The sequence below is a fragment of the Streptomyces sp. NPDC003697 genome, from assembly GCF_053587115.1.
Genome location: NZ_JBSFNN010000037.1, coordinates 1 through 57515, shown reverse-complemented (window position 1 = coordinate 57515; position 57515 = coordinate 1). Strand labels below are relative to the sequence as shown.

45 protein-coding genes and 4 pseudogenes (1 of these 49 running past the window's edge) are annotated in these 57515 nt (G+C 72.5%); 32 read left to right on the top strand and 17 right to left on the bottom strand.

Features of this window, described 5'->3' with window-relative positions:
* Positions 1-637 carry the 5' portion of a peptidoglycan recognition protein family protein gene (locus ACWDNY_RS17040; protein ID WP_451646543.1) on the bottom strand. The gene continues 170 nt to the left of window position 1, outside the view, so the window shows 637 of its 807 coding nt (coding positions 1-637); it begins with the start codon at positions 635-637; its stop codon lies off the left edge, out of view.
* Between the two features lie 246 nt (positions 638-883).
* Positions 884-1396, bottom strand: coding sequence for an N-acetyltransferase family protein (locus ACWDNY_RS17035; protein ID WP_451646542.1), 513 nt, complete (start codon positions 1394-1396; stop codon positions 884-886).
* Positions 1397-1459: 63 nt separating this feature from the next.
* Between ACWDNY_RS17035 and ACWDNY_RS17030 the strand changes: the two genes are divergently transcribed.
* Together ACWDNY_RS17030 and ACWDNY_RS17025 are read left to right on the top strand one after the other, a co-directional pair.
* The gene (locus ACWDNY_RS17030; RefSeq protein ID WP_451646541.1) at positions 1460-2356 is read left to right on the top strand and encodes a TIGR01777 family oxidoreductase; all 897 of its coding nucleotides are present in this window, start codon (positions 1460-1462) and stop codon (positions 2354-2356) included.
* A gap of 204 nt (positions 2357-2560) precedes the next feature.
* Positions 2561-4081: an FAD-dependent oxidoreductase gene (locus tag ACWDNY_RS17025; RefSeq protein WP_451646540.1), complete on the top strand. Its 1521-nt coding sequence runs from the start codon at positions 2561-2563 to the stop codon at positions 4079-4081.
* Positions 4082-4494: 413 nt separating this feature from the next.
* On the opposite strand, the gene ACWDNY_RS17020 is transcribed toward ACWDNY_RS17025, so the two are convergent.
* Positions 4495-5952: a regulator gene (locus tag ACWDNY_RS17020; RefSeq protein WP_451646539.1), complete on the bottom strand. Its 1458-nt coding sequence runs from the start codon at positions 5950-5952 to the stop codon at positions 4495-4497.
* 232 nt (positions 5953-6184) lie between these two features.
* Between ACWDNY_RS17020 and lipB the strand changes: the two genes are divergently transcribed.
* From lipB to ACWDNY_RS17000, 4 genes are all read left to right on the top strand, one after another.
* Positions 6185-6982, top strand: a complete 798-nt coding sequence (gene lipB, locus ACWDNY_RS17015) for a lipoyl(octanoyl) transferase LipB (protein WP_451646538.1) — start codon at positions 6185-6187, stop codon at positions 6980-6982.
* A 118-nt stretch (positions 6983-7100) separates the two neighbouring features.
* Positions 7101-8066 (top strand): lipoyl synthase, encoded by a 966-nt coding sequence (gene lipA, locus ACWDNY_RS17010; RefSeq protein WP_451646537.1) that lies wholly within the window; start codon positions 7101-7103, stop codon positions 8064-8066.
* A gap of 265 nt (positions 8067-8331) precedes the next feature.
* Positions 8332-8535: an SCO2195 family GlnR-regulated protein gene (locus tag ACWDNY_RS17005; protein WP_451646536.1), complete on the top strand. Its 204-nt coding sequence runs from the start codon at positions 8332-8334 to the stop codon at positions 8533-8535.
* A gap of 185 nt (positions 8536-8720) precedes the next feature.
* Positions 8721-9422: a DUF4191 domain-containing protein gene (locus ACWDNY_RS17000; protein ID WP_451646535.1), complete on the top strand. Its 702-nt coding sequence runs from the start codon at positions 8721-8723 to the stop codon at positions 9420-9422.
* A 107-nt stretch (positions 9423-9529) separates the two neighbouring features.
* Here ACWDNY_RS17000 and ACWDNY_RS16995 read toward each other — a convergent pair whose 3' ends face one another.
* Positions 9530-9997: an RDD family protein gene (locus ACWDNY_RS16995; RefSeq protein WP_451646534.1), complete on the bottom strand. Its 468-nt coding sequence runs from the start codon at positions 9995-9997 to the stop codon at positions 9530-9532.
* A gap of 206 nt (positions 9998-10203) precedes the next feature.
* Here ACWDNY_RS16995 and glnA (ACWDNY_RS16990) point away from each other — a divergent pair, with 206 nt between their 5' ends.
* The 6 genes from glnA (ACWDNY_RS16990) (at position 10204) to ACWDNY_RS16965 (ending at position 16579) form a co-directional block, all read left to right on the top strand.
* The gene (glnA, locus tag ACWDNY_RS16990) at positions 10204-11613 is read left to right on the top strand and encodes a type I glutamate--ammonia ligase (RefSeq protein ID WP_451646533.1); all 1410 of its coding nucleotides are present in this window, start codon (positions 10204-10206) and stop codon (positions 11611-11613) included.
* Between the two features lie 178 nt (positions 11614-11791).
* Positions 11792-12970 (top strand): PP2C family protein-serine/threonine phosphatase, encoded by a 1179-nt coding sequence (locus ACWDNY_RS16985; protein WP_451646532.1) that lies wholly within the window; start codon positions 11792-11794, stop codon positions 12968-12970.
* Between the two features lie 104 nt (positions 12971-13074).
* Complete coding sequence (locus ACWDNY_RS16980) at positions 13075-13332, top strand: SCO2583/SCO2584 N-terminal domain-containing protein (RefSeq protein ID WP_451646531.1); 258 nt, start codon at positions 13075-13077, stop codon at positions 13330-13332.
* A gap of 216 nt (positions 13333-13548) precedes the next feature.
* A complete protein-coding gene (htpX, locus tag ACWDNY_RS16975; RefSeq protein ID WP_451646530.1) occupies positions 13549-14472 on the top strand; it encodes a zinc metalloprotease HtpX in 924 nt (307 codons plus the stop codon).
* A 2-nt stretch (positions 14473-14474) separates the two neighbouring features.
* Positions 14475-15059 (top strand): PspA-associated protein PspAB, encoded by a 585-nt coding sequence (pspAB, locus tag ACWDNY_RS16970; RefSeq protein WP_451646529.1) that lies wholly within the window; start codon positions 14475-14477, stop codon positions 15057-15059.
* A 335-nt stretch (positions 15060-15394) separates the two neighbouring features.
* Positions 15395-16579, top strand: a complete 1185-nt coding sequence (locus tag ACWDNY_RS16965; protein WP_451646528.1) for a winged helix DNA-binding domain-containing protein — start codon at positions 15395-15397, stop codon at positions 16577-16579.
* Between the two features lie 161 nt (positions 16580-16740).
* Here the strand turns inward: ACWDNY_RS16965 and ACWDNY_RS16960 are convergent, their stop codons facing one another.
* A complete protein-coding gene (locus ACWDNY_RS16960; protein WP_451646527.1) occupies positions 16741-17055 on the bottom strand; it encodes a hypothetical protein in 315 nt (104 codons plus the stop codon).
* Between the two features lie 163 nt (positions 17056-17218).
* Between ACWDNY_RS16960 and ACWDNY_RS16955 the strand changes: the two genes are divergently transcribed.
* Positions 17219-17581 (top strand): ArsC/Spx/MgsR family protein, encoded by a 363-nt coding sequence (locus ACWDNY_RS16955; protein WP_451646526.1) that lies wholly within the window; start codon positions 17219-17221, stop codon positions 17579-17581.
* A gap of 149 nt (positions 17582-17730) precedes the next feature.
* Positions 17731-18459, top strand: coding sequence for a hypothetical protein (locus ACWDNY_RS16950; RefSeq protein WP_451646525.1), 729 nt, complete (start codon positions 17731-17733; stop codon positions 18457-18459).
* A 3-nt stretch (positions 18460-18462) separates the two neighbouring features.
* Here ACWDNY_RS16950 and ACWDNY_RS16945 read toward each other — a convergent pair whose 3' ends face one another.
* Positions 18463-19326 (bottom strand): alpha/beta fold hydrolase, encoded by an 864-nt coding sequence (locus ACWDNY_RS16945; RefSeq protein ID WP_451646548.1) that lies wholly within the window; start codon positions 19324-19326, stop codon positions 18463-18465.
* An 803-nt stretch (positions 19327-20129) separates the two neighbouring features.
* Between ACWDNY_RS16945 and ACWDNY_RS16940 the strand changes: the two genes are divergently transcribed.
* From ACWDNY_RS16940 to ACWDNY_RS16930, 3 genes and pseudogenes are all read left to right on the top strand, one after another.
* A complete protein-coding gene (locus tag ACWDNY_RS16940) occupies positions 20130-20810 on the top strand; it encodes a winged helix-turn-helix domain-containing protein (protein WP_451646524.1) in 681 nt (226 codons plus the stop codon).
* 111 nt (positions 20811-20921) lie between these two features.
* Positions 20922-21368 (top strand): annotated as a pseudogene (locus ACWDNY_RS16935) (reductase); the annotation flags it as partial.
* 174 nt (positions 21369-21542) lie between these two features.
* Positions 21543-23105, top strand: a complete 1563-nt coding sequence (locus ACWDNY_RS16930; RefSeq protein ID WP_451646523.1) for a DUF1996 domain-containing protein — start codon at positions 21543-21545, stop codon at positions 23103-23105.
* A gap of 76 nt (positions 23106-23181) precedes the next feature.
* On the opposite strand, the gene ACWDNY_RS16925 is transcribed toward ACWDNY_RS16930, so the two are convergent.
* Positions 23182-23595: a hypothetical protein gene (locus tag ACWDNY_RS16925; protein WP_451646522.1), complete on the bottom strand. Its 414-nt coding sequence runs from the start codon at positions 23593-23595 to the stop codon at positions 23182-23184.
* 145 nt (positions 23596-23740) lie between these two features.
* Between ACWDNY_RS16925 and ACWDNY_RS16920 the strand changes: the two are divergent.
* The 3 genes and pseudogenes from ACWDNY_RS16920 to ACWDNY_RS16910 all read left to right on the top strand — a co-directional run.
* A pseudogene (locus ACWDNY_RS16920) lies at positions 23741-23923 on the top strand (tetratricopeptide repeat protein); the annotation flags it as partial.
* Positions 23924-23953: 30 nt separating this feature from the next.
* Positions 23954-25873: a hypothetical protein gene (locus ACWDNY_RS16915; RefSeq protein ID WP_451646521.1), complete on the top strand. Its 1920-nt coding sequence runs from the start codon at positions 23954-23956 to the stop codon at positions 25871-25873.
* 101 nt (positions 25874-25974) lie between these two features.
* On the top strand, positions 25975-26664 hold the full coding sequence (locus tag ACWDNY_RS16910) for a TetR/AcrR family transcriptional regulator (protein WP_451646520.1): 690 nt from the start codon (positions 25975-25977) through the stop codon (positions 26662-26664).
* A 126-nt stretch (positions 26665-26790) separates the two neighbouring features.
* On the opposite strand, the gene ACWDNY_RS16905 is transcribed toward ACWDNY_RS16910, so the two are convergent.
* From ACWDNY_RS16905 to ACWDNY_RS16875, 7 genes are all read right to left on the bottom strand, one after another.
* The gene (locus tag ACWDNY_RS16905; RefSeq protein ID WP_451646519.1) at positions 26791-27147 is read right to left on the bottom strand and encodes a 5-carboxymethyl-2-hydroxymuconate Delta-isomerase; all 357 of its coding nucleotides are present in this window, start codon (positions 27145-27147) and stop codon (positions 26791-26793) included.
* A 188-nt stretch (positions 27148-27335) separates the two neighbouring features.
* The gene (pulA, locus tag ACWDNY_RS16900; protein WP_451646518.1) at positions 27336-32762 is read right to left on the bottom strand and encodes a pullulanase-type alpha-1,6-glucosidase; all 5427 of its coding nucleotides are present in this window, start codon (positions 32760-32762) and stop codon (positions 27336-27338) included.
* Positions 32763-32957: 195 nt separating this feature from the next.
* A complete protein-coding gene (locus ACWDNY_RS16895; RefSeq protein WP_451646517.1) occupies positions 32958-34337 on the bottom strand; it encodes an alpha-amylase in 1380 nt (459 codons plus the stop codon).
* A gap of 285 nt (positions 34338-34622) precedes the next feature.
* Positions 34623-36365: a glycoside hydrolase family 13 protein gene (locus tag ACWDNY_RS16890; protein WP_451646516.1), complete on the bottom strand. Its 1743-nt coding sequence runs from the start codon at positions 36363-36365 to the stop codon at positions 34623-34625.
* Between the two features lie 207 nt (positions 36366-36572).
* The gene (locus ACWDNY_RS16885) at positions 36573-37481 is read right to left on the bottom strand and encodes a sugar ABC transporter permease (protein WP_451646515.1); all 909 of its coding nucleotides are present in this window, start codon (positions 37479-37481) and stop codon (positions 36573-36575) included.
* A gap of 13 nt (positions 37482-37494) precedes the next feature.
* Entirely contained in the window at positions 37495-38499 is a 1005-nt protein-coding gene (locus ACWDNY_RS16880; RefSeq protein WP_451646514.1) for a carbohydrate ABC transporter permease, read from the bottom strand.
* Positions 38500-38613: 114 nt separating this feature from the next.
* Entirely contained in the window at positions 38614-39885 is a 1272-nt protein-coding gene (locus ACWDNY_RS16875) for an extracellular solute-binding protein (RefSeq protein WP_451646513.1), read from the bottom strand.
* A 356-nt stretch (positions 39886-40241) separates the two neighbouring features.
* Between ACWDNY_RS16875 and ACWDNY_RS16870 the strand changes: the two genes are divergently transcribed.
* Positions 40242-41372 (top strand): LacI family DNA-binding transcriptional regulator, encoded by a 1131-nt coding sequence (locus tag ACWDNY_RS16870; RefSeq protein WP_451646512.1) that lies wholly within the window; start codon positions 40242-40244, stop codon positions 41370-41372.
* A gap of 107 nt (positions 41373-41479) precedes the next feature.
* Positions 41480-42331 carry a phosphatase PAP2 family protein gene (locus tag ACWDNY_RS16865; protein WP_451646511.1) on the top strand — a complete coding sequence of 284 codons (852 nt, stop codon included), beginning with the start codon at positions 41480-41482 and terminating at the stop codon, positions 42329-42331.
* Between the two features lie 29 nt (positions 42332-42360).
* Here ACWDNY_RS16865 and ACWDNY_RS16860 read toward each other — a convergent pair whose 3' ends face one another.
* The gene (locus tag ACWDNY_RS16860; RefSeq protein WP_451646510.1) at positions 42361-45366 is read right to left on the bottom strand and encodes a bifunctional [glutamine synthetase] adenylyltransferase/[glutamine synthetase]-adenylyl-L-tyrosine phosphorylase; all 3006 of its coding nucleotides are present in this window, start codon (positions 45364-45366) and stop codon (positions 42361-42363) included.
* 695 nt (positions 45367-46061) lie between these two features.
* Here ACWDNY_RS16860 and ACWDNY_RS16855 point away from each other — a divergent pair.
* From ACWDNY_RS16855 to ACWDNY_RS16825, 7 genes and pseudogenes are all read left to right on the top strand, one after another.
* On the top strand, positions 46062-46499 hold the full coding sequence (locus ACWDNY_RS16855; RefSeq protein WP_451646509.1) for a VOC family protein: 438 nt from the start codon (positions 46062-46064) through the stop codon (positions 46497-46499).
* Positions 46500-46691: 192 nt separating this feature from the next.
* A complete protein-coding gene (locus ACWDNY_RS16850) occupies positions 46692-47582 on the top strand; it encodes an alkaline phosphatase family protein (RefSeq protein ID WP_451646508.1) in 891 nt (296 codons plus the stop codon).
* A gap of 1 nt (position 47583) precedes the next feature.
* The gene (locus tag ACWDNY_RS16845; protein WP_451646507.1) at positions 47584-49077 is read left to right on the top strand and encodes an MFS transporter; all 1494 of its coding nucleotides are present in this window, start codon (positions 47584-47586) and stop codon (positions 49075-49077) included.
* The gene (locus ACWDNY_RS16840) at positions 49074-50093 is read left to right on the top strand and encodes a TolB family protein (RefSeq protein WP_451646506.1); all 1020 of its coding nucleotides are present in this window, start codon (positions 49074-49076) and stop codon (positions 50091-50093) included. Before ACWDNY_RS16845 ends, ACWDNY_RS16840 begins: the two co-directional genes overlap by 4 nt.
* Before the next feature lie 42 nt (positions 50094-50135).
* Positions 50136-50252 (top strand): annotated as a pseudogene (locus tag ACWDNY_RS16835) (transcriptional regulator); the annotation flags it as partial.
* 384 nt (positions 50253-50636) lie between these two features.
* Positions 50637-50846, top strand: a complete 210-nt coding sequence (locus tag ACWDNY_RS16830; protein ID WP_451646505.1) for a hypothetical protein — start codon at positions 50637-50639, stop codon at positions 50844-50846.
* Positions 50836-51501 (top strand): hypothetical protein, encoded by a 666-nt coding sequence (locus ACWDNY_RS16825; RefSeq protein ID WP_451646504.1) that lies wholly within the window; start codon positions 50836-50838, stop codon positions 51499-51501. The genes ACWDNY_RS16830 and ACWDNY_RS16825 overlap by 11 nt, the downstream gene beginning before the upstream one ends.
* Positions 51502-51783: 282 nt before the next feature.
* Here the strand turns inward: ACWDNY_RS16825 and glnA (ACWDNY_RS16820) are convergent, their stop codons facing one another.
* Positions 51784-53145 carry a type I glutamate--ammonia ligase gene (glnA, locus tag ACWDNY_RS16820; protein ID WP_451646503.1) on the bottom strand — a complete coding sequence of 454 codons (1362 nt, stop codon included), beginning with the start codon at positions 53143-53145 and terminating at the stop codon, positions 51784-51786.
* 400 nt (positions 53146-53545) lie between these two features.
* Positions 53546-53836, bottom strand: a pseudogene (locus ACWDNY_RS16815) (Rrf2 family transcriptional regulator); the annotation flags it as partial.
* Positions 53837-53933: 97 nt separating this feature from the next.
* Here ACWDNY_RS16815 and ACWDNY_RS16810 point away from each other — a divergent pair.
* From ACWDNY_RS16810 to ACWDNY_RS16800, 3 genes are all read left to right on the top strand, one after another.
* Positions 53934-54608 (top strand): DUF3105 domain-containing protein, encoded by a 675-nt coding sequence (locus ACWDNY_RS16810; RefSeq protein WP_451646502.1) that lies wholly within the window; start codon positions 53934-53936, stop codon positions 54606-54608.
* On the top strand, positions 54605-55231 hold the full coding sequence (locus ACWDNY_RS16805) for a DUF305 domain-containing protein (protein ID WP_451646501.1): 627 nt from the start codon (positions 54605-54607) through the stop codon (positions 55229-55231). Before ACWDNY_RS16810 ends, ACWDNY_RS16805 begins: the two co-directional genes overlap by 4 nt.
* Before the next feature lie 201 nt (positions 55232-55432).
* Positions 55433-57376, top strand: a complete 1944-nt coding sequence (locus ACWDNY_RS16800) for a S53 family peptidase (protein WP_451646500.1) — start codon at positions 55433-55435, stop codon at positions 57374-57376.
* The last annotated feature ends 139 nt before the right edge of the window (positions 57377-57515 follow it).

The following is a 57515-nucleotide window of genomic DNA, read 5'->3' as shown; positions in this document are numbered from 1 at the left end:
GGGCGCGGGAGCGCGGGTCCACGTCGGCCAGGCCGAGCTTCCAGGCGGCCAGCGCGGCGATCGCGTCGGTCATGGCCCGTGGCACCTCGGCCCCGGCCGTGAAGGTGCCGATGGCCGCGATGCCCGCGGTGCGGTGGTTGAAGCCTTGGGCGTGGGCGCCGGTGACGGCGCGGTCGGCGCCGCCCGCCCGGCCCTCGTAGATGGTGCCGCAGCGATCGACCAGGAAGTTGTAGCCGATGTCGTCCCACCGGCGGGCCCCCGTCTGACCCTCGTACAGATGACGGATGATCTGCGGGGTCTCGGCGCACTCGTAGCCGTTGGGCGAGTCGGTGTGGTGGACGAAGACCGCGACGACCTTGTCGTCGTAGCGCGGGGGCGGCTGCGGGCTCGGGGTGGCCGTGGCCGCCCAGACCGACCGCGGCACGATCCCGGGTCTGGGCGCGCGGTGCGCGGGGGCCCTGCCCGCGCTGGGGCGGGCCACCGGGCGCGCCGGCGGGCTGGCCGTCCCGTCGGCGGCCTGGGCGCACAGCACGAGGGCGCCGAAGGCGGCGGTGCCGGGCAGGCAGCCGAGCAGCACCATCGCGGTCCGCCGCAGCCGTCCCGGCCTCCGTCTCCAGTGGAGCCGAGTTCCTGTCATGATCCGCATGAGCTCACTGTCGGGCCGATCCGCTCCGCGCGCGACGTGTGCTGTGCCAGCCGGTGGAACCGCCACCGGTGCACGCGTCCGCGCGGGTGCCGCGCGGCTGAGCCGTCGCGGTCCCGCGAGCGCGTGGCGGATCGCCGGACGCGTGCTCGGCGATCCGGGTGGAGGCGACGTGAGCGCGGCCGGCGGCACCGCCCCGATCGCGAGCCGGGTGCGGCGTGAGCGTGGGGCGAGGGGCCGTCAGACCCCGTCGCCGCCGAGGAACCGGCCCATGAACACGTCGTCGACGTAGGCGCCGTTCAGGTGGAACTCCTCCGGCAGCACGCCCTCGACGGCGAAGCCCTCGGACTCGTAGAGCGTGCGGGCCGGCGTGTTGTGGCCCAGCACCCGCAGCGTGAGCCGGCGGGCGCCCCGGCGGCGGGACTCCTCGACGGCCGCGCGCAGCAGGGCGCGAGCGACCCCCTGGCCGCGGGCCTTCTCGGCCACCGCCAGTCCGCGGATCTGCCGGACATGGGCGTTCGACTCCAGCGGCGAGGCGAGGCCTAGACGGAGGTAGCCGACGAGCTCGCCGTCGAGTTCGGCGACCAGGTGGTCCCGGGGCTCCAGGCGGTCCGTGAAGAAGCGTTCGTCCGGGTACTGCACGGGCGGCCTCACCGCGTGCAGCGTGGACCAGGTGTCCCGGTCGAGCCGGGCGAGGGCGTCCTCGTCGCCGAGGGTGGCGTGGCGTATGCGCGGTACCGGCATGGGGGTCACTGTACGGCGCACCTGTCAGCTGTCGTCCAGCGGTTTGCGGGCGGTACGGGGCAGGATGACCGCATGGAACGGACCCGAATCGCGGTGGCCGGCGCGTCCGGTCTCATCGGCAGCGCCCTGGTGCGGTCTCTGGCCTCGGACGGGCACGAGGTGGTGCGTCTGGTGCGCCGTGCGCCCCGGGGTGCGGACGAGGTCCGGTGGGACCCGGAGGGGCAGTACGTGGACACGTCCGGGCTCGCCGGGTGCGACGCCGTGGTGAACCTGGCGGGTGCCGGGATCGGCGACCACCGCTGGACGGACGAGTACAAGCGGACGATCCGCGACAGCCGGGTGCTGGGCACGGCGGCGCTCGCCGAGGCCCTGGCCTCGCTCGACCGGCGGCCGCGGGTCTTCGTCAGCGGCAGCGCGATCGGCATCTACGGCGACACCGGTGACCGCGCGGTCGACGAGAGCGCGCCGCCCGGGGACGGCTTCCTGCCGTCGCTGTGCGTGGAGTGGGAGGAGGCGGCGGCCGCCGCCCAGGAAGCGGGCATCCGCACGGTGTTCGCGCGCACCGGGCTGGTGGTGGCGCGCGGGCGCGGGGCCTGGGGGCGGCTGTTCCCGCTGTTCCAGGCCGGGCTCGGAGGGCGGCTGGGCGACGGGCGGCAGTACTGGTCGTTCATCGCGTTGCACGACGAGGTCGCCGCGCTGCGGCACCTGATCGACCGCGAGGACCTGGCGGGACCGTTCAATCTGACCGCGCCGAACCCGCTGACGAACCGTGAGATCACCGCGGCGATGGGGCGGGTGCTGCACCGGCCGACGCTCTTCAGCGTGCCGGCGCCGGCGCTGCGGCTGGCGCTCGGGGAGCTGGCCGCGGACGTGCTGGGCAGCCAGCGGGTGGTGCCCGAGCGGCTGCTGGAGTCGCGGTTCTCCTTCGCGTTCCCGGACATCGAGGGGGCCGTCCGCGCGGCGCTGTGAGGCCCGCGTCCCCGTCGCACAGCACCCCGGCATATGGCCCTGGCGGAACCCGCGACCGTATGCGACCGCCGTGCGACCGTGCCCTGCCGATGCGCGACTGCCCACGACCGTTCGCGGACCTAACCTCGTGCCGAACTCGGGCATTCCTGGAGCCGGTTGGGGGCATCACTGCTCCACCGGCCGCGCAACCTCGAGGAGGGGCACGTGCTTGAGCCCGCATACCAGGCGGACGTCGTCGTCGTGGGAGCCGGGGTCGCCGGACTCTCGGCGGCGCATCGGCTGACCAGCGCAGGAGTGAGGACCGCAGTCCTGGAAGCCGCCCCGTACGTGGGCGGCCGCATGTCGACGGAGAAGGTCGACGGGTTCCGGCTCGACCGGATAGGGCAGTTGCTGTCCACGGCGTATCCCGAACTGCTGCTGACCCCGGGGCTCGACGCGCTCGTACTGCGTCCCTTCGCGCCGGGGGTCCTGCTGCACCGTGCCGGACGGCACCACCGGGCGGGCACCCCGGTGGGCGCACGGAGCGCAAGGAGCGCGAGGAGCGCACTCCATGCCGTGCGCGCCCTGGCGAGCGCCCCCCGACCGCCGGTCCCGCCGAAGGTGCGCGCGGGCGCGCTGCGTCCGGCCCCGCCGTCCCGGCCCGGGACGGGCGCACCGCTGGACGCCGCCCGCCCGGACCCGCTCGGGGCGTCTCTCACGGACCCCGGGGTCGCGGGGCGCCCGAGCCGGTCCCGGGGGAGCGACCGCGCTCAGCCCTTCGGGCCCTCCCGTGCCCACTCGCTGGGCATCGGCGCGCCGCTCCGGCTCCGCGCCGAGCTGGCCCGGATCGCGGGGACACCCGTGGAACGTCTGCTGTCGCGCCCCGAACTGCCCGCCGGCCTGGCCCTGGAGGCACGCGGCCTGCCCGCCCGCACCGTCGACGGCTTCCTGCGTCCGCTGCTGGCCGCCCTGTTGTGCGACCCCGACCTCGCCAGCTCCAGCAGGGTCGCGGACCTCGCGCTGCGCGCCTTCGCCGGCGGCCGGCTGTGTCTGCCCGAGGGCGGCGCCGAGGTGCTCCCGGAGCTGCTCGCCGGCACGCTGCCGCCCGGCACCGTGCACACCGGCGTCCGCGTCACCTCCGTCTCCACGACGGCGGTGACCACGGCGGAACACGGCGTGATCCGCTGCCGGGCCGTCCTGCTGGCGACCGACGCGCGCGCCGCCGCCGCGCTGCTGCCCGGCCTGCGCGTGCCGGACTTCCGGCCGGTGACGGTGGTGCACCACACGATGGACGAGCCGCCCGCGACGGGCGGGTCCCTGCTGCTCGACGCGGACCGGGGCGGGCCCGTCGCGCACACCGCCGTGATCAGCAGGGTCGACCCGGCCCGCGCGCCGGCGGGCCGCGCGCTGGTGTCGTCGACGGTCCTCGGCGCTCCCCCGGCCGAGGTCGACCGGGCCGTCCGCCTCCACCTGTCCCGGCTGTACGGCACCTCCACCGCGCGGTGGGAGACGCTCGCGGTGCACCACACCGCCGAGGCGGTGCCGTTGATGCGCCCGCCGTACGACGTGCGGCGGGCGGTGCGGCTGCTGGCGGGTCTGTACGTGTGCGGCGACCACCGGGACACGGGCACGGTCCAGGGCGCGCTGCACTCGGCCCACCGGGCGGCGGACGCGATCCTGGCCGACCTGGGCGCCGGACGCCCGATGCACACGGCCGAGCCCGTACCGACGGCGCGAGCGGCCTGAGCGACCACGCGGCCCCCGCCGGACGCCGCCCCGCCGGACGCCGAGCAGGGACCGCGCCGGCGGGGGCACCGCACTGTCCGGAGGGCCGCCTCCCAGCCGCCGGGGCGGTAGGCGTCGCGTCCCCGGCGGCCCCTGCAGCCCTCCGGCGGATCACGCCGGCGACCCGGGGTACGGCACGTCCGTCCGGGCCGCGAGGTGCCCCCGGCCCCCACCGGCCTGTTCCGCCCCGCAGCCTGTAGCTGTGCTGTCCCGACAGGTTGGTGACGCGGCAGGCAGCGTTTGCCCGTCAGAGAGCGGCGTCCGGTGCGTGTTCTCGGCGTGCCGGCCGGACGCCCTCGTACGGGACGTACTCGGGCTTCCGGCCGGTGCGGCGAGAGGGCGTCGCGACGGAGCGCACGTCGCCCGTCGCGGCACTAGCTGAGGGCCGCGATCCTGTCGCGGTACGTCCGGACCGGCGCCGCGTCCTTGTACGGCTCCAGGCGGCGCTCGAAGTCGCGGACGTACTCGGTCGCCCGGACCGAGCGCATCTCGGCGGCCTGCCCCGCCGCCTCGGCGCCCAGCCGGCACGCCTGGTCCAGGTCGCCGAGGCCGAGGCGGGCGGTGGCGAGGACGACCCGGCAGAACAGGCGGCTGCGGGCGAACGCCGGGGCCCGCAACTGGAGCGAGCGCTCGGCGTGCTGGGCGGCGGCGCGGTACTGCTGGAGGTCGCGGTGGCAGTGCCCGAGCTCGTCGGCGAGCTGGGCCTCGTCGAAGAAGCGCGCCCAGTGCGGCACCTCCTCGCCGGGCCGGGCGGTCTCCAGGGCGCGCTCGGCGCGGACCAGGGAGGCGGTGCAGGCGCGCACCTCGCCCAGGACGGCGTGCCCGCGGGCCTCGGCCGCGTGCACCAGCGCCTGCACGACCGGCACGACGGAGGTTCCGAGCCCCTGCTGCGCCACCCGCGCGAGCTGGACGGCCTCCCGCCCGTGGCCGAGGTACACGGCCTGGCGGCTCATGGTGACCAGGACGTAGCCCCCGTAGGCCCGGTCGCCGGCCGCCTGCGCCAGCCGCAGCGCCTGCACGAAGTAGCGCTGGGCGAGGCCGTGCGCCGCGATGTCGTACGACGTCCAGCCCGCGAGCCGGGTCAGGTCGGCGGCCGCCGCGAACAGGCGGCGGCCCGTCTGCTCGCCGTAGGTGCCGCGCAGCATCGGCTCGCACTCGTGCTCCAGGTAGCGCACGAGGGCCTGCCGGGCGTGACCGCCGCCGTACATGTCGTCGAGGGTGCGGAACAGCTCCCCGACGGAGCGCAGCGCGGCGATATCCCCCGCGGTGACCCGCTGGCCGGGGTCGCGCTCGGCCGCCTGGCCGCGCTGGCGGGGCACGGAGGGCGCCGGCTGCCCGGCCGCGGGCGGGGCGGGGACGCGGGGCGCGGACGTCTCCTGGCGGGCGACCCGCTCGTCGGGCCGTCCGATCAGCCAGTCGCGGCTGGGCACCACCAGGCCCGCCGGGGTGAAGGCGATCTTCCGCAGTTCCGCGTGGCTCCCGGAGTCCTTGCGCCACAGCCCGCTGACGATGTCCACGGCCTCCTCGGGCGTGGCGGCGAACTCCAGTCCCGCGTACACCGGGGCGCACGCGTCCAGGCCGAGGTCCTGTGCGGTCAGGCGCCGCCCCAGGCGGCGGGTGAAGACCTCCGCGATGAGCGCGGGCGTGGTGCCCCGGGGCTGCTGGCCGCGCAGCCAGCGGGTGACGGAGGTCTTGTCGTATCTGAGGTCCAGCCCGTGTTCGAGGCCGAGCTGGTCGACGCGACGGGCCAGACCTGCGTTGGAGAACCCCGCTTCTGCGATGAGCGCGGCGAGCTGACGGTTGGGGGTGCGCTGCGCGGGTCGTTCCGTCATCTGCGGTGCGGTCTCCTGCCTTCCAGGCCTTAGAGGTGTCCGGATTGCCTGTGAGCAGCCCTTATGGCCTCGTGACGGCGCGAATGTAGCGGAGAGTGAGCAGAGGGTCGCACATATCGATGAGCATTCATCCGATCGTGTGAGTATTGCCCGCCGGGCTGACGCGCCACGGCCGGACGTACAGTGGCGTGGGCGCGTCGTGCGCCTTACGACCTTCAGGGAGGCGCTTGCCGTGAGTGAGTTGCGGTTCGTCCGGATGGGATTCGGTGCCGGGGCCGTGGAGTACCAGGTGGCGTGGGACGAGCAGCGCCGCGTGCACGCCGCCCGGTTCGCGGACGAGATCCCCGACACCGTGCTGCTCCTCGAGCATCCCCCGGTCTACACGGCGGGCCGGCGCACCGAGGCGAGCGAGCGGCCGCTCGACGGCACACCCGTCATCGACGTGGACCGCGGCGGCAAGATCACCTGGCACGGTCCGGGCCAGCTGGTCGGCTACCCCATCCAGAAGCTGCCGCGCCCGGTGGACGTGGTGGCCCACGTGCGGCGCCTGGAGGAGGCCCTGATCCGCACCTGCGCGGAGTTCGGCCTCACCACCACCCGCGTCGAGGGCCGCAGCGGCGTCTGGGTGCTCGGCGACCCGGTCGAACAGCGCCGGTCGCCCGGCGGGCTGTCCCTGGACTTCGACCCCCGGCTCAACGACGAGGAGTTCGACCCGCGCCTCAACGGCCCGGAGTACGCCCCGTCCAACGCCGGCCAGCGCCGCGAGGACCGGAAGATCGCCGCCATCGGCATCCGTGTGGCCAAGGGCGTCACGATGCACGGCTTCGCGCTGAACGTGAACCCGGACAACGCCTGGTTCGACCGCATCATCCCCTGCGGGATCCGGGACGCGGGCGTCACCTCCCTGGCCGCCGAGCTGGGGCGGGAGGTGACCATCGAGGACGTGCTGCCGGTCGCCGAACGGCACCTGCGGGACGTGCTGGAGAACGCGGAGCCGAAGCCGCGGGTGACCGAGAAGGCGACCGCCTGACCGGGAGGGGACCGGGACCGGTTCCCGGCCCCGCAGGCGGGTCCGCCTCACCGGCCGGACCCGCCGAAGACGGGCGTACCCTGGTGTGCGCCGAAGAATCGAAGCTACAGGAGCCGATGTGTCCGCAGTCGCACCCGACGGACGCAAGATGCTGCGCCTGGAGGTCCGCAACAGCCAGACCCCCATCGAGCGCAAGCCCGAGTGGATCAAGACCCGGGCGAAAATGGGTCCCGAGTACACCAAGATGCAGAACCTCGTGAAGAGCGAGGGGCTGCACACGGTGTGCCAGGAAGCCGGCTGCCCCAACATCTACGAGTGCTGGGAGGACCGCGAGGCCACCTTCCTCATCGGTGGCGACCAGTGCACCCGGCGCTGCGACTTCTGCCAGATCGACACGGGCAGGCCCGAGGCCCTCGACCGCGACGAGCCGCGCCGCGTGGGCGAGTCCGTGGTGACCATGGACCTCAACTACGCCACGATCACCGGTGTCGCCCGCGACGACCTGGAGGACGGCGGCGCCTGGCTCTACGCCGAGACCGTGCGCCAGATCCACCGGCAGACGGCGGACCGCGAGGGCGGCCACACCAAGGTCGAGCTGCTGGCTCCCGACTTCAACGCGATCCCGGAGCAGTTGGAGGAGGTCTTCTCCGCCCGCCCCGAGGTCTTCGCGCACAACGTCGAGACCGTCCCGCGGATCTTCAAGCGGATCCGCCCCGGCTTCCGCTACGAGCGCTCGCTGAAGGTCATCACCGCCGCGCGCGACTACGGCCTGGTCACCAAGTCCAACCTCATCCTCGGCATGGGCGAGACCCGCGAGGAGGTCGGCGAGGCGCTCCGGCAGCTGCACGACGCCGGCTGCGAACTGGTCACCATCACGCAGTACCTGCGTCCCTCCGTGCGCCACCACCCCGTGGAGCGGTGGGTGAAGCCGCACGAGTTCGTGGAGCTGAAGGAGGAGGCCGAGCAGATCGGCTTCTCCGGCGTGATGTCCGGCCCGCTGGTGCGGTCCTCGTACCGCGCGGGACGGCTGTACCGGATGGCCGTGGAGAAGCGCGGCACGTTCGCCGCCTCCCAGGCCGTCTGACACGCTGTCACACCGCCGTGCCCCGTATGGCGGACGCCAACGTGTGAAATCGCGCACAAGAACCTACCATCGAGTAGTGGCCGATTCGACGCGGTCCCGACCGTCGCCGCAGATGAGGGCGTCCGGCGGGGTCGCGTCGGTCGCGCGACCTGCGTCGACGCGGCTTCACGGGCGTTTGACCGGTCGGTCACGCACTGGTAACACCAATCAGTGACCCTGGCTTTACACCCCGTACAGCCGAGCCGTCCCGAGGGGGCCACCCACCATGCAGGCCGCGCCCGTTCGCGCCACCGCGATCCCGTCCGTCACCGACGCGCTCCGTGCCGTCGAGTCCCTGCTGATGAGCGGCGGGCAGCGCACCGCCCGCCGCAACGCCTGGACCTCCGTCCTGGAGGACCGCCGCCGTGCCCGGGCCCGAGTCGAGGCCCAGCAGGTCATCGAGCGGACCTACACCACCACCGGCTCCTGACCGGCCCGCCCGGCCGGCTCCCCACCGACCCGCCCGCGCGCCGGAGCACTCCCGCGGCCGCGGCGCCACCGGCCGCTCCGCCCGCGCCGCGCCGGAGGCCCGGCCGCCGCCCCGGGTACCGCCCCCGGGTACCACCCCGGGCACTGCCGTCCCGGCCGCTCGCCGGGCCACGTAGACTTCGTGGCATGGCGAGGAAGGAAAGCGCAGCGGAAGCTGCCAACCCCGGGCGACTGAAGCAGATCGCTCTGACCTACAAGATGACCAGTAGGGCCGATCCGAAGATCGGTCTGGTGCTCGCGGCTGTCGGGATCGTCACCTTCGGTGTCCTCCTCGCGATCGGCTTCTTGATCGGTCACCCCATCTACTTGGGCGTCCTCGGCGTCCTGCTCGCCTTCCTCGCGATGGCGATCGTCTTCGGACGCCGGGCCGAGCGCGCCGCCTTTGGGCAGATGGAGGGCCAGCCGGGCGCCGCGGCGGCGGTCCTGGACAACATCGGCCGCGGCTGGACGACCACGCCCGCGGTGGCCATGAACCGCAACCAGGACGTCGTGCACCGCGCGGTCGGCAAGGCGGGCGTCGTGCTGGTCGCCGAGGGCAACCCGAACCGGGTGAAGTCCCTGCTCGCCGCCGAGAAGAAGAAGATGAACCGCATCGTCGCGGACGTCCCGGTGCACGACGTGATCGTCGGCGACGGCGAGGGCATGGTGGAGCTGAAGAAGCTCCGGACGACCCTGCTGAAGTTCCCCAGGGTGCTGACCGGCCCCCAGGTCACCGCCACCAACGACCGGCTCCGCGCGCTGGGCGACCTGATGAGCAACATGCCGCTGCCGAAGGGTCCGATGCCCAAGGGCATGCGGATGCCGCGAGGTGGCCCGAGGGGCCGCTGACACCCCACCCGCACACGGCGAAGGGGGCGCCCGGAGTGATCCGGGCGCCCCCTTCGCCGTACGGGCGGGTCCGAGCGCGGCCCACGGGGCCCGCGGCCGCCCGGACGTCAGATGCGGACCTCGACCGTGCCGGCCAGCCGGTCGTGCAGTCCCCGTCCGTCCCGGTCCCAGACCAGGGCGGGGACGGCCAGGCACAACAGCACGGTGCGCAGCAGGCCGCGCCCGGGGCTCACCCGGCCGGTGCCCAGCGCGATGACGCGCAGGCCGAACAAGCGTTTGCCGGGTGTGAAGCCGATGGTGCCGACGGTGAGGACACCGAGAACGAGGAAGAGGAGCAGTGCCCAGTTGCTCGTCGCCTGTCCGTACCCGTGTGTGATCATGCTGGAGGCGATCAGCAGACACAGGACCCAGTCGACGGCGAGGGCGCCCAGCCGCCGACCCGGACGGGCGATCGAGCCGGGTCCGTGCTCCGGCAGCCCGAGGTGTTCGCCCCGGTAACCGAAGTCGGCGCCGGCCTCCTCCGCGGCCGCGCGCGGCCCGGACAGCCACGATCCCACTGCTTGCCTGTTGTCCACCCGACCACCGTACTGCGACCCTGGAGACAGGGGAGACGGCGGGGTGTCACAGCCGTGACCGCATCCCGGCCGGTTAACTTCTGCGAAACAAATGGGTCACGCCCGAGAAATCACCCGTCCTTAGGGTCATTGCAGCGCGTGCCACCGCACTGGCCGCACGAACGATCTACCACCCCGGCGGGACGGTCGGGAGTAGGAGGAGCTGGATGTTCCAGAACGCCGACGAGGCCAAGAAGTTCATCGCGGACGAGGACGTCAAGTTCGTCGACGTCCGCTTCTGCGACCTGCCGGGCGTCATGCAGCACTTCACGGTGCCCGTTGAGGCGTTCGACCCGGACGAGGAGCTCGCCTTCGACGGGTCCTCGATCCGCGGTTTCCAGGCGATCCACGAGTCCGACATGGCCCTGCGCGCCGACCTGTCGACCGCGCGGGTGGACCCGTTCCGCCGGGACAAGACCCTCAACATCAACTTCTTCATCCACGACCCGATCACGGGCGAGCAGTACTCCCGTGACCCGCGCAACGTGGCGAGGAAGGCCGAGGCGTACCTGGCCTCCACCGGGATCGCCGACACCGCGTACTTCGGTCCCGAGGCCGAGTTCTACGTCTTCGACTCCGTCCGCTTCGCCACCAGCGCGAACGAGTCCTTCTACCACATCGACTCCGAGGCCGGCGCCTGGAACACCGGTGCCGTGGAGAACAACCGCGGCTACAAGGTCCGCTACAAGGGCGGCTACTTCCCGGTCGCGCCGGTCGACCACTTCGCCGACCTGCGTGCCGAGATGTCCCTCGAGCTGGACAGGGCCGGCCTGAAGGTCGAGCGCCAGCACCACGAGGTCGGCACCGCCGGCCAGGCCGAGATCAACTACAAGTTCAACACGCTGCTCGCGGCCGCGGACGACCTGCAGCTGTTCAAGTACATCGTGAAGAACGTCGCCTGGCGCAACGGCAAGACGGCGACCTTCATGCCGAAGCCGATCTTCGGCGACAACGGCTCGGGCATGCACGTCCACCAGTCGCTGTGGACGAACGGCGACCCGCTGTTCTACGACGAGGCCGGCTACGCGGGCCTGTCCGACACCGCCCGCTACTACATCGGCGGCATCCTCCGGCACGCCCCGTCGCTGCTCGCCTTCACCAACCCGACGGTGAACTCCTACCACCGCCTGGTGCCGGGCTTCGAGGCACCGATCAACCTGGTGTACTCGCAGCGCAACCGCTCCGCCGCGATGCGCATCCCGATCACCGGCTCGAACCCGAAGGCCAAGCGCGTCGAGTTCCGCGCCCCCGACTCCTCCGGCAACCCGTACCTGGCCTTCTCCGCCCTGCTGCTGGCGGGTCTGGACGGCATCAAGAACAAGATCGAGCCGGCCGAGCCGATCGACAAGGACCTGTACGAGCTGGCTCCCGAGGAGCACGCGAACGTCGCGCAGGTCCCGACCTCCCTCGGTGCCGTGCTCGACTCGCTCGAGGCCGACCACGAGTTCCTCCTCCAGGGCGACGTGTTCACGCCCGACCTGATCGAGACCTGGATCGACCTCAAGCGCACGAACGAGATCGCCCCGCTGGCACTGCGTCCGCACCCGCACGAGTTCGAGCTGTACTTCGACGTGTGATATCGCCCCAGGTCAGAGCGGGTAACCGCTCCCCTGGGCCGCCTGTGGGCCGCCGGCCGGCTCTCCCCGCACGGGAGAGCCGGCCGGCGGCTTTTCGGCGTGTCCCGAGCGTCGGGCAGTGAGGCTGTCGCGGGAGCGGCGAGTGGAGACGCGAGCTTCGGCAAGGCAGGCTGAATGCATGCAGGCGCTGCTGCGCTCGTTCCTCCGGGTGGGAGCAGGCGGCCATGGCCGACTCCTCCTCGCCCTGATGCAGTGTGTGCCCTTCCTGATCGGGCTGGCCGTGCTGGTCATCGAGTTCACGCCCGCCCACTTCATCTACACCGGCCCCTTCCTCACCGCGATCCCGGCGTTGGCGGCGGTGACGCTGGGGCCCAGGGGGACCGCGGCGGCGGCTGCCTTCGCGCTCCTCATCAGCGTGACCACGGCCACCTTCAACCAGGCGTGGGGCACCCTGCAGGTCTACACCAATCTTCTGGCGCTGGCCCTGGTGTCCGTGGCCGGCTTCATCACGAGCAGCGCCATGCAGACACGCCGTCAGAGAGAACTCGACCGCATCCGCCAGATCGCCGTGGCGGCACAGGAGGTCGTGCTACGGCCCGTACCCGCGCGGCTGGGCCCCCTGCGGGCGGCCAGCATGTGCCTCGCCGCCGGGACGGGCGCGCAGGTGGGCGGTGATCTGTACGAGGCCGTGCAGACCCGGTACGGCGTCCGGATGATCGTGGGGGACGTCCGGGGCAAGGGGCTTGCCGCGGTGCGAGCCGTCGCGGTGGCGGCGGGTGCGTTTCGGGAGGCCGTGCACTACGAGGACGACTTGGTGGAGGTGATGAACCACTGTGCGGCCGCGTTGCGACGGGAAGTCGCCGTGCCGGGCGAGTACGAGGAGGACGTCGTGCTGGAGGGGTTCACCACGGTGCTCATCGCCCAGGTACCGCAGGAACCCGTGGTGCAACTGGTCAACCGTGGGCACCCGCCGCCGCTGCTGTTGCACCGGGGCTCGGCCAGGACGCTGATGCCGGCCTCGCCGTCGCCGCCCGTCGGCATGGAGGACCTCGTCCCCGGCCCACCTCCCGAGGCCGAGAGCCATGCGTTCCTCCCCGGTGACCGCCTGCTGCTGTACACCGACGGCGTGACGGAGGCCCGCAACCACGACAGCGAGTTCTTCGCCCTGCCGGAGGCCGCGGAGCGGATATCCCCCGGCACCACCCCGCCGGAGTTCCTGGAACACCTGCACCAGGCACTGGTCCGCCACACCGAGGGCGACTTGGCGGACGACGTGGCGATGCTCCTCGTCGACCGGCTCGACGGCGGACCGGAGCCCCCTCCCGGCGGGGCGGACGCGGGACGGCGGTGGCTGTGAGTGCCGCGAAGCCGCGGCGCCCCTACCCCACGGGGGCGGCGGCGCCGTCGTATGGGTAACCTTCCGTCCCGGCATTCTGCAGGCCGTTAAGAAAGTGAACGGGGATGACTGAACACGACGATCTTCCGCGGGAGTTCGACCGCAGATGGGCGAACGCGGCGGAGCACAAGGAGCCCTCGGCGCGTGCCCGGATGCTGGCCGCGCGCTGGAAGGACAACCCGCCCGGCCCGGTCCCGTTCCGGGCCGGCCCGGACCCGGTCGCCCCGCGCCGCTCGTCCTGGGTGTCCACGGTCGTGGTGCTGGGCTGCGTGGCCGCGGTGATAGTCCTGCTGGGCTGGGCCCGGATGCGCGCCTACTACTGACGGCCGGACGCCCGGCCCGCTCCCCCGGCGGTCGGCCGACGGTCCGCTCGGGGACGGCGGGCGGTCCGGGGGCCGGGCGGACGCCGCTCGGGAACGGCCCCGGGCACTCCCGAGCGGGGCCGCCGCCCGTTCCCGGGCCGAACGGCCCCCTCGGCCCGAGCCGGCGCAGGTGCACACTGGACAGCGGGACGAGTGCCTGACTGCGGGGTGATGCAGATGCAGAGCCGCTTCCGGAGTGACCGGCGACTGACCGTGCGCATGGGGATCACACTCTTCCTGCTGGGGCTGCTGTACGTGGCCTTCGTCGCCGCGCTGATCGTGCTGCTGAAGTCGTGGGTGCTGGTCGTGGTGATGGCGGCGGGCCTGCTCGCGGCCCAGTACTGGTTCTCCGACCGGATCGCGCTGTTCGCGATGCACGGCAGGGTGGTGGAACGGCAGGAGTACCCCGAGCTGCACGCCGTGGTGGACCGGGTGTGCGCCCTCGCCGACATGCCCAAGCCGGTCGTCGCCGTCTCCGCCATGGAGATGCCGAACGCGTTCGCCACCGGCCGCAATCCCGACAAGGCCGTGGTGTGCGTGACCACCGGGCTGCTGCGGCGTCTGGACCGGCCGGAGCTGGAGGGCGTGCTCGCGCACGAGCTGTCGCACGTGGCGCACAAGGACGTCGCGGTGATGACCGTGGCCTCCTTCCTGGGCGTGGTCGCGGGCCTGATGGTGCGCTTCGCCTTCTACTCGGAGCTGTTCGGCGGCCGGGCGCGCAGGGACCAGAACACCGTCGCCGTCTTCGCCGCCGTGATGGGGGTGTCGGCGGCCGTGTACGCCCTGAGCTTCCTGCTGATCCGGGCACTGTCCCGGTACCGGGAGCTGGCCGCCGACCGGGCGGCGGCGCTGCTCACCGGGCGGCCGTCGGCGCTCGCCTCCGCGCTGACGAAGGTCACGGGCGACATCGCCCGCATCCCGACGCGTGACCTGAGGACCGCGCAGGCCTTCAACGCCTTCTACTTCACCCCCGCGCTGGGCTCCGGCCCCTCCCTCTCACGGCTGTTCTCGACCCACCCGGCCCTGGAGCAGCGGCTCGAACAACTGGGACGGATCTCCGCCGAGTTGGGTGAGGCCGCGACGCCCGGGAAGGCGGGCTGAGGATGGGCCTGCTGGACGTCCTGCTCGGCCGGACCAGGCCGGCCGCGCCCGACCTCGACCAGCTGTTCGCGCTGCCGTCGGCGGCGCTCACGCTGGAGGCGGCGTCGGGGTTCACACCGACCGGGCACGGCGCGGTGTGCTTCGCCACGGTCGAGGGCGGGGCGTTCGAGCAGACGCACCGGGAGGTGCAGGCGCTGCTGGACGCCGACACCGGACGCGCGGGCCGGCCCGTGGAACCGGTCCGGGACGACTACGGCTACTCCTGGCTGGTCTCGCGCCGTCCGCCGGACCAGCTGGTGGAGCTGGTCAACGACCTGCACGCGGTCAACAGCGCGCTGGAGGCCAACGGCTTTGGCCCCCAGCTGTTGTGCTCCCTGGCGGGCTTCCGGGACGGCACGGGTCGCCGGCTGGCCCTGGTCTACCTGTACAAGCGCGGCGCGTTCTATCCGTTCGCGCCACTGCCGGACGGGCACCAGCGTCGCGACAACTCGCTCGAACTCCAGGTGAGGGCCACGCTGGCGAACGATCTGCGGATCGAGCAGGACATCGGCCGCTGGTTCCCGGTGTGGGGCGCTCCCGGTCTGTGACCCGGGCCCGGCGGGGCCCGCGCCGCCGGGTGGTTCCACGGCCACGCCGACGGCCGGCCAAACCCCGGACGCGGTGCCCCGGCCCGGACGGCCGGGACCGCCCGCCCGTCCGGCGTCCCGGACCGCCGGGCCCTGCCCGGCCACGACGGCGGCACCGGGTGCGGGTGCGGTGCCGGAACGGCCCCCGGCCGCGATCGCCGGCGGTGGTGCGGACCGCGCCGGACGCGGCGTGCCGGGGCGGTGGAACGGGTGACGGGCCGGTTGTCGGTGGCGTCGGCGAGGATGCCCCTGCACGTGGTGACGACAGCGGACGACGCGGACGGGTGGAGGTCGGCATGAGTGCAGCACCCCGGCACATCGGTGTGACGGAACGACGGGCCAGGCTGGCGGAACGGCACCGCCTGCTCCCCGCGGCGCGCGCGGCGGCGCCCGAGGAGGTGGCCGACTCCCTGGTGGCACTGCACGGCACGGACCCGGCGACGGTCCACCTGGGCGTGGGCGCGCGGCTGGCGGACCCGGCGAAGACGGTGCCGGAGACGGAACGGGCGCTGTACGAGGACCGGACGCTGGTGCGCATGCACGGGATGCGGCACACCGTGTTCGTGTTCCCCGCGGAGCTGACCGCGGTGGTCCACGCCTCCACCGGGAAGGTGGTCGCCGCCCGTGAGCGGGCCGCGCTGATCAAGCACATGGCGGCGGCCGGGGCCCCCGACGCCGCCTGGCTGGCCGAGGTCGAGGAGGCCACCCTGGCCGCGCTGGCGCGGCGCGGCCAGGCCACCGCGGCCGAACTCGCCCAGGACGAGCCGCGGCTGAGGGAGCGGTTCGTGTACGCGGCGGGGAAGAGCTACGAGGGCGTGCACACCGTCTCGACGCGGCTGCTGAGGGTGCTGGGTGTGGAGGGAAAGGTGGTCCGGGGCCGGCCGCTCGGCTCGTGGACGTCCAGCCAGTTCCGCTGGGCCCTGGCTCCCGAGCATCCCGAACTGGACGTCGCCGGGGCGCAGGCGGAGTTGCTGCGCCACTGGCTGACCGCCTGCGGCCCGGCCACGGAGGCCGACCTGAAGTGGTGGACGGGATGGCGGGTGACTGAGGTCCGCGGGGCGTTGCGGGCGATCGGGGCGCAGCCGGTGACCGTGGACGAGGGCCCGGCCTTCGTGGCCGCCGGCGACGCCGGCCCGGTCGCGGAGCCGGCGGAGCCGTGGGCGGCGCTGTTGCCCGGCCTGGACCCGACGGCGATGGGCTGGCAGCAGCGGGACTGGTACCTCGCACCGCGGTGGCGCCCCGCGCTGTTCGACGGCAGCGGCAACGTGGGCCCGACGGTGTGGTGGGACGGCCGTGTCGTCGGCGGCTGGGCGCAGCGGCCGGACGGCGAGGTGGTCTGGCGGATCCTGGACACCGAGGGCGTGGGCCGGGACGCGCGGGCCGCGATCACGGCGGAGGCGGAGCGGCTGCGGTCCTGGCTCGGCCCGACGCGGGTCACCCCCCGCTTCCGGACGCCGCTGGAGAAGGAGCTGGCGGCCTGAGCGGACTGCCGCGGGTGGCGGGTGCCCACCGGCCCGTCGGGAGCGCCTGCGAACGCGCCCGTCCGGCCCGGACGCGGGCCCGGGGCACCGCCAGTCGGCGGCCGTGACAGCGGCGCCGGGTGCCGTGTGAGCGTGCGTCACACGGCACCCGGCGCCCGGGCTCACCGGCTGTACCGCAGGAGCGCCCGCACCATGTGACACGTCGTGCCGGACGGCGGATGCACTCCGATGAGCTCGGCGATGCTGCGTATCGTCTCGTCGCGGGCCTGACCGGGCAGGTAGACACCCGAGTCGAGCAGGGCGATGGCGAGCCGCATCGCCTTCAGACGGCGGTTGTGCGTGACGTACCACTCGCGCGGGCGCCCTGCGGGCAGCGGCCGCTTCGCCACGGGCTCGTACGGCGAGTCGAGCAGCACGGAACGCTTGGCGGTGGACTGGGTGGGCAGCGGCTTGGACTTGAGTGCGGCAGCGGGCACGGGCATCCTCCTGTCGCGGTCAGGGTGCCGGCCGGACGCCCCGGCGACACCCTCGAACACTGCTTCTATTCTACTGCGGCGCACTGACAAAAGGCCCTGGCCACAAGGGTTTTCGGGGCTGCTGTGACGGGGGCGGCCAACGGGTCTCGGCTACCGTGGCGCGATGGAGATCTGGATCAATCCGGCCTGCTCGAAGTGCCGCGGCGCGATCACTCTGCTGGATGCCGAGGGCGCCGACTACACCGTCCGCCGCTATCTGGAGGACGTACCGACCGAGGACGAGATCCGCGACGTCCTGACCCGGCTCGGACTGGAACCGTGGGACATCACCCGCACCCAGGAGGCCGCCGCCGAGGAGCTCGGGCTGAAGGACTGGCCCCGCGACGACTCCGCGCGCGACCGCTGGATCGCGGCGCTCGCCGGGCGTCCGGAGCTGATCCAGCGCCCGATCATCACGGCCGACGACGGGACCGCGGTGGTGGCCCGCACGGACGAGGCGGTACGCCGGGCCCTGTCCCGCACCTGAGCCGGGCCGGTGCCGGCGGGCGCTCCGGCCCCTGCCGCCAACTTGCCTGTGACGCAGGTTACTTCGCCAATCCGCACGACGGCTGAGCAGTCCCGTTCGGTATCTCGTACATAGCGGCGTACGCTCCCCTACCTCTTCAGGAGGCGCGCATGTCGCGCAGGAGAACTCTCAGCACGAAGAAGAAGGTCGCGCTGCTGACGGCGGCCGCGGCCATGGCGGGTGGCGGCGCGTTCGCCCTGGCGGCGACGTCGAACGCCTCGCAGCCGCAGTCCGCCGCGGACTCCGTCGCCTGTCAGGGCCTCGCCACCGCCCTCGGCAACAACCAGAAGTTCATCGAGGGCCAGCGGGCCAACCCCGACGCGCAGTCGGAGGCGCGGATCGCCAACCGCCAGGCGGTCGTCGAGGAGATCAAGCGCAAGCAGGCCGCGTCCGGGTGTGTGGTGGGGGAGTCGGCTCAGGACTCCCAGGCCGCGCAGCCGGGCAACGCCGGCGGGCAGGCCGGGCAGGCCGGGCAGAACGGCGGACAGGCCGGGCAGCAGGCCGGTGGCGGCGAGCAGACCGCCCAGCCCGCCCCCTCCCAGCCGTCCCAGACGGGTGACGCCGGGAACGGCGGCGGTGCGGCCGCCTCCGGGGAGCAGGTGTGCAAGGGCTCCACCGTCACCCTGTCCGGGGAGGGCGGCGCCCCGGCGGCGTCGTCGAACCAGTTCCCGGCCGGCACCACCCTGACAGTCACCAACCTGGACAACAACAAGTCCACGACCGTTCAGGTCACGTCGGTCTCCGGCAGTTGCGTGCTGCTCAACAACGCGGCCTTCGAGCAGGTCCGGGAACCGGGCAAGTTCCTGATCCGGCGGGCGGTGATCGAGAAGGTGGGGTGAGGCTCAGCCCGCCAGGAACCCGGTGAGGCGGCGGCCGAGTCCGGCCGGGGCCGCATGAGGCAGCGCGTGGTGCGAGACGTCCGGCAGGATCACGGTCTCGGCGCGCGGCAGCACCCGGCCGGCCGTGGCCGCGGCCTTTCGCGGATCGTGCGTTCTGCTGCTCCCGGCCAGGAGCAGCAGGACCGGCACGTCGAGTCCCCGCAGCGCCTGCGGTGCCGGACGCGGCGCGGTCACCGGTCTCACGGAGGGGAAGCCGGCGGCCGCCTCCTGAAGACGCAGCCAGTCGGGATCCAGGGGCACTCCCCCGGTCTCCCACTCCAGGAAGGCGCGGACGCGGCCGGGCGAGGGCCGCAGCAGCATCGGCAGCGCGCGCAGCAGGTAGGCCGTCTTGAACCCGACGAAGCACTGGGTCGGGTCGAGGAGGAACAGGCGGCGTACCCGGCTGGGCGCGCGCAGGGCGTACTGCAGGGCGATCCAGCCGCCGTAGGAGTGGCCGCCGACGTCGGCGGCGGTCACTCCGAGGCCGTCGAGGAGCGCGTCCAGCCAGCCCGCCAGGTCGGCCACCGTACGGGGGTGGCGGTCGCCGGCCGGGGTGCTCCGGCCCGGGGCGCCGACCAGGTCGACGGCGAGGACGCGGTGCCGGCCGGCGAGCTCCCCGGCCTGGGCGTACCAGGAGGCGGCGGTCGCGCCGCCCCCGCCCGGCAGGAGCAGCAGCGGGGGGCCGTCGTCCGGCCCGCACACGGTGACGGCGGTGCTCCCGAAGGGCGTCGGCACGGTGACCGTCCGGCGCCGCGCGGGCCACTTCGCCAGGACCTTGTCGTAGGCGGCGTGGAAGCCGTCCTCGTCGAACCCTTCGCGGACGCCCATGTCATCCTCCCCTGTCATCTCGCTCAGCGAGATGGTTGCTGGGCGAGATGATAATCGGGGACAGGCGTGCGGGCGCATGCCTCCGAGCGGGAGACCGTCCACCCCCTGCGTGCGGCGACGGTCGAACTCGGCCCGCACGACGAGCGGTTCCCGCACCGCGACGCCTTGCACCCGACCGATGTCCGTGCTCCGGCCGCGCCCAGGGAAGCCCGACGGGCGGGTGAGGAGACGACCACCGGCCGGCGGTCCCGCCCTCGGCCTGAACCCGGCCGGCACGACACCCTGGTCGCCCGCCTTGAACGGACCGGCCGTGCGGCGGGTGACCCGCGACCCCGCCGTCGGACCACCCGCCGTCCGCGCCTTTCGGTCCGCTCAACCGGTACGGGCGTCCCGGCCGGGCCCCGGCGGGCCGGCGCCGGGCGGGGTTTCCAGCCTGTGAGAGCAGACTGCTGCGGAGCCCGGCCTTCTGCTTCAATGGAGGCATGGCCGGCTTCCACACGCACAGCGCGACGGGTCGCCACGACCTCGAGCCGTTCTGGCCTTCCCGTCAGCACGACGACTTCGACCGGGTGTGTTGCCGCGCGGCGAACGCGCGGGCCCGTCGGGCCCTGCCGTCGAACTCCCGTCCGCCCCGCGGGCGACGATGCGAGTCCGACGACAGGACCTGAGGCCGTACCCCGGCATCACGCCGTACCTCCGGCCCCGGCCAGCGCGACACGACGTACGTCCCCGACGGCACCGACCACGAACTCGCGGCCGTCGGTCCTGCCGACGCACACCTCGCGCGAAAGAGCTGACCTCCCATGACGACCACCCGTTCCCTCTCCCCCGCCGCTGTCCCCGCTCACGCCGCCGTCTCCCCCGCCGCCTTCGCCGGCCCGCGCCACCGGCTGCGCGCGGTCGACCGGGACGAACCGGCCGACGTCACCCACCTCCTCCCGCCGGGGGCGACCTGGATGCCGGCTCCGCAGCACGTTCTGCCCGCCCTGCCGGGCCGGCCGCCGATGGTCGGCTACCTGCTGCTCCTCCCGGCCGGCCAGCAGCCGCCGTTCCTGCCCGCGACACCCGGCCACGCCCCGACGCCCGTCGCGGACGCCACCGCCCCGACGCCCGTCGCGGACGCCACCGCCCCGTCTGGCGGCGCGGCCGCCCCGTCGGGCGTGACGGCCCCGCCGCCCGCCGGCACCGGTGATCCGCTCGTCCGCATCGACGCCGCGCGGCGCACCGCCGAGGTGGCCGGGCGCCCGCTCGACCTGACCTATCTGGAGTTCGAGCTGCTGGCGCACCTGGTGGCCCATCCGCACCGGGTGCACACACGCGACCAGCTGGTCACCACGGTCTGGGGCTACGGCCACGTCGGCGACGGCCGCACGGTCGACGTCCACGTCGCCCGTCTGCGCCGGAAGCTGGGCCCGGAGCACCGCGGGACGATCCAGACGGTGCGCCGGGTCGGCTACAAGTACACGCCCCCGGCCGGCGGTTAGGGGCTGTCCGGCCGAGCAGGCCGGCTCCGGGGTGCACTGCCCTCCCGCCGGGGCGGCTGATCCGGACGACGGGACCGGGCCCTCTGCCGACGGCAGATCCCGGTTCCGCCCGGCGCGGTGGAGCGCGAGCTGGGCGGGCCGTACAACCTCTGCTCCCCGCCCGGGCACACCACGACGGGCGCGCTCCTCGACGCGTGCGTGCGGGCCACCCGGTCGGACGCGGAGCTGCGCTGGACCGACCCCGCCGCCGTCCTCGCGGCGGGCATCGAGCCGTGGACCGAGCTGCCGGTCTGGGTGCCCCCGGGCAGCGACTTCCACGACGCCCTGCACACCGCCGACGTCTCGCGGGCCGTCGCGGCGGGGCTGCGCTGCCGGCCCGTCGCCGAGACCGTCGGCGACACCTGGAGCTGGCTGCGCACGCTGGGCGGCAGTGCCCCGCAGCGCCCGGACCGGCCCGCGGTCGGCCTCGATCCGGCTCTGGAGGCGCAGGTGCTCGGTCTGCGGCCACCGGCCGGATCCGAGCCCGCGACGGGCGCACACCCGGGCCGCCGCGCGTGAGGAGCCTGCAACTCAGCGTGTGGAAGCGACAGTTGGGGCTCAGGTGCCGCGGGCTGCGTCGAAGAAGTTCCCGCGACGGCTGAACACCTCCGGGGCCACGTCCGTATGGAAGGGAGCCGCTTCACTCCTGTCGGGCGCCTCGATGCTGCCCCGCAAGGAAGTCAGAGGAGTTCCATGGGACGCAACACACGAAAACGCCGCACGCCGCTGGCCACCAAGGCCATAGCCGCATCGGCGGCCCTAGCGCTCGGTGGGGGCGGGCTGATCTGGGCGAACTTCTACGCCTCTGCCCACGAGTCGGGCAACCAGGCGTGGCAGAACCGCACGAAGTCCGCCAGTGCGCAGGTGGCGACGATCGCGTGCCCGGACGTGGGTCAGAGGATGACGAACGTTCCGCGCGGCGCGCGCGCCGGTGTCGACAGGGAGCTGGCGAACCTCGACAAGCAGATCACCGACGCCTACGCCCGCCTCGCCTCCACCCGTCAGGCCCAGGCGAACGACGCGAACTTCGTCCAGAACGCGATCGTCGGGCCGCTCAAGGAGAAGCGGACGGCGACCATCGACCGGATCAGGATCAACATCCAGCGAGCCGGCGGGTCCTTCTCCGGCTCGCTGGCCCGGCTCGCCGGCTGCACGACCCAGAGCGCCGACCAGAACCAGACCGACGCGGGCGGTCAGAACAACAACGGCGGCCAGAACAACACCGGCGGCCAGAACAACACCGGCGGTCAGAACAACACCGGCGGTCAGAACAACGGTGGCGGTCAGAACAACACCGGCGGCCAGAACGGTGGCGGTCAGAACAACGGCGGCCAGGCCGGCAACGGCCCGACCGCGGCGGACTTCGTCGACATCACCCAGGTCCAGCCGAACGTCAAGGCGAAGCCGCGCAAGAGCCGCAACGCCTCGACCGGCACCTTCACCACCCGGTGCGGCGTGAACGCCAACAAGAACTACAACACCGACAACGTCATCGTGGCGCCCGGTGTGACCAACGGCGCACACCACACCCACGACTACACCGGCAACCAGAAGATCAACGCCTTCTCCAGCAACGACACGTTCCTGCAGGGCGGCACCAGCTGCCAGAACAAGAACGACCTGTCCTCCTACTACTGGCCGGTGCTCCGTGCGCAGGACGGCACGCAGGAGTTCGACCAGAACCAGGACGGCGGTGGCAAGGAGGGCAACGTCGGCCGCATCCTGACCGCCAAGCAGGCCGAGATCAAGTACGTCGGCAGCCCGCGGAGCAAGGTCGTGGCGATGCCGCAGTTCCTGCGGATCATCACCGGTGACGCCAAGACCACCACCAACGGCCTGGCGAACGCCAACGCGCACTGGAGCTGCACCGGCTTCGAGAACAAGGTGCAGCTGACCGAGCAGTACCCGATCTGCCCGGAGGGCAGCCAGGTGGTCCGCTCGTTCGCCTTCCAGAGCTGCTGGGACGGCCAGAACGCCGACAGCGCCAACCACCGCACCCACGTGGCGTTCGCCGACCAGAACGGCAACTGCCAGAACGGCTTCAAGGCGATCCCGCAGCTGACGATGCGTCTGGTGTACGACGTGCCACGCCCGGTGATCGAGAACGGTCAGGTGAAGAACGCCTACGCGGTGGACGGCTTCCCGGAGCAGCTGCACAAGGCGGCCACCGACCACGACGACTTCATCAGCATCACGACCGGCAACCTGGCGAACAAGATCGCCGACTGCGTCAACACCGGCCGCAAGTGCCAGTGACGCACTGAGCGGTGACCGGTGAGGGAGGCCGGCGGCGGGAGTTCCCGCCGCCGGCCTTCGCCGTGTGCGGGGCGGCTCAGCTCCCGTGGCCGCCGTGGGCGCTGTGGTCGGTGCCGTTCTCCACGTCCCCGCCGAGCCGGCCGCGCAGCGCGGCGACCACACCGTCGTCGCCGACGGCGACCCACTTGCGGCCCACGAGGTAGTGACCGCCGTAGTCCTTGGCCTCGTTGATCCACTCCCGCTGGCCGCGGTCGGTGGAGAAGGTGGCGAGGATGAACCTGCCGTCGGAGTTCCTGCACAGGGCCTGGCGGATCTCGTCGGCGTCCGTCTGCATGTCCGGCGCGCACTTCACCCGGGCGGCCAGGCTCTCCAGGCTGCCGGTCGCCGTGGGCGGCACCTTCTCGGCAGTGTCGCCGCCGGAGCCGCAGCCCGTCAGCACCAGGACCGCCGCGGCGCAGGCCCCCGCGAGCATCGGTCGGGTCAACCTCATCTGTTCCTCCGGTCCCATCCGGCGGCATCGGGCGCAAGCATGCCGCACAGAGCCCCCGGGGAGGGGGCCCGCCCTTCGATACGGCCGCGGCCCGCGCACTGCTCAAACCCGGTGCGCCGACAGGCACCCGTGTGCGAGGGTGAGCGAGCTGGACGACGCCGTGCGCGCCTGTCTCGCCCTGTGCCTGTCCGGCCTCGGCCGCGACCGCGAGGGCCTGTCGCTCGTCCTCGGCGCCCTAGCGCCTCACCTGCCGCGCTACCAGCGGTCGATGGCGGCCTACGCACGGCTGCTGGTCTCCCCGGAGGACGAGGCCGCCGGGCGGCGGTGACCATTCGACGATCCGTTCGTTCTGCTGAACGTGCAGTCACAGGATGTCGCCCCGCACTCCCCGCCGGCCTCCGCCGCCCCCGTCGTCGACGTGGAACAGGCCGAGGCCGCACTCGTCGAGCACTACCCGCGGCTGGTACGGCTCGCCTACCTGGTGCTGCCGCCGGGCCTGAGCCGCAACCGGCGGGTCCTGACGGCGCACGCCCTGACCCAGCGGGCGCTGCCCCGCGGGCGCTCGTCGGCGTCCGCGATCCCGGCCCAGTCGAGCAGGCGCGACGCCGATCCCGGCTACGCCCTGGTCCGGCTCCAGGTGCTCCGTTCGGCTCTGGAGGCGGGCCTGCCCCGCAAGGGCGGGTGGTGCCCCCGGCGCGCCCAGCTGCCGCCGCTGCTGCCCCAGGTGTGGGGGCTGCGGCTCTTCCCGCGCTCGGGCGGGGCCGACGAACTCGCGCTGGACCAGCAGCTGTCGGCCCTGCCGGCCCCGGCTCGTGCCGCCTACGTCCTGCGCGGTCTGGAGGAGCTGCCGGACGCCACCGTGCGGGAGGTGCTGACGGCCGCGGGCGTGCAGGACGCGGCCGAGGCCCTGCGGCAGGCCGACGGCGTCCCCGCCCGCCACGCCCTGCTCGACTCCCCCGAGTTCGACCCCTGTTCGCTGCAGGTCCGGCCCACGGACCTGAAACGGCGCAGGCGCCACACGAAGGCCGTGCTGGCGGCGGCCGCCGCCCTCGCGGTGTCCGGGGCCCTCGCCGCCCTTCCCGGCGACGGCTGGGGTCCCGACGGTGCGGCCGCCCCCGCGTACGTGGAGAACCCGTCCGCCCGGGCCGCTCTCGACCCGGGGAAGCTGACCAGGGCGGCGCCCACCGCCTGGAAGACCTCCGCCCGCCTGGACTTCTCCGTGTGGCCTGCGCGCGGCGCGCTCACCCGCGACACCGCGCTGCTGCGCCGCGCCCTCGCCGTGTGGGCCCGCCCCGGCCGGGCCGTCCGTGTCTCGGCGACCCCCGGCACCCCGTCGGGCGGTCCCGCCGGTCCCCCGCGGCTGCTGTACGCGGGCGAGGTCGACGGTGCCCGCGTGGTGGTCCTGCACGACGGCCTGCGCATCGTCCGCTACGCCGAGCCGAAGCACTCCACGGCCCGCGCGGCGATCGACTTCGCCCGGGTCGACGGCGCCACCGGTGCCGAGGCGAGCGCCGTGGTGCTCGGCCGCGCCGACGGCAACGTCCGCTATCTGACGGCCCCGTGGGTGACGGCGGCGGCGGAGCGGGACCTGACCGACCCCGACGCGCAGGTGACGGACCTCGCCCTGCGGGACGGCGTCACGACGCCCCTGGCGAGCCCCGCACAGACCGCCGGCGCCTGCACGTCGTGGCACGTGCTGCAGTTGGGGGACGGCTCCGGCCGCCAGCTGCTGAGCGACCTCGGCGAGCTGGTGCCGGCCCACCTCACCACGGGCCGCCCGGCGGCACCGCGCGAGGTCTCCGGGGAGCGGCGGCTGCGCGCGTGGGCACCGTTCGCCTGCTCGCTGGGCGGCGCCCGCGCGCAGGGCGTGCGGTCGGTGAACGCCTGGCAGTACGCCGAACAGTCCCTGCCCGACGGCAGCGGAACGGCCGCCTGGGTGTGCACCCGGGCCGATACCTGGCGCGGCGACGGGACACGCGTGCTGGCCCAGTTCCGCTCGCCGCCGGGGACGTACGGGGCGGTCGCGGCACAGGCCGAGAACGTGCCGCAGTGCGGGCCCCGCGTCCCCCACGTGCTGGCCGGGGTGATGTGGAAGGCGCACTCGGGTTCCTGGTACCTGCTGGCGGCGGGCGACGGCGACACGGCGTCCGTCACTGCGACGGGCGGGATCGCGGGGTCCGTGCAGGGCAACCTGCTCGCCGTCCGGGGCAAGCGGGGCGCGCAGGTGAGTCTGAAGGGGGCCCTTGAGGACGGGACACCGCTCGGCGTGCTGCGGTAGGCACGCCTCGCGCGGACGGCCACCGGGCCCGCGCCGGCCGCGTGCGAGGACCGCGGCCGCTGCGTCCGGCCGAGGCCGGATTCGATCGGTAAGGTGTTCGCATGACTACCGGGGTTCGTCGCAGGATGGGAGTCGAGGAACGGCGGCAGCAGTTGATCGGCGTCGCCCTCGAACTGTTCAGCCGCCGTTCGCCCGACGACGTCTCCATCGACGAGATAGCGTCGGCCGCGGGTATCTCGCGGCCCTTGGTCTACCACTACTTCCCCAGCAAACTCAGCCTGTACGAGGCCGCGTTGAAGCGTGCCTCGGACGATCTGGCGGGCCGGTTCGCCGAACCGCGCGAGGGTCCGCTGGGCGCGCGGCTGCTGCGGGTGATGGGCCGGTTCTTCGACTTCGTGGAGGAGCACGGTCCCGGCTTCTCGGCGCTGATGCGGGGCGGGCCGGCGGTCGGTTCCTGCACGACGAACGCGGTCATCGACTCCGTGCGGCAGGCTGCTTACGACCAGATGCTGTCGCATCTCGGCGTCGAGGACGCGCCCGCGCGACTGGAACTGGTCGTGCGCTCGTGGATCTCGCTGGCGGAGTCGACGGCGCTGATCTGGCTGGACGGCCGGCGCATCCCGCGCGCGGAGCTGGAGCGGCAGCTGGTGCACGACTTCGCCGCGCTGCTGGCCGTCGCCGCGGCCCACGACGAGGAGATGGGCGCCCTGGTGCGCCGGACGCTCCGGGACGAGCCGGGCGACGGCCCGTTCACGGACCTGGTCACGCGGCTCGTCACCCTCGCGTCCTGACCGGGACGGGCCGACCGGACGCCGGACCGACGGCCGGGCCCTCGGGCACCGCGGGTGCGGACGACCCCCGGGCACCGCGGTTGCGGACGGTCCGCGCGGCCGGGCCCCGCGCCGGGCGGGCCCGTCTCAGGCGTCGAACTTGCGGTAGGAGGCGTCGAGGTCGCGGACCTCGGCCGAGGCGTGCAGCGCCAGGCCCCCGGCCGGTTTCACGAACCGGCGCAGCAGCTCGAGCGTCTCCTCGGTGAGCCGGGCCTTGGCGTCGTCGGTCCGGCCGGCGAGCAGCCCTACGGTGACATGTACAACGGCGTGGCCGTCGGTGTCCGGTCCGACCGTGGTGTCCCCGCCGGGGCGGAACTGCGTCTTGCACGCCTCGGGCTTCGCGGCCACGATCTCGACCGCCGCGGCGTGCAGCGCCTGTGCGAACCCGGGCCGGTCGAAGCCGTCCGCCAGCGAATGCGAGTAGTCGACGGTGATCTGCGGCATGAGCACTCCTGTTCTACGGCAACGGGATCACCCTAGGCGGTTCGCGCGCACCGGGCCCGGCCGGGCCACGGCGGCCGGTGCCTGCCACGCCGTTCAGGCCATGCGGGAGGGAAAACGCGAGGTGGAGCGGGTCCGGTGCGGACCCGCTCCACCTGCTACGGCCTCGTCGGCCGTTTCGGGCGCCGGCGTCAGCCGGCCCGGAACACCGCCACCGTGCGCGCCGGGACGGTGAACGTGCCGGACTTCGCGTCGTAGGAGGAGGTCTTCACGACCGCGTCCGCGCCGGACGCCTGCACCGGGTGCAGCCGCAGGTGCGTCCCGGCGAGGGAGCCGACGCGCTGCTCCTGCCGCGTGGGCGTCGCGTTGAAGACGACGACCAGGTCGCCGAGCCGCATGGTGATCACCCCGGGGGTCTCGTCCTTCCCGGACAGCGGGAAGGAGAGGCGGGACTGCACCTGCCCGGCGGTGCCCAGGGAGAAGGCCTTCTCGGTGCCACGGATCCTGAGCAGGTCGCGGTACGCGGACGAGGCGCCGTCGATCTGCGGGCAGCCCACCCGTACGGACGCCAGCAGGGGCCTGGCGTAGGGCCACTTGGACTCGTTGTCGGCCGCCGGGGGCAGCCCGCGGCCGAAGCCGTTGCCGTCCCGGCAGTCCCAGTGGATGGCGTTGAACCAGTCGCCGCTGTCGAAGGAGTTGCGGTCCAGGGACTTCGAGCGCAGCAGGTCCGTGCCCGCCTGGGACAGCGCCGGCCCCTGCGAGAGGGCCGCCGTCGCCATGGCGAGGACCTGCATCCGCGCCCGGTCGTCCGCCGGGGTGTCCTTCGGCAGCTTGTAGGTGAGCGCGTCGAACAGCGACTCGTTGTCGTGCGCGTCGACGTAGGCGAGCGCGTCGCCGGGGGCGTCCGCGTATCCGGCCGGAGCGCCGTTGTAGTCGATGTCCGCGCCGGTGACCTCCCTGCCGTCCGAGGCGGTGAAGCGGTACCTCGCGAGGTTGCCGGTCAGGCCGACCTTGATGAGGTCCTGGTAGTGCAGCAGGCGGGCCTTCTGCTCGGCCCTGGTGCCGTTGGCGTCCGAGGTGTTGGGGTCGGTGTAGAGGCCGGAGGCGAAGCCCTGTACGCCGGGGTCGGCGTCGAAGGGGCCGCCGCCGCGCACCGCGTCACGGGCCCGGTCGGAGAAGGTGGCGATGCCGGTGCCGGCCATGTTCTTCTGCGTGGCCTGCGCGAAGCGGGCGTCGTCGGCGACCTCGCCGAAGTTCCAGCCCTCGCCGTACAGGATGATCTGCTTGCCGTCGACGCCGTCCTTCTCGAGCGTGAGCGCGTCGAGGGCCTTGCGGACCGCGAGGATGTTGGCCTTGGGGTGGTGGCCCATGAGGTCGAAGCGGAAGCCGTCGACCTTGTACTCCTTGGCCCAGGTGACGACGGAGTCGACGACCAGCTTGCCCATCATGGCGTTCTCGGGCGCGGTGTTGGCGCAGCAGGTGCTGTTGGCCACCGAGCCGTCCGCGAGGAGCCGCTGGTAGTAGCCGGGCACGATCCGGTCGAGCACGGAGGTGTCCGCCTGGCCGCTCGCCGCCGTGTGGTTGTAGACCACGTCCATGACCACCCGCAGGCCGTCCTGGTTCAGCGCCTGGACCATCCTGCGGAACTGGACCGTGCGGGCGGTGCCGTCCGGGTCGGTCGCGTAGGAGCCCTCCGGGACCGTGTAGTGGTAGGGGTCGTAGCCCCAGTTGTAGGCGTCCTTCGCGGCGGTCTTCGCCACGCACTCCTGCTGCCTGTCGGAGTCGGCGGGGAAGGAGGCCAGGTCGCAGCCGGGGCTCGCCTGGTCGGCCTTCCGCTCCGGGATGGTGGCGATGTCGAAGGCCGGCAGCAGGTGCACGTACGACGTGCCCGCCTCGGCCAGCGCCCGCAGGTGCCGGGAGCCGTCGCTGTTCTTGTCGGTGAAGGCCAGGTAGGTGCCCTGGTCCTTGACCGGGACGGTCTTGTCCGCGACCGAGAAGTCGCGGATGTGCAGTTCCTGGATCTGCGCGTCCTTCAGCGGGACCGCCTTGGGTTTGCGCAGGGCCGACCAGCCGCCCGGCTCGAGGGTCCTGTCGTTCAGGTCGACGACGAGGCTGCGCTCGGAGTCGGCGGTGAGGGCGACCGAGTACGGGTCGGTGACCTCGTTGGTGACCACCTCGCGCACGCTGGGCGCCCACACCTTCACGACGTACCGGTAGGGCTTGCCCTTCCAGGACGCGGGACCGGTGACGGACCAGACGCCGGTGGCGGCGTTCCGGTGCATCGGCACGCTGTGCCCGTCGAGGTCCACGTGGACGGACTGCGCGGTGGGCGCCCACACCGACAGGGTCGGCCTGCCGTGGTGGAAGACCGGGCCCAGCTCGGCCCTCGTCGCTCCGGGGTACAGGTCGTCCAGCACTCCGGCGGTCTGTACACCGGTCGCGGCGAGCACGGCGCCGTTGGCGGCCCGCTGCGAGGCCACGATCTGCCCGCCGAGCGCCTCGCGGACCCGGTCCCGGTCCCGGGGGTCGACGGACCAGGCGGTGTAGTCCTTCAGGTGCGGGAACCTCGCCTTCTGGGCGTCGGTGAGGGTGGTCTTCGCCAGCCGGAGCCAGCGCTCGTCGTCGCTGGTCAGCGTGGCGTCCTTGACGGCGATCGAGCCGTCGTGGGAGTACAGCAGCTGGGTGGAGGCGGCGCCTTCGGCACCGTTCCACACGACGGTGTCCCGGTCGATCCAGACCGCCTTGGAGGTGGTGAGGTCGAGCGCGGCCGCGCTGCCCGCCCGCTGCGGCAGGAGGTACTTCTCCTGGCCGTTCAACAGCCACACCTCGTAACCGTCGGTCCTGAGGTCCAGGGACTGGTCGGTGGCGAGGTCCTTCTCGTCGCCCTTGTGGACGATGTAGCTGAGGCTGGTGGCACCCTCGGAGAGCGGTACCTCGTAGACCGCGCCATAGGCGTCGGTCTTCACCGGCTTCAGCGGGTTCGACCAGTCGGTGGGGTTCGCGGCGCCCGTCCAGACGTGCAGGCCCCAGCCGTCGTAGTCGCCGTCGGCACGGTGGTAGTGGATGACCGCCTTGGTCCTGTCCTGCACCGGGTGGCCGGGGTTCTCGGTCGCCACGTCGGCCTTGCCCTGCTCGATCCAGACCTCGCCCGTCCTGGTGACGTCGATGCTCCGGTCGGCGGAGACGTCCTTGTCGCCGTCCTTGTCGATGACCAGGAAGCCGACGTCGGAGGCGCCCGGCTTGAGCTTGACCCAGGCGAACGCGCCGTAGGCGTCGCGGCCGGTGAAGGGGTGGCTGGCGGGCCAGTCCGTGGCCTCGCCGTCGGCGATGCCGCCCCAGGCGTACAGGCCCCAGTCGGCGTAGTCGCCGTCGGTGCGCTTGTAGTGGACGACCGCGTAGTCCCGGGAGGAGGCCTTGGGGACCTCGGGCGCGGGCGGGGTGCCGGTGGTGCCGCTCGCCGTGGCGCTCACGGTGTGCCCGGCGGAGTCGATCACGACCGCCTTGTAGCGCAGGGCGGTGCCGGCGGGGACGTCCTCGCCGATGGCCTGGGTGACCTTGTAGGGGGCGTGGTCGGCGCTCCCGAGGGTCTTCCACTTCCCGTTGCCGACCTGGGCGGCGAACACGACCCGGTTCAGCCGGCCGCCGTCGACGCCGGCGGTGAGCTCGACGGTGCCGGTGGCCCCGGCGGCCGGGGCCTTGAGGGTGAGGGACGGCTTCGTGGCGGGCCTGGCGAGGGTGCCGGCGGCCTTGTAGACGACGGCGGTGCCGGCCGGGACGGTGACGGTGACCTTGCGGTCGCCGCCGGTGGTGAGGGTGCCCCTGGCGCCGTGGATCGCGTGGTAGGCCATGTCCGCCGAGCCGGTCGCGAAGGTCGCCGTCTTCGCCTGGTCGGCGTTGTTGAGGGCGACGACGTACTCCTGGCCGGTCCTGGCGTCGGTCCGGGTGAAGGCGTAGACGCCCGCACCGTCGGCCGCGTAGCGCTCGGTCTGGACGCCGTCCGTGAGGGCCGGGTTGGCCTTGCGGAGCCCGGCGAGGGCGGCGATCTGCCGGTACAGCGGCGCGCGGGTGTCGAAGGCGTCGTCGGCGTGGGTGCGGCCGGTGCCGATCTCGTCGTCGTCGAGGTAGTCGGCGACCTTGGAGGCGAACATCGTCTGGCGGGCGTCCTTGTCGCCGCCGGAGCCGGTGAAGCCCTGCTCGTCGCCGTAGTAGACGACGGGGTTGCCGCGGCTGAGGAACATCAGCTCGTTGGCGAGCATGTCCTTCTTCAGGATCTCGGCGTCCGTGGCCTTCGGGTTGTCCTGCTTGAGGAAGTACCCGAAGCGGCCCATGTCGTGGTTGCCGAGGAAGGTGACCTGCTCGTACGCGTTGGCCTTGTCCGTCGTGTACTTGTAGTCGTCACCGAAGACGCTCGCCAGCCTCTGCGCGCTGCCGCCCTGGGAGGCGTAGGCGCGGGCCGCGTCCTGGAAGGGGAAGTCGAGGGTGGCGTCCAGACGGCCCTGGGTGACGTAGGGGGCCGTGACGTTCGTGTCGGCGGAGTAGACCTCGCCGAACATGAAGAAGTTCTTCCGCCCGTGCGCGGCGGCGTAGGCGTCCAGTGCGGTCGCCCACTGGGTCCAGAACTCCATGTTGACGTGCTTGACGGTGTCGATCCGGAAGCCGTCGATGCCGAAGTCGGCGACCCACCGCTGGTAGATCTTCTCCATGCCGCGGACGACCTCGGGACGCTCGGTCCACAGGTCGTCCAGGCCGGAGAAGTCGCCGTAGGTGGTGGACTCGCCGGCGTACGTCGAGTCGCCCCGGTCGTGGTACATCGCCGGGTCGTTGAGCCAGGCCGGGACCTTGGACGTCCGGGCGGCCTCCGGGGTGCGCGGGAAGGACCCGGCGTCGACGGCCGGGAACTTCCGCCTGCCGTCCGCGTAGTCGGCGTCGTCGAAGGGCCGCCCGTCCTTCGTCAGGTAGGGGAAGGCTCCCTTGGACAGGTAGTCGTAGGACTTCTCGCGGTAGTCCACGACGTCGGCGGTGTGGTTGGTGATGACGTCGAAGAAGACCTTCATGCCCTTGGCGTGCGCCTTGGAGATGAGGTGCGCCAGGTCCTTGTTGGTCCCGAAGTGCGGGTCGACCTGGGTGAAGTCGGTGATCCAGTAACCGTGGTACCCGGCCGAGGCTCCCCCAGTGCCTGACGCCTGGGAGGTACCCCCGTCGCCGGCGCCCTGGACGGGGCGGTTCTTGAAGATGGGCGCCATCCAGATGGAGGTGGTGCCCAGGCCCTTGATGTAGTCGAGCCGCTCGGTCAGGCCCTTGAGGTCCCCGCCCTGGTAGAAGCCCTTGTCGGTGGGGTCGTAGCCGGTACTCAGGCGCGAACCGGTCAGGCCGCCCCTGTCGTTGGCCCGGTCCCCGTTGGCGAAACGATCCGGCATGACGAAGTAGAACTGCTCGCGGGTGTCGTCGTGCCGGGCGGGCTGGGCGGCGAGCGCGGCGTCCGAGGGGGGCGCCGGCGGGGTGTCCGCGTGGGCGGCCACCGGTTGCACGAGGGCGGCGGCGAGGGCGGCGGCGACGGCCGCGGCTCTCCTTCGGTACGGGGTACGGCGCTTCGAGGGCGCCGGCCATCTCGGTATCACAGGCGGGAACTCCTTGCGATTACGGCTCTTCTGGGTCCGACCCCACGCCGCGGCTCGGCTCCGGTGCCGGACGCCCGCGTGACCGTATCCCCGACGAAAGGTTTACAGCAAGAGACTTGAAAACATCGGTAAGAGATTTCAACCAACCGACGCCGGCCGGCGCCGCGGTGGGGCGCGGCGCCGGCCGGCGCGGCGTCAGCAGCTCGACTTGCCGGCGTAGACGGCCAGCGCCGTGTTCGCGCCGAGGGTCGCGGTGAGCTGGCCGCTGGAGTTCACCGTCACCATGGTGTTGTTCTGCACGTTGCAGTAGCTGCCGGCCGGCAGCGAGGTCTGGTAGGTGCGGGTCAGCGACGAGGACTCGTGGTTGATGGCCACGTAGCCCTTGCTGCCCCGGCCGAAGGCGATCGCGTTGTTGCCGTTGTCCCACCAGTCGGTGACCGACTGGCCCCGGGTGGCGTTGCGGAAGGCCACCATCGACTTGATCTCGGGCCACTTGTGCTGGCACTTCCAGCCGCCCTGCCAGCAGGCGTCGACCCGGCCGCCGTTGGGCGGGCCCGCGTCCGCGTCGGACCACTCGTAGCCGGAGTTGATGTCCGGGGCGCCGTAGGGCCAGGCCAGCATGAAGACGTTGGCCAGGGTGTAGGCGGCGCCGCTCTTGTAGTTGAGGGTGGAGCCGTTGCGCTCGGTGTCGTGGTTGTCGACGAAGACGCCGGCCACCGAGCCGCTCAGGTACCCCCAGGCCTCGCCGAAGTTCTTCAGGTAGGCGAGCTTCTCGTTGTTGAGGACCCGCTTGAGGTCGTAGGCGTAGCGGAACTCCTGGACGTCCCCGTTGCCGGTGTACTCGGTGGGCTGGACGGCCTCGCCCGAGCCGTAGATGACCTCCTGCTTCCAGTAGGCGGAGGGCTTGCTCAGGCGGCTCTTGATGTTGGCCAGGTCGCCGGCGTCGATGTGCTTGGCCGCGTCGATGCGGAAGCCGTCGGCACCGAGGGAGAGCAGGTCGTTCATGTAGCCCGCGATGGTCTTGCGGACGTACTCCTCGCCCGTGTCCAGGTCGGCGAGGCCCACCAGTTCGCAGTGCTGGACGTTCCAGCGGTCCTGGTAGTTGCTGATCTGTGCGGTGCAGTCGTCGAAGTCGTACGACGAGTACAGGCCGGGGTAGCCGTACTTCGTGTACGACGAGCCGCCGGTGCCGGTTCCACTGCCCGCCGACATGTGGTTGATCACCGTGTCGACGACGACCTTCACGCCCGCCGAGTGGCAGGTGTTGACCATGTTCTGGAAGGCCGCCCGGTCTCCGAGCCGGCCGGCGATCCGGTAGCTGACGGGCTGGTACGACGTCCACCACTGCGAGCCCTGTATGTGCTCGGCGGGCGGGGAGACCTGGACGTAGCCGTAGCCGGCGGGGCCCAGGGTGTCGGCGCACTCCTTGGCGACGGAGGCGTAGTTCCACTCGAAGAGGACCGCGGTGACGTCCTTGGTGCCGGGCGGTGCGGCGTGGGCGGTGCCGGGGACGGCGAGGGCGACGGACGCGGCCGCCGCGAGGGCGAGGGCGCCGGAGAGGGTTCTGCTGGCCATGTGGGGGTTCCTTCTCCGTTGAAGGATCGGCTGGAAGGGCCTGGGGAGACCCGGGGGATCCGATGAAGGGATTTGCTGCAAGCTTTCAACCACTTGCGGTGGAGCAGACCGTACGAGCCCCGACCCCGAGGGTCAATACCCTGGACATGCTCCTGTCACACAGCCGAAACCGGGCCGGTCCAGGGGCACTTGAGGTGCGCCGGTACCCCCGTCGGGAGACGACGGGGCCCGCCGTCCGGTACGGACGGCGGGCCCCTGAAAGACGACGAAAGCTCTTGCGGCGTGTCAGACGGTGGTCCACCACACCGTCGCGTCGGCGGGCACCTTGACCTCCCCGTCGGCCTCCGCGACCTCGTCGCTGGCGAGCAGGGCACGGCCGTACGTCGGCGTGGTGACGGACTCACCGGTGGTGTTGGCCACGCACACGAACCCGCCGCGCCGGAAGGCCAGGACGCCCTCGGGCGCGCGCAGCCACTCCACCGCGTCGCCCGCACCCAGGTCCGGGTGCGACCGGCGGACGGCCAGCGCCGACCGGTACATCTCCAGGGTGGAGCCGGGCACACCCCGCTGCGCCTCGACGCTCAGCTCGCCCCAGTTCGCCGGCTGCGGCAGCCAGCTGCCGCCCTCGCCGAAGCCGAAGGAGGAGCCGGCGCGCGTCCACGGGATCGGCACGCGGCAGCCGTCGCGGAAGCCGTCCTGGCCCTCGCCGCGGAAGTACGCCGGGTCCTGGCGCACCTCGTCCGGCAGGTCGACGACGTCCGGCAGGCCCAGTTCCTCGCCCTGGTAGACGTAGGCCGAGCCCGGCAGGGCCAGCATCAGCATCGTGGCCGCGCGGGCCCGGCGCAGGCCCGTCTCCCGGTCGCCGGCGGTGCGGATCTGGGTGCCGAGCCCGGGCGGGTTGGCGAAGCGGGTGGCGTGCCGTGTCACGTCGTGGTTCGACAGCACCCAGGTGGAGGGGGCGCCGACGGGGCGCATCGACTCCAGGGTGCGGTCGATGACCGCGCGCAGCTCGGCCGCGTCCCAGTAGGCGCCCAGGTACTGGAAGTTGAAGGCCTGGTGCAGTTCGTCCGGGCGCACGTACTGGGCGGTGCGCTCGATGGTGGGCGTCCACGCCTCGGCGACGAAGATGCGCCCGCCCGTCTCCTGCCGCCGTCCGTCCGGCGACGGCCCGGCGGGTGCGCCGCCGTCGCCCGCGTACTCGTCGAGGATCAGCCGCCACTGCCGGTAGATCTCGTGCACGCCGTCCTGGTCGAAGAAGGGCATGACGTCGTTGCCCAGCAGTTTCAGCTGGTCGTGCGTGCCGAGGTCGGGCAGGCCGTCCGCCTTCACCAGGCCGTGGGCGACGTCGATGCGGAAGCCGTCGACACCCATGTCGAGCCAGAAGCGCAGGATGGAGCGGAACTCGTCGCCTACGGCCGGGTGGTCCCAGTTGAAGTCGGGCTGCTCGGGGGCGAAGAGGTGCAGGTACCACTCGCCGGGCGTGCCGTCCGGTTCGGTGATCCGGGTCCAGGCCGGGCCGCCGAAGATGGACTCCCAGTCGTTGGGCGGGAGTTCGCCGTCGCTGCCCTTGCCGGGGCGGAAGTGGTAGCGCTCGCGCAGCGGGGAGCCGGGGCCCTCCGCGACCGCGCGCCGGAACCACTCGTGCTGGTCGGAGGAGTGGTTGGGCACGAGGTCGACGATGATACGCAGGCCCAGCTCGTGCGCGTCGCGGATGAGCGCGTCGGCGTCGAGCAGGTTGCCGAACATGGGGTCGACGGCCCGGTAGTCGGCGACGTCGTACCCGGCGTCGGCCTGCGGGGAGGCGTAGAAGGGGCTGAGCCAGACGGCGTCCACACCCAGGTCGCGCAGATAGGGCAGGCGGGAACGCACCCCTTCCAGGTCGCCCATGCCGTCGCCGTTGCTGTCGGCGAAGCTGCGGGGATAGACCTGGTAGATCACCGCGTCCCGCCACCAGTCGCGGCGCTGGGCGACGGTGGCGACAGCCGCTTCGGGGGAGGAGTGTTCGGCCGAGGTGTGCTGCAGGCTCATGGCGTCCTTGAGGCGATGGGGGGTCCCCTGCCCGGGCGGGGCCGGGCGGGGGGAACGGTCATAAGTCGGGTCCGGGGCGGTGGGTGCCGAGGCGGCCGCGGTGACAGCGGGGCAAGGGGTTCCCTCCCCGCTCGGCGATGACCGGGGAGGGCACCGCGGCCGCCGCCCGCGCGGTCAGGCGCGCGGGAGCCCTGTGCGGCAAGGGGGTCAGCCCTTGGTGCCGCCGGCGGTCAGGCCGGTCACCAGGTTCTTCTGCACGAGGTAGAAGAACGCGGCGACGGGTATCGCGATCAGTACCGCGGTGGCGGCCATCAGATTGCGCTGGGCGTCGTGTTCGCTGACGTAGCTCTGCAGGCCGACGGCGAAGGTGTACTTGGAGTCGTCCAGCATGAACGTCGAGGCGAAGGCGACCTCGCCGAACGCGGTGATGAAGTTGTAGAAGGCAGCGACCGCCAGGCCGGGCTTCGCCAGCGGCATGATCAGCCGGGCGAAGGTGCCGAACGGGGTGAGCCCGTCCACGCGGCCGGCCTCGTCGATCTCGAACGGGATGGTGTCGAAGTAGCCCTTCAGCAGCCAGGCGCTGTAAGGGACGGCCGTCGAGCAGTAGACCAGGATCAGGCCGAGGTAGCTGTCGATGAGCTCCAGGTCCGACAGGATCTGGTACATCGGCACGATCAGCACGGCGATCGGGAACATCTGCGTGACCAGCAGCACCCACATCAGCTTCCGGTAGCCGGGGAAGCGCATGCGGGAGACCGCGTAGCCGGTGGTGGCGGCGACGAGGACGCCGATGACCGTGGTGCCGAGGGAGACGATCAGCGAGCTCTTCAGCCAGTCGAAGAAGTTCGTGTGCTGCAGGACGAACGCGTAGTTGTCGAACGTCATCGTGTCCCAGATGCGCCCGGGGTGCAGATAGTCGTCCTTGTCGGGGCCGAGGGACAGGAAGACCAGCCAGGCGATCGGGAACAGCGCGATCAGGCTCGCCACGATCAGCACGCCGTGGGAGGCGACGGAGGCCGCGAGGCTCCGCCTGCCGCGCGGGGCCGGGCCCGTCAGGCCGGCCACGGCGCCCCGCCCGGTCACCGCGGCGGGGGTCTCGACAGTGGTGGTGCTCATGGGGACTCCTGCCTCAGATCGCGAGCTGCTGCTCATTGCGGTTCAGCCACCGGCGGTAGAACGAGGTGAAGACGATCAGGATCGCCAGCAGCAGGATGCCGTAGGCGGCCGACTGCGCGAAGTCACGCGGCTGCTGCCCGAAGCCCAGGTGGTACGCCCAGGTGACGAGGATCTGCGCGTCCGGGGCGGTGTTGCCGAACAGCAGGAAGATCACGGCGAACTGGTTGAACGTCCAGATGATGCCCAGCAGGACGACGGTGGAGCTGACGGACCGCAGGCCGGGCAGGGTCACGTGCCGGAACCGCTGCCAGGCGTTGGCGCCGTCCATCTCGGCGGCCTCGTAGAGCGAGGAGTCGATGGACTGCAGGCCGCCGAGCAGGGAGACCATCATGAACGGCACGCCGCACCAGGTGTTGACCATGATGGCTGCGAACCGCTGCCAGAAGGTGTCCTCCAGCCACAGCGGCGCCGGCAGGTGCAGACTGTCCAGCGCCGAGTTGACGATGCCGCCGTCGGCGAGCATGAAGCGCCAGCCGAAGACGGTGACGAACGTGGGCACGGCCCACGGCAGGATCAGCAGCAGCCGGTAGAGGGTGCGGCCCCGCATCTCCTTGTTGAGCAGCAGCGCCAGCCCGAGACCGATCGAGTAGTGCAGCGCCACGCACAGCGCGGTCCAGACGATCGTCCAGATGAAGTGCGACCAGAACCGGTCGTAGGACGTCGGGCCGAACAGGATGTCCTGGTAGTTGTCGAGCCCGATGAACGTGTAGGTGGCGTCGATGTGGTTGACGCCGATGGTGCGCGCGGTGTTGAGGCTGTTGGCGTCGGTGAGCGTCAGGTACAGGCCGTACCCCAGCGGGTACAGCACGAGCACCCCGAGCACGACCGCCACGGGGGCGATCATGGCGTAGGCGTACCAGTGCCTCTGGTACCCGTGCTTCAGGCGCCGGCCCAGCCCGGGCCGGGGTCCTCGCTCACCGCGCCGCTTGCCGGTCGCTCGGTCGATGGCGACTGTCATGGTTCGACAACCTTCTGGAGGGTTCGCAGATCAAGGGGTGGGCCGGGGCCACAGGCCGGCGGCCGCCGGATCCGCCCGCTCGGCCGAGGGGGCGGATCCGGCGGCCGGAGGGCCTCACTTGCCGAAGTCAGGGACCAGCTTGGTGAAGGCCAGCTCGACGTTGCTCAGCCCCTTGTCCAGGGGCTCCTTGCCGCCGGCGATCTTGGGCAGCTCGGTGTCGAGCGGAGTCCACAGGGAGCTGTACTCGGGCAGCTCCGGGCGCGGCTGGGCGGCGGCGAGCACGCCCTGGTAGCCGGCGATGCCGGGGTCGGCCTTGACCTGGGCGGTGTAGGCGTCCCCGCGGGTGGGCAGCGTGGAGTTCTTCAGGGCGATGGTCTCCTGCGACTTCGCCGAGGTCATGAAGTTGACGAACTTCAGGGCCGCTTCCTGGTGGGCCTTGTCCGAGCCGGCGTAGACCGAGAGGTTGTGGCCGCCGGTCGGGGCGCCCGCCTTGCCGGCCGAGCCGGCCGGGACCGTGGCGATGCCGAGGTTGGCCTTGTCCTTGAAGGCGGCGCCCTTGTAGAAGTTCGTGATCTCCCAGGGGCCCTGGATGATCGCGGCGACCTTGCCGTTGACGAAGGCGTCCTGGATGTGGGCGTAGGCGTCCGCGGTGGTGTCCGCCTTGTGCAGGCCCTTGCCGGAGAACAGGCTCAGCCAGGTGCCGTACGCCTTCTTGGCGGGCGCCGAGTTCACCGTGATCTTCTTGGCGGAGGCGTCGACGGTGTCGGTGCCCTCGCCGTAGAGGAAGGTCTGCGCGTAGTAGCCCTGGGTCGAGCCCCAGTAGCCGTCGACGCCCGTCTTGTCCTTCACCTTGGCGGCGGCGGACCTCAGCTCGTCCCAGGTCCGGGGCGCCTCGGTGACGCCGGCCTTCTGGAACAGCTGCTTGTTGTAGACCAGCGCCAGGGTGTCGGTGACGAACGGCACGCCGTAGGTCTTGCCCTCGTACTGGGCCTGCTTGACCAGGCTGCCCTGGAACTTGTCCTGGTCCGCCAGGGCGTCCGTGCCGTCCAGGGGCAGGAAGAAGCCCTTCTTCGCGAAGGCGGGCGTCCACCCGACCTCGGAGCGCAGCACGTCCGGGGCTCCCTTGGAGCCGGCGGCCGTGTCGAACTTGTTCTGCGCCTGGTCGAAGGGCACGTTGACGTACTTGACCTTGATGTCCTTGTGAGCAGCCCCGAACTGCTTCACCAGGGCCTGGTACGTCGGCGCCTCGTTCGTGGCGTTGGAGGTGTCCCACCAGGTGATGGTCACCGGGCCGTCCGACTTGCTGTCGCTGTCGCTCCCGCCGCACGCCGTCGCCGCCAGGGCGAGGGACGCCACCAGCGCGGTGGCCGCTATGCCACGCCGCATGAGTTCTCCTTGAGGGTGAAAGCCCGTGAACAAAGGGCGGTCCCGTCCGCCGCCCCGGCCGACTGCGCCGGTGGGGGGTCCCCCGCTCGGGCGAGGCCGAGAGGGGAAGGCAGCCGGGCGACGGTGAACGTAACAGCGATGTAAGCACCGCGAAAGACCTTGCAGAAAAAAAGTGCAAGAGATCGGGAGAGTTACCGCTCCGTGACCTCCGCGCAGGCGCTGCGGCCTCCCTGTTTCCCGCCGCTCAGCAGGCCGCTGCACGCTTGTGCAAGACTCTGCAAGCTCTTGCCATGCCGCCGTGACGGGGGGACGATCCCCTTGCGGACGGGACGCCGACCAGAACACGAGGGAACGCGATGACGCAGCAGCCCGCAGCGGGCCGCACCAGGGCCCGCGCCAGGCGTCCGATCGGTGGGCAAGCCCCCATACGACCGGTACAGTCCAATTCCGTGACCACCACACGGCTTGCCGACATCGCTGCTCAGGCGGGGGTGAGCGAAGCGACCGTCAGCCGCGTCCTCAACGGGAAGCCGGGCGTCGCCGCCACCACGCGCCAGTCCGTGCTGGCCGCCCTCGACGTGCTGGGCTACGAACGCCCCGTCCGGCTGCGGCAGCGCAGCGAGGGCCTGGTGGGCCTGATCACCCCGGAGCTGGAGAACCCTATCTTCCCGGCCCTGGCCCAGGTCATCGGGCAGGCGCTGACCCGGCAGGGCTACACCCCGGTGCTCGCCACCCAGACGCCGGGCGGGTCCACGGAGGACGAGCTGACCGAGATGCTGGTGGACCGCGGTGTCGCCGGCATCATCTACGTCTCCGGACTGCACGCGGACACCACCGCCGACATGGAGCGCTACGAGCGGCTGCGCGCGCAGGGCGTGCCGTACGTCCTCGTGGACGGCTTCTCCCCGAAGGTGCAGGCGCCGTTCATCTCCCCCGACGACCGGGCCGCCATGGCGCTGGCCGTCACGCACCTGGCGTCCCTGGGCCACACCCGGATCGGCCTGGCCCTCGGGCCCAAGCGGTTCGTGCCGGTCCAGCGCAAGATCGAGGGGTTCGTCCGCGCGGTGCAGGACCAGCTCGGACTGAGCGCCCAGACGGTCGAGTCGGACCTCGTCCAGCACTCCCTGTACACCCTGGAGGGCGGCCAGGCCGCCGCCACGGCGCTCATCGAACGGGGCTGCACGGCCGTGGTGTGCGCCAGCGACATGATGGCGCTCGGGGCCATTCGGGCGGCCCGGCAGCGGGGTCTGGAGGTGCCCCGGGACTTCTCGGTGGTGGGCTTCGACGACTCCCCGCTGATCGCCTTCACCGACCCGCCCCTGACGACGATCCGCAAGCCCGTCCCGGCGATGGGCCAGGCCGCGGTGCGCACGCTACTGGAGGAGATCGGGGGAACCCCCGCCCCGCACAGCGAGTTCGTCTTCATGCCGGAGCTGGTGGTGCGCGGTTCGACGGCGTCGGCCCCGGGCGACCGGCCTCGTCCCTGAGGCGGAGGCCCCTGCCGCGCACGCTCTTCGGGGAGGGGGTCCGTACGGCCGGAACCCGACCTCGGGATGATCGGGAGGCGGTGGCTTTTCTGGCACACTCTGTGCCCATGGGTGAGACGACCGTGACGCGACCGGAAGGCCCCGAAGAGGCCGTTCCGCACCCGGTCACGGAGGAAGCCGGGCGAAGCGTCCCGCACCGGCTGCGCACGCCCGGCCGGCCCCGGCTGTGGGTCGAGGTTCTGCTGATCGCGGTGAGTTACTGGACGTACTCGCTGATCCGCAACGCGGTCCCCGAGCAGCGGACCGAGGCCCTGCGCAACGCCTCCTGGATCTGGCACACGGAGCACGCGCTCGGCATCGCCGTCGAACGATCCGTCAACCACGCGGCCGATTCGGTGACCTGGCTGATCGTCGGGATGAACTACTACTACGCCACCCTGCACTTCGCGGTGACGCTCGCCGTGCTCGTGTGGCTCTACCGCGGCCATCCCGGACGCTACGCGGCGGCCCGGCTGGCGCTGTTCGCGACGACGGGTGTCGCCCTGGCCGGCTACTACCTGTTCCCGCTGGCCCCGCCGCGGCTGATGACCGGCGGCGGGTTCGTCGACACCGTCCAGGTCCACCGGACGTGGGGCTCGATGGCCTCCGGCGACCTGAAGCACATGTCCAACCAGTACGCGGCGATGCCGTCGATGCACATCGGCTGGTCGCTGTGGTGCGGTGTGACCGTGTGCGCGCTGGCGACCGTGCCGTGGGTGCGGGTGCTGGCGCTGGTGTACCCGGCGGCGACCCTCGTGGTCATCGTCGCCACCGCCAACCACTTCTGGCTGGACGCCGTGGGCGGTGTGCTGTGCCTGGTGTTCGGCTTCATAGTGGCGTTCGTCTGGTACGGCGCGCTCCCGCACGCCCTGCCCCGCCCCGTCGCACCGCCGCGGACCGCGCTGCCCACCCGGGCGTAAGCCCCCCGGCGCGGCGCGGGCCCGGCCCGTCAGCCGCCGTAGAACAGCTCTTCCACGACCGTCCGGGCCCGGCGGGCCGTGCGGCGGTAGTCGTCCAGCATCTCCCCCACGTGCCCCGGCCCGTATCCCAGGTACCGCCCCACCGCCGCCAGGTCCCGCGGCTCGGTGGGGAACGTGTCTCCCGCCCGCCCCCGCACGAGCATCACCGCGTTGCGCACCCGCGTCGCCAGCACCCACGCCTCGTCGAGGACCGCGGCGTCCTCCTGCGACAGCAGCCCGGCCTCCCGCGCCGCCGCCAGCGCCGCCCGGGTCCGCGTCGTCCGCAGCGCCGGCTGCCCCGCCCCGTGCCGCATCTGCAGCAGCTGCACCGTCCACTCGACGTCGGACAGCCCACCCGGCCCCAGCTTGGTGTGCAGCTTGGGATCGGCGCCGCGCGGCAGCCGCTCGGACTCCATCCGCGCCTTCAGCCGCCGGATCTCCCGCACCGCGTCCTCGTCGAGCCCGCGTGCGGGATACCGCAGCGGATCGACCAGCTCCACGAACCGGCGCCCCAGGTCCTCGTCGCCGGCGACGGGCTCGGCCCGCAGCAGCGCCTGCGACTCCCACACCAGCGACCAGCGCCGGTAGTAGGCCTCGTACGACTTCAGCGTCCGCACCAGCGGCCCCGACTTGCCCTCGGGCCGCAGGCCCGCGTCGATGAGCAGCGGCGGATCCGCGCTCGGGATCTGCAGCAGGCGCCGCATCTCGGCGACGACCCGGTTCGCCGCCTCGGCCGCCTCCCGCTCATCGACGCCGTCCTGCGGCTCGTGCACGAACAGCACGTCCGCGTCGGAGCCGTAGCCCAGCTCGTGCCCGCCGAAGCGCCCCATGCCGATGACGGCGAACCGGGTCGGCAGCGTCTCGCCCCAGCCCTCGCGCACCACCGCCCGCAGCGTCCCCGCCAGCGTCGCAGCCGTCAGGTCCGACACCGCGCCGCCGACCCGGTCCACGAGCGCGCCCTGGTCGGCCTCGGCCGGCTGCGCCTCGGTGCCGTAGGAGCCGACGATGTCGGCGGCGGCGATCCGGAACAGCTCCCGGCGCCGCACCCCGCGCGCGGCCGTGACCGCCTGCTCGGCGCTGCCCGCGCGGCCGACGGCGGCGAGGGTCTCCTGCTCCAGGTGGGCCCGCCCGCGCGGCTGGAGTCCGCCGCCGTCGCCGTCGCCGAGCAGCGCCACGGCCTCCGGCGCCCGCATCAGCAGGTCGGGGGCGAGCCGGCCCGCCGACAGCACGCGCGCCAGGTTCTCCGCCGCGGCGCCCTCGTCGCGCAGCAGCCGCAGGTACCAGGGCGTCCTGCCAAGCGCGTCGGACACCTTGCGGAAGTTCAGCAGACCCGCGTCCGGGTCGGCGGAGTCCGCGAACCAGCCCAGCAGCACCGGCAGGAGGGTCCGCTGGATGGCGGCCTTCCGGGTGACGCCGGAGGCGAGCGCCTCCAGGTGGCGCAGGGCCGCGGCCGGGTCGGCGTAGCCGAGGGCGACCAGCCGCTCGCGGGCCGCCTCCGGCCTGAGCCGGGCCTCGCCGGGGGCGAGCTGGGCGAACGCGTCGAGCAGTGGGCGGTAGAACAGCTTCTCGTGCAGGCGCCGTACGACGCTCGAGTGCCGCCGCCACTCGCGGGTCAGCTCCGCGACCGGTTCGGTGCGCAGACCCAGGGAGCGCCCGAGGCGGCGCAGGTCGGCCTCCTCCTCGGGCAGCAGGTGGGTGCGACGCAGCCGGTGCAGCTGGATACGGTGCTCCATGGAGCGCAGGAAGCGGTAGGCGTCCTCCAGCTGCACGGCGTCGGCGCGCCCGATGTAGCCGCCCGCCGCCAGGGCCTTCAGCGCGTCCAGGGTGGTGCCGCTGCGCAGGGAGACGTCGGTGCGGCCGTGCACCAACTGCAGCAGCTGGACGGCGAACTCGACGTCCCGCAGGCCGCCCGGGCCGAGCTTCAGCTCCCGTTCGAGCTCCGCGGCGGGGATGTTCGCCACGACGCGGCGGCGCATCTTCTGCACGTCGGCGACGAAGTTCTCGCGCTCGGCGGCCTGCCAGACCAGGGGGTCCACGGCGCGGACGTAGTCCTCGCCGAGCTCCAGGTCGCCGGCCACCGGGCGGGCCTTGAGCAGCGCCTGGAACTCCCAGGTCTTGGCCCAGCGCTGGTAGTAGGCGACATGGCTGCTGAGCGTGCGCACCAGCGGGCCGTTGCGGCCCTCGGGGCGCAGGTTGGCGTCGACGGGCCAGATGGAGCCCTCGACGGTGGTCTCGGAGCAGATCCGCATCAGGTGCGCGGCGAGCCGGGTCGCGGCGCGCAGCGCCTCGGCCTCGTCGGTGCCGTCGCCGTTCCCGGCGGGCTCGCCGACGAAGATGACGTCGACGTCGGACAGGTAGTTCAGCTCGTGGCCGCCGCACTTGCCCATCGCGATGACGGCGAGCCGGCAGGCCGCGGCGTCCTCGGGCGCGGCCTCACGGGCGATGCGGAGCGCGGCGCGCAGGGTGGCGGTGGCGAGGTCGGCGAGCTCGGCGGCGGTCTGGGCGACGTCGATGGTGCCGCACACGTCGCGGGCGGCGATGGACAGCAGGCAGCGCCGGTAGGCCACGCGCAGCGACACCGGGTCGTCGGCCCCGGCGAGCCCGCGCTCGAACTCCTCCAGACCGGGGTGCAGGTCGTGCGGCTCGTAGGTGACGAGCGCCTGCCAGTCGCCGGTGTGCCGGGCGAGGTGGTCGCCGAGCGCGGCGGACGCGCCGAGGACGCCGAGCAGCCGGTCGCGCAGCGGCTTGGCCGCTATCAGCGTGTCGAGCAGTTCCCGCCGGGCCGTCGCGTCGGGCTGGGCCTCCAGCAGCCGGACCAGACCGCCGAGCGCGAGGTCCGGGTCGGCGGTCGCCCCCAGCGCCTCCAGCAGCACGGGGTCGTTCCGCACGGGCGCGAGTTCCGGGGTCTCGAGGAGCCGCTCGGCTGCGGCGGCTTCCGTGAAGCCGTGCCGCAGCAGCCGTGTGAAGGTACTGCTTCTGCGCCCCGGCGCCGTCATCCCGGCCTCCCGTCGGATCAGGTGCGTCCTGGCCAGAGCCTAGCCGCAGAGCCCGGCGGGGGGCGCCTGCCGGGGGGCGGGGCCGGGCGCCTGCCGCGTAACCGGAGCGGGGGCGGGGGCGTGCTCATGCCACACGGCGGCACGGGCCGGGGCGTGCTCCTGCCGCGCGGCGGCGCGGGGGCCCGCCGCGTGGCGGGGCCGGGCGTCTGCCGCGCAGCCGGAGCGGGGGCGGGGGCCATCTTCAGCGGGTGGTGCCCTGGCCGAATCCGAGCCCCGAGCCCGAGCACGGCCCGGGGCCGGATCCGAGCCCGGGCCGAGGCCGGCCCGAGTCGGGGTCGGTTGGGGACCGGGGTCGGGCCGGGGCCGGGCCTATCGCCTGCGGTGGGTGGGGACGTGGGGCGAGCCTGACCCTGGGCCCCGGGTGGGGCCAGGTCTGGTCCAGGGCCGCCCAGGTCCCCGGGTGGGGCCAGGTCTGGTCCAGGGCGGTCGATGCGGTGCGCCCGGCAGGGCCGCCGGTCGCCGGTGGCGGCGCCGCGTGGGACCAGGCCCGGGGCGCCGGCCGCCCGGCCGGTCGCCTGCGGTGGCGCCGCCCACTGTTGTCCGCTTCGGTGGTGATGAGCCGCCCGGCCGGACCCGCCGACGGTTCGCCGCGCGCGGCGGGCGGGTCCGGGGACACACCGACGAGGGAGTCAGCCATGGAGATGACGCTGGAAGTGATCCCGCTGCCGGTCGCCGACGTCGACCGGGCCAAGGAGTTCTACCGCGACAGAGTCGGATTCCACGTGGACTTCGACGGCGAGGTGATGCCGGGCGTGCGCATCGTCCAGCTGACGCCGCCGGGCTCGGGCTGTTCGATCGCGCTCGCCCACGGACTCGACAGGCCCACGGGGAACCCCCGGCCGGGGACCTATCACGGGATGCAGCTGTGCGTGGCCGACGCGAAGGTCGCCTACGAGGAGCTGACCTCGCGCGGTCTTGACGTCACCGAGCCGCGGGCGCTCTCACCGCAGGACGGCGGCACGTTCCTGTACTTCCAGGACCCCGACGGCAACAGCTGGGCGATCCAGGAGTACCGGCGCCGGGCGGCCGAGCCGCTGCACCGGTTGCTCGCCGAGCTGGCCGCGGGGCGGTAGGCCGCCGGGGGCCGACCGGCGGCCGACCGCTTCTCCCGGCGCTTCGGCCGGCGTCGCCTCCCGACAGTTCATCCGGTCTTCACCCACCGGGGCGGACGGCGTGGGCCGGCGAACCCTTGGCGTGTGCATGCTCTCCCCGTACAGCCACTCCCGTTCTCCCGTTCCGCCCCTCGCCCGCCCCTGGAGGCTGATGTGTCCGGCAGTTCCGTCCTTCGCCGCGGCCGCGCCGCCCTGGCGTCCGCCACCGCCCTGGCGGCCGTCGCCGTCGGTCTGTGGACCGGCCTCGGCGCCGGCTCGGCCGCGCAGGCCGCGACCGGGGTGCCGACCCCGGACCACGTGGTCGTCGTGGTCTTCGAGAACCACGCCTACAGCCAGGTGATCGGCTCCGCAAGCGCCCCGTACATCAACTCGCTGAAGTCCGGCGGCGCCGACCTCACCCAGTCGTACGCCGAGACCCACCCGAGCCAGCCGAACTACTTCGCGATGTTCTCCGGCTCCACCCAGGGCATCACCGACGACAGCTGCTACACCCCCGGCTTCTCCTCGGCCCCCAACCTGGCCTCCGAGCTGATCGCCGCCGGCCGCAGCTGGGCGAGCTACAACGAGTCGCTGCCGGCCCAAGGCTCGACGACGTGCAGCAGCGGCACCTACGCCCGCAAGCACAACCCGTGGTTCGGCTTCGCCAACGTCCCCACCTCCACCGCCAGGACGATGGCGCAGTTCCCCACCGACTACTCGACGCTGCCGCGGATGTCCTTCGTGGTCCCCGACCTGTGCAGCGACATGCACGACTGCTCGGTGTCCACCGGCGACACCTGGCTGAAGAACGAACTCAGCGGCTACGCCACCTGGGCAAAGTCCCACAACAGCCTGCTCGTCGTCACCTTCGACGAGGACAACCGGCTCAGCGGCAACCGCATCCCGACGGTGCTGTACGGGCAGCCGGTCGCGGCGGGCTCCAGCTCCGCCACGACGTACAACCACTACGACCTGCTGCGCACCCTGGAGGACACGCAGGGCCTGACCACCCACGCGGGCAACGCGGCCTCCGCCAAGGACATCACCGGCATCTGGGCGTCGTGACGTGTACGTAGCGGACAGCCGCGCGCACTCCCCCGCGCCGCCCGGCCCGACCGGGCAGGGGGCGCCCCCGTCCGGCGCCCCGGCGTCCCCGGCAGGCGCCGTCCGGCCCCTCGCCGGGCGGCGCCGCGCCGCGGTCGCCCCCACGGTCCTCGCGCTGGGCACGGTCAGCCTGGTCACCGACGTCTCCTCGGAGATGGTGACGGCGGTGCTGCCGCTGTACCTGGTGGCCGGACTCGGCCTGTCCCCTTTGGGCTTCGGCCTGCTGGACGGCGTCTACAACGGCTTCTCGGCCCTCGTCCGCCTGGCCGGCGGCCACCTGGCCGACCGGGGCGGGGGCCGTCACAAGTGGGTGGCGGCCCTCGGCTACGGCACCTCGGCGCTGTGCAAACCTCTGCTGCTGATCGCGCACTCCCTGACGCCCATCGGCCTGGTCCTGGCGGCCGACCGCACCGGCAAGGGCCTGCGCACCGCGCCCCGCGACGCGCTGATCTCCCTGTCGAGCAGCCCGGAGACCCGCGGCCGCGCCTTCGGCGTGCACCGCGCGATGGACACGGCGGGCGCGCTGCTCGGGCCGCTGGCGGCCTTCCTGATCCTGCGTGCGACGGTCGACGGCTACGACGCGGTGTTCACGGTGAGCTTCTGCGTGGCGGTGGCGGGCGTGCTGGTCCTGGTCCTCTTCGTCCCCGGCGGCACGGCGCGCCCGTCCGGAGCCCTCCCTTCGGGGCGGACGCGGCCGACACGGCCGCGCGGGGCCGTCCCTTCTGCTGGGCGGACGCAGCCGACACGGCCGGTCGAGCTGGGTGGCACCGCGCCGGACCGCACCCCGCCCCCGCAGCGGCCAGGGTCGCCGCGGCCGTCCGGACGCCCCACCCTCCGGGCCGCCGTTGCCCTGCTGCACCGGGGCGACCTGCGCCGGATCGCTGTCTGTGCGGCGCTGCTGGGCCTGGCAACGGTCAGCGACTCCTTCGTGTACCTGCTGCTGCAGCGGCGCCTCGGGGTCCCCGACCGCTGGTTCGCGCTGCTGCCGCTGGGCACGGCGGCCGCGTTCCTGCTGCTGGCGGTGCCGCTCGGTCGACTGGCGGACCGGATCGGCCGCCGGCGCGTGTTCCTGGCGGGCCACGGAGCGCTGCTGACGGTGTACGCGCTGCTGCTCGGCTCCTTCCACGGCACGGCGCTGCCGTACGTCGTCCTTCTGCTGCACGGCGGCTTCTACGCGGCGACGGACGGCGTGCTGATGGCGGCGGCCTCCGAGTGCGTCCCGGAGGAACTGCGCTCGTCGGGCCTGGCGCTGGTGCAGACGGGCCAGGCGCTGGCGCGGTTCGCCTGTTCCCTGGGGTTCGGCGCGGCGTGGACGGTGTGGGGCGACCGCGTGGCGCTCACGGCGTCGACGGTGGCACTGGTGGTGTGCGCGGCGTTCTCCCTGCGCCTGCGCCCGGCAGGCGTCGCAGGGGAACGACGGGAAGCGGCCGCGGGCGCCGGGAAGGACGAGAAGTGACGGTACACGCGCGCATCCTGGTCCTCGTGTCGGTCGTCGCCCTGCTGGCGGCCGTCGGGGTCGCCTCCGTCCTGCACGCCTCGGCGCGGGCGGACCGCCGGAACCGGACGCAGCCGGGCGGTCCGCGGGTCACCGCGGGACGGGTGACCCTGACGGAACCCGGCCGGATGGTGTTCCGCAGCATGGCCTGGGGCCCGCACCGCGACGAACTGACGACGGTCCCGGCCGCCGACCCGTCGGGCCCACGCACCGCTTCGGGCGTCAGGTGCCTGCGCTTCCACGCCGCGGCGGGCACGGGGGTGTGCCTCCAGGCCGTGCACGGCGCGGTCTCGGACACCTACCGCGCGCTGGTCCTCGACGCGCACCTGAAGGAGAAGGCCCGCTACGCCGTTCCGGGGATCCCCTCCCGCGCCCGGGTCTCCCCGAGCGGCCACTTCGCGGCCTGGACGGCGTTCGTCGGCGGTGACTCGTACGCGGGGACGGACTTCTCCACGCGGGCGGCGATCGCCGACGTCAGGACGGGCCGGCTGATCCCGTCCCTGGAAGAGTTCCGCATCGTCAGGGACGGCCGCCCCTACACCTCCCCCGACGTCAACTTCTGGGGCGTGACGTTCGCCGCGGACGACCGCACGTTCTACGCCACCCTGGCGACGAGGGGACGGACGTACCTGGTCCGCGGCGACCTGCGGACGCGCACGGTCAGCACGGTGCGGACGAACGTGGAGTGCCCGTCCCTGTCCCCCGACGGCACGCGCATCGCCTTCAAGAAGCGGGTCGCGGGCCTCCCGAAGGACGCCCCGTGGCGCCTGTACGTCCTCGACCTGCGCACCCTGCGCGAGACGGCTCTGGCCGAACCGCGCAGCGTGGACGACCAGGCCCTGTGGCGCGACGACCGCACGCTGGTCTACGCCCTCCCCGGCGATTACGGCGCGGACCTGTACGAGGTCCCGGCCGACGGCACGGTAAAGCCGCACCGCATCAGCGCGGCGGCGGTGTCCCCGGCGTTCGTGCCCTGAAGCACTCGGCCGCCCCCCGCAGGCCTTCGCCGAGATACCGCGCTGTCGATTCAGGTGCTGCCGACCGACTGCGAGGACCACGTCGGCACAGGTGGGTTGATCGAAGTGCTCAAGTTCCCCGACGGGTCCGCGGTGGGACGCTCCGACGGAGCGTTCTCGACCTCAGCCGATTGACGCCTGCAGCGCCAGCCTGAGTCGCAACAAGTGTGGCGTGGTCGTCGCTCATAGCCCACTCCATGCACCCCCAAGTCCAGGAGAAGACTCCAGGTACCACTGCGCGGCGAGTTGGCGTTCTCCGAAGATCCAGCGTCGGGCCACTGAGGCAGCGGGCGGCGAGCCGCCGTGGACTGATGCCCGCTTGTCCGTGTTCATCCGGTGACTGTTTGTCATCCCTTGACGGTGCTGATCACCCGTTCGCAGGTAAATCTTCGACCGATTGGGGCATACCGATAGCGAGGTGCGGGTGACGCAGGCAACAGTGTCAGACCCATGAGGGACACTGTCAGCGTCGCAGAAGCTACTGGGGGGTAGGGGCTGATTCAGATGACCATCCAAGAGCAGAGGACTTCGGACCACGACGACGACGTCGTCACTGAACTGTCCGAGGAGGAGTTCCGTGAGGCCGCCTACGCGGCGCTGGACCGGCTCGGTCTGACCTACAAGCAACTCCGCGACATGGCGGCCCGCCGTGACTTCGACTCGGCGCAGGCCCAATCACTATGGGTATCCATCGGCGGCGCACTTGATCTCTGACAAGCTTCGTGACCAGACGAACAGATTCGCCAAGGAGATCCAGAGTCTCCTGAACTGCACTATCGCGAACTACATCCAGATGAAGGCGGTCGCGCTCTCCATGGGCGACGACCGTCTTTTCGCGCTCGGACATCTGATCGACAAGACGACGATGACGGCGCAGCGGTTCCCGTTGAAGCCCAGGGCGCCGAAGGTCGAGATGTGGATGGACATCAGCTTCCAGCTGCGCCTGGACGCCGAGCGCGAGCATTTGATGGTCCACAAGTCGTTCTTCGGGGTGTTCGGGTCGCAAGCTGCCAAGCACGGCCTCTTCCACTACGACTACGAACGCGACAAGGCGGACGGCTACCCGGATGCCCATCTACAGGTGTACGGCGCGTCGGAGCTGTTCAGCACGCTGAACGACCCAAGGACGGATGTCGGCCGGTCGTTCTCGCAACTGCACTTTCCTGTGGGCGGCAAACGCTTCCGGCCCTGCCTTGAGGACATCATCGAGTTCCTGGTAGTCGAGCGTCTGGTGGAGGCGCGGGACGGCTACGAGAAGATCCTGGAGACCGGACGGGAGAACTTCCGTCGGAACCAACTGTGGGCCGCGATGCGCCGCGACCCCGACGCTGTCGCGAAGTTCGTAGACCGTTACGGCATCTCGAATTAGTAGCGACGCTCAGAAGGTGCCCCGGGCGGGCATAGGGCCCGGGGCTTTCGTTCGGTGCAATAGTCGACGGCGAGCCGGCAAGGGTCCTGAGGACGGCCACGGACGGGGCGCTGCCCATGCATCTGAGTGTGAATGGCGAGTTGTTCGCCGTGTCGGGCGACAGCGAAGTAGTCCGTCCGACGGCCCGAGGACGACCCAGAGGCCAGGAGATGCGGTGGGGCTGCCAGTCGGCGACCGTCAACCTCTCCCGTCATGTAGGCAGGCACCCGTCCTGACCTGCGACTACAGCACTGGCAGCAGGTTCTTCAGCTCGAACGCCGTGACCTCCGAGCGGTAGGCCTCCCACTCCTGCTTCTTGTTGCGCAGGAAGAAGTCGAAGACGTGTTCGCCGAGGGTCTCGGCGACCAGGTCGCTGCGCTGCATGAGGTCCAGGGCCTCGCCGAGGTTCTGCGGGAGGGGTTCGATGCCCAGCGCGCGGCGCTCGGCGTCGGAGAGGGCCCAGACGTCGTCCTCGGCCCCCGGCGGCAGCTCGTAGCCCTCCTCGATGCCCTTGAGGCCGGCGGCCAGCAGGACCGCGTAGGACAGGTACGGGTTCGCCCCGGAGTCCAGGGAGCGCACCTCGACCCGCGCCGAGCCCGTCTTGCCCGGCTTGTACATCGGCACCCGGACCAGGGCGGAGCGGTTGTTGTGCCCCCAGCAGATGTACGAGGGTGCCTCGCCCCCCGCGCCGGCGGTGCGCTCGGAGCCGCCCCAGATGCGCTTGTAGGAGTTCACCCACTGGTTGGTGACCGCGGAGATCTCCGCCGCGTGCCGCAGCAGGCCCGCGATGAAGGAGCGGCCGACCTTGGAGAGCTGGTACTCGCCCCCCGACTCGTAGAAGGCGTTGCGGTCGCCCTCGAAAAGGGACAGATGCGTGTGCATGCCACTGCCGGGGTACTCCGAGAACGGCTTCGGCATGAAGGTGGCCTGCACGCCCAGCTCCAGCGCCACCTGCTTCATGACCAGGCGGAACGTCATGATGTTGTCGGCGGTGGACAGGGCGTCGGCGTAGCGCAGGTCGATCTCCTGCTGGCCCGGCGCGCCCTCGTGGTGGGAGAACTCCACCGAGATGCCCATCGACTCCAGCATGGTGATGGCCTGGCGTCGGAAGTCCATGCCCACGTTCTGCGGGGTGTGGTCGAAGTAGCCGGAGTTGTCGGCGGGTGTCGGCCGGCTGCCGTCGACGGGCTTGTCCTTCAGCAGGAAGAACTCGATCTCCGGGTGGGCGTAGAAGGTGAAGCCCAGGTCGGAGGTCTTGGCCAGGGCGCGTTTGAGGACGTAGCGCGGGTCGGCGAAGGACGGGGAGCCGTCCGGCATCAGGATGTCGCAGAACATGCGCGCGGTGCCGGGGGCCTCGGCGCGCCAGGGCAGCACCTGGAAGGTCGACGGGTCCGGCTTGGCGATCATGTCGGACTCGTAGACCCGTGCGAAGCCCTCGATGGCGGAGCCGTCGAAGCCGATGCCCTCGTCGAAGGCCTGCTCCAGCTCGGCCGGTGCCACGGCCACGGACTTGAGGAAGCCCAGCACGTCCGTGAACCACAGCCGTACGAACCGGATGTCGCGCTCCTCCAACGTCCGGAGCACGAACTCCTGCTGCTTGTCCATAGTCCGCTTCCTCATCTGTGCTGGTCAGGCCGCCTGCCTCCGGTGCGCGGGAGGCGGTCGGGACCTGAGCATCCCACCACAACACCATTTCATGCGTGTTGCGTATCCGGTTCGCCCGGCCGTCCACGGCCCGAACGTCCCGCGTCCGGCGGGTGTACCGCTTGTGCCGTCCATCTTGCCTGCTCGGACGGCCGTGCGTAACGGCCGGCCGTGAGCAAGAAGGGCGTCGCCCCGGCGGACATCCACTGCGAGGTGTTCCGGCCGGACCTCTGGCCGGCACAGGGCTGGGCCGGTTTCCCGACCGCTCGGCGAAACCCGGAGCTCCACGGCTCCGGGGCTTTCCCGCGTCCGAGCTGTCCCGTCCCCCGGCGGTCCAGGGGCCAGGGGCCACGGCGCACGCCCGGGAGATACCGAGCAGCACCGGTCCCGTCGGGTCGGCCACCATGTCAGTCACGGTGAGCGGGCCCAGCGACGCGTAGAACGCCTCCTGGGCCCGGCGCAGGGCTCCCCGCAGCCGGCACGCCCTCCTCAGCGGGCAGGGAGGGGGGCTGCCCTGGTAGTCGACGACGCCGCCGTCCCCCTCGAACGCGCGGACCACCGCGCCGACCGACCCCCCGGGGCCGGCTCCCGTGAGCGCCAGTCCACCGCCCCGACCGCGCCGGGCGGTGAGCGGGCCCGTGCGGGTGAGTTCGGTCCGCCGGCGTCCGTGCCCGCTCTACGCACGGCCTCCCCCCTCCCACTACCATCAGCGCACCCGTCCGCCCCCTCACCTCCCCGAAGGACACGCCATGGGCTCCGCGCACCAGACCGGCACCGAGCAGCGCAAGGCGCACATGGAGGAGGTGCGGCGCGCCGAGCGCGCCCGGCAGCGGCGTAACCGGGCCCTGCTGATCGCGGCGAGCGTGGTCGTCGTCGCCGGCCTCGTCGCCGGCGGCGTGGTCCTGGTGAGGGGCGGGTCCCACGGCGAGGACGCCGCGAGCGACGGCGGCAAGGGCGACGGCGACTCGGGCCACTTCGCCACCGGCGCGGACGGCGTGCGGTCCTGGACGGGCGAACTGGCGCGCACGCACGTCACCACGCCGGTGTCGTACCCGATGCGGCCGCCCGTGGGCGGCAACCACCACCCCGTGTGGCTGAACTGCGACGGCGACGTCTACACCGGGCCCGTCAGGAACGAGAACGCCGTGCACTCGCTGGAGCACGGCGCCGTCTGGGTCACCTACACCGGCAAGGCGGCCAAGACCGACGTGGACGCGCTCGCGGCCAAGGTGAGGAAGACCCCGTACACGCTGATGAGCCCGTACGAGAACCAGGCCGCCCCGCTCATGCTGTCCGCGTGGGGACACCAGCGCACCGTGAAGAGCGCCGACGACCCGGCCGTCGACCGATTCTTGGCCACCTACGTCCAGGGCCGGCAGACACCGGAGCAGGGCGCCCCGTGCACCGGCGGGACGATGAAGTGAGTCGGCCCGCCCTCCGGATCGCCGGTGCCGCCGCGGCCGCGCTCGTGGCGGCGGGTGCCCTCACCTACGCGGTCGCCGAGGACGGCGGCGGCCCGCGGAGCACGACGCCCGCCGCGGAGTCGGCGGACGCCGGTTTCGCCCGTGACATGGCCGTCCACCATCAGCAGGCGGTGGAGATGTCGTACCTCGTGCGCGACCGCACCGGCGACGCCGAAGTGCGCCGTCTGGCCTACGACATCGCGCAGACGCAGGCCAACCAGCGCGGCATGCTGCTGGGTTGGCTGGACCTGTGGGAGCTGCCGAAGGTGTCGGCTGATCCGCCGATGACCTGGATGGGCATGGGTGACACGCCCGCCGGCGAGGACGGCGCGCTGATGCCCGGCATGGCGACCGACGCGGAGATGGCGAGGCTGGGCCGGCTGAACGGCCGGCAGGCCGAGGTGTTCTACCTCCAGCTCATGACGGACCATCACCGGGGCGGCGTCCACATGGCCGAGGGCTGTGTCGCCCGGTGCACCGTCGGCGCGGAGAAGAGGCTCGCGCGGGGCATGGTCGAGGCGCAGCGGTCGGAGATGCGGCTCATGGCCGACATGCTCAAGCAGCGGGGCGCGGGACCGCGTTAGGGCGCCTCAATTCGCCCAGAACATCGGTTTCTTGGTCTTCTCTTGGCTTGTCCATTCCCCTGGCATGAACGGTTCAGAGAAAGAGTGGCCCCCGTCGCGTGATCCTTCCTGGGGCCTTGCCGCCGCCGGCTCTACGCGGGTCACCGACGACGGAGCACGCGCTGCGCGTGCCATGTGAACCGCATCCCAGGGGGTTCCTCTATGCAATCCAATCGCGCCGTGCTGCGCGCCGGAGTGAGCCTGGCGGCGACGCTGCCGATGCTCGCCGGTGCGCTGGCACTCGGCATACCCGCGGCGCACGCCGCGGACCACCCGGGCCGGGACGTCCTCTCGGGCACCAGGCCCGCGTGGGCCACGGCCAGGGCGGACAAGGGCGCGGCCTCCGACAGCGCCCAGGTCACCGCTCGGGTATACCTGGCCGGCCGCGACGCCGCCGGTCTCGCCGCGTACGCCCGCGCCGTGTCCGACCCGAACTCGGCCTCGTACGGCCGGTATCTGAGCGACGACGCGGCGCGGGCGCGCTTCGGTGCGACCAAGGCCCAGGTGGCGGCGGTGAAGTCGTGGCTGAAGTCGGCCGGTCTGGAGGTCACCGCCGTCACGGCGCACTACGTCGCCGTCACGGGTGACGTGGCCGCCGCCGAGAAGGCGTTCGGCACCCAGCTGCACAACTACGCCAAGGGCTCGAAGACCTACCGGGCTCCGGCGACGACGGCCTCGGTGCCCGAGGAGCTGAAGGGCGCCGTCCTGACCGTCACCGGCCTGGACAACGCCCCGCACAGGGCGAGCCACAAGGACCAGCTGCCGCCGCCGGACGCCGTGTTCAAGAACGCCGGGCCGTTCTCCTCCTACTACGGCTCGAACATCGCGAGCACGCTGCCGGACGCGTACGGCACGAAGGTCCCGTACGCCGTCCAGGGCTACACCGGCAAGCAGTTGCGGGCCGCCTACGGCGCCGGGAAGTACACCGGCGCGGGCGTCCGGATCGCCATCACCGACGCGTACGCCTCGCCGACCATCGCCTACGACGCGGTCACCTACGCCAAGAAGCACGGCGACGCCGCCTGGAAGACCGGCCAGCTGCGCCAGGTGCTGCCGAAGAAGTACACGCGGACCGAGGAGTGCGGAGCCGCCGGCTGGTACGGCGAGGAGACCCTCGACGTCGAGGCCGTGCACGCGGTCGCGCCCGCCGCGCAGATCACGTACGTGGGCGCCGCCTCCTGCTACGACGACGACCTGCTCGACTCGCTCAGCAAGATCGTCGACGGTCACCTGGCCGACATCGTCTCCAACTCCTGGGGCGACATCGAGGCCAACCAGACGCCGGACCTCGCGGCCGCCTACGACCAGGTGTTCCAGTTCGGCGCGGTGGAGGGCATCGGCTTCTACTTCTCCTCCGGCGACAACGGCGACGAGGTCGCCAACACCGGCACCAAGCAGGTCGACACCCCCGCCAACTCGGCGTGGGTGACGGCCGTCGGCGGCACCTCGCTGGCCGTCGGCAAGGGCGACGCGTACCTGTGGGAGACCGGCTGGGGCACAGAGAAGGCGTCGCTGTCGGCGGACGGGAAGAGCTGGGCGAACTTCCCCGGCGCGTTCACCTCCGGCGCGGGCGGCGGCACCAGCAGCACCGTGCCGCAGCCGTACTACCAGAAGGGTGTCGTGCCGAAGGCCCTGGCCACGGCCCACAGCGCCGACGGCAACCGCGTCGTCCCGGACATCGCGGCGATCGCCGACCCGAACACCGGCTTCAGGGTCGGCCAGACGCAGACCTTCCCGGACGGGACGCAGAAGTACAGCGAGTACCGCATCGGCGGCACCTCGCTGGCGGCGCCCGTGATCGCGGGCGTGCAGGCCCTCGCGCAGCAGGCTCGCGGCGGCAAGGCGCTCGGGTTCGCCAACCCGGCGATCTACTCGAAGTACGGCAAGACGGGCGTCTTCCACGACGTGACGGACAACCCGACGGGCTCCGGCCTGGCGGTCGCCCGGATCGACTTCGTGAACGGCCTCGACGCCGCCGACGGCCTCGCGACCTCGGTCCGCAGCCTCGGCAAGGACAGCTCGCTGTCCGCGGTGAAGGGCTACGACGACGTCACCGGCGTGGGCTCGCCCGCGAACGGCTACGTCCAGTCGTACCGGCGTCACTGAGTACCGGCGTCAGTGATCCACTGACCCGGTGGAGGGGGCGTGGGGTGCTGGGGCCCCACATACACCACCCAGGGGAACGGGCAAACCTAAGTTACCCGCCCCCCCCCAAGCTCAATCCACCGCCGCACAGAGACTACGC

Coding starts and splice junctions, on each gene's coding strand:
- htpX (WP_451646530.1), top strand. CDS start 13,549: ATGCAGAGCCGCTTCCGGAGTGACCGGCGACTGACCGTGCGCATGGGG.
- ACWDNY_RS16800 (WP_451646500.1), top strand. CDS start 55,433: ATGCAATCCAATCGCGCCGTGCTGCGCGCCGGAGTGAGCCTGGCGGCG.
- glnA (WP_451646503.1), bottom strand. CDS start 53,145: ATGGACAAGCAGCAGGAGTTCGTGCTCCGGACGTTGGAGGAGCGCGAC.
- ACWDNY_RS16910 (WP_451646520.1), top strand. CDS start 25,975: ATGACTACCGGGGTTCGTCGCAGGATGGGAGTCGAGGAACGGCGGCAG.
- ACWDNY_RS16810 (WP_451646502.1), top strand. CDS start 53,934: ATGGGCTCCGCGCACCAGACCGGCACCGAGCAGCGCAAGGCGCACATG.
- ACWDNY_RS16830 (WP_451646505.1), top strand. CDS start 50,637: ATGACCATCCAAGAGCAGAGGACTTCGGACCACGACGACGACGTCGTC.
- ACWDNY_RS16895 (WP_451646517.1), bottom strand. CDS start 34,337: ATGGCCAGCAGAACCCTCTCCGGCGCCCTCGCCCTCGCGGCGGCCGCG.
- ACWDNY_RS16930 (WP_451646523.1), top strand. CDS start 21,543: ATGGGACGCAACACACGAAAACGCCGCACGCCGCTGGCCACCAAGGCC.
- ACWDNY_RS16980 (WP_451646531.1), top strand. CDS start 13,075: ATGACTGAACACGACGATCTTCCGCGGGAGTTCGACCGCAGATGGGCG.
- ACWDNY_RS17030 (WP_451646541.1), top strand. CDS start 1,460: ATGGAACGGACCCGAATCGCGGTGGCCGGCGCGTCCGGTCTCATCGGC.
- ACWDNY_RS16985 (WP_451646532.1), top strand. CDS start 11,792: ATGCAGGCGCTGCTGCGCTCGTTCCTCCGGGTGGGAGCAGGCGGCCAT.
- ACWDNY_RS16860 (WP_451646510.1), bottom strand. CDS start 45,366: ATGACGGCGCCGGGGCGCAGAAGCAGTACCTTCACACGGCTGCTGCGG.
- ACWDNY_RS17020 (WP_451646539.1), bottom strand. CDS start 5,952: ATGACGGAACGACCCGCGCAGCGCACCCCCAACCGTCAGCTCGCCGCG.
- ACWDNY_RS16870 (WP_451646512.1), top strand. CDS start 40,242: ATGACGCAGCAGCCCGCAGCGGGCCGCACCAGGGCCCGCGCCAGGCGT.
- pspAB (WP_451646529.1), top strand. CDS start 14,475: ATGGGCCTGCTGGACGTCCTGCTCGGCCGGACCAGGCCGGCCGCGCCC.
- ACWDNY_RS16955 (WP_451646526.1), top strand. CDS start 17,219: ATGGAGATCTGGATCAATCCGGCCTGCTCGAAGTGCCGCGGCGCGATC.
- ACWDNY_RS16890 (WP_451646516.1), bottom strand. CDS start 36,365: ATGAGCCTGCAGCACACCTCGGCCGAACACTCCTCCCCCGAAGCGGCT.
- ACWDNY_RS16865 (WP_451646511.1), top strand. CDS start 41,480: ATGGGTGAGACGACCGTGACGCGACCGGAAGGCCCCGAAGAGGCCGTT.
- ACWDNY_RS16875 (WP_451646513.1), bottom strand. CDS start 39,885: ATGCGGCGTGGCATAGCGGCCACCGCGCTGGTGGCGTCCCTCGCCCTG.
- glnA (WP_451646533.1), top strand. CDS start 10,204: ATGTTCCAGAACGCCGACGAGGCCAAGAAGTTCATCGCGGACGAGGAC.
- ACWDNY_RS16905 (WP_451646519.1), bottom strand. CDS start 27,147: ATGCCGCAGATCACCGTCGACTACTCGCATTCGCTGGCGGACGGCTTC.
- ACWDNY_RS17005 (WP_451646536.1), top strand. CDS start 8,332: ATGCAGGCCGCGCCCGTTCGCGCCACCGCGATCCCGTCCGTCACCGAC.
- ACWDNY_RS16885 (WP_451646515.1), bottom strand. CDS start 37,481: ATGAGCACCACCACTGTCGAGACCCCCGCCGCGGTGACCGGGCGGGGC.
- ACWDNY_RS17000 (WP_451646535.1), top strand. CDS start 8,721: ATGGCGAGGAAGGAAAGCGCAGCGGAAGCTGCCAACCCCGGGCGACTG.
- ACWDNY_RS16950 (WP_451646525.1), top strand. CDS start 17,731: ATGTCGCGCAGGAGAACTCTCAGCACGAAGAAGAAGGTCGCGCTGCTG.
- ACWDNY_RS16855 (WP_451646509.1), top strand. CDS start 46,062: ATGGAGATGACGCTGGAAGTGATCCCGCTGCCGGTCGCCGACGTCGAC.
- ACWDNY_RS16945 (WP_451646548.1), bottom strand. CDS start 19,326: ATGGGCGTCCGCGAAGGGTTCGACGAGGACGGCTTCCACGCCGCCTAC.
- ACWDNY_RS16925 (WP_451646522.1), bottom strand. CDS start 23,595: ATGAGGTTGACCCGACCGATGCTCGCGGGGGCCTGCGCCGCGGCGGTC.
- ACWDNY_RS16880 (WP_451646514.1), bottom strand. CDS start 38,499: ATGACAGTCGCCATCGACCGAGCGACCGGCAAGCGGCGCGGTGAGCGA.
- ACWDNY_RS16965 (WP_451646528.1), top strand. CDS start 15,395: ATGAGTGCAGCACCCCGGCACATCGGTGTGACGGAACGACGGGCCAGG.
- ACWDNY_RS16940 (WP_451646524.1), top strand. CDS start 20,130: ATGACGACCACCCGTTCCCTCTCCCCCGCCGCTGTCCCCGCTCACGCC.